Here is a 57,671-nt window from a genome sequence, read left to right as displayed (position 1 = left end):
CAGCTGGCATCATGGCAGGGTCCAGGCCATTGGTATCGGCAGAGTCGGAGAAGGTGCCATTGGCGATCAGGTCGCGGATTATGGCGGCATGGCGTGCTTCCACCGATACAATTTTACCGGCCAGCGTCAGGAAGCCGGCATTGTCGAGGAGTTTGCCTGCTCCGTTGTAGGCTGCTACACCCAGATCTTCGAAGGTGCGGGCTGTGGTAAGCACGCTATTCTTGTCGTTAAAATTGATGGCTGAAAAATTGACTTCCAGATTGGGGATGGCGCTGCTGCTGAGGGCGGCTTTCAGGAAGTCGCGGTGAATAGTTTCGTGCCCTTTCAGATCCTGCATGATCTGCTGCTCTGAGGCATTAAAGAGCGACAATGACTTGGCAACTACTTCGGTGTAAAAGGCTGCTTCCAACTGCTCAAGAGCATAGGCATAGTTCAGGATGCCCGTGTCGTCGGAGCCCAGGTCCACGGCGGTTGGGTCTGTCATCATATTATCATCGTCGTCGTCGCACGATGTGGTGAGGATTAGGGTGGCTGCTGCGGCAGAGGCACCTGCATATCTGAAGAAAACACGCCGTTGCATGGGCGTAATCAATGCCTTTGATATGCTTAATTCTTGCTTTTTAGGCTTTTTTACAGGTCTTTCCATAATTCATTAAGTTTATGATGTAATAGAATTTACCACCGCAGTCATGATGCATATCCTGCAGATCAGCGAGACCTACGGGGCTGCAGCAGCGGTTGGATTTGGGTACCTGAAAAATATTTTTGAAAATCTTTCTGAATGGGCAATAGGAAGAGAAAAGGAATTAATAGAAACGACTGTTAGTGCGGGTGGTGGAGAAATTTTTAGCTTTAGTTGTATGGTAGCCGATCATATTTATTGCTCCTCAACTATCTCCATATTGTCATCCTGGAAGGATCTTGTGGGCGAAAAGCATCAGCTTCGGCTATGGAACGTTTGGTTTAAGTTCGTATAGCTGCTGTTATCTCTTTGACAGCAGCTTGAAGTTATTCCATTGCTGGAGTCTTTGTTCTTTTTGTCTTGATACAAAAAGAACAAAAAAAATCAAGACGATTTTGTCCAAAGGGGGCCCCTGCACCCCCACTCGCTGAACGCTCTTTAAAGAGAGCCCCTTCCCCCAACAAAAAATCGTCAATGGGTGCACCCGGCAGAGTTATTCGCCCTGTAGCGTCCTGTCGCCATACATTGTTTTTAATTAGCCTTCAGCCAATTTCTCTAATGAAAAAGACCTTCCGGAGGCAAAAAAGAGACGTATGGTCTTTGGCTTTTCTTATGCAGCAGTCTTCTGGTAAGCCATCCATAATTTTTTTCTGATTTTGAATTGGGCATAGCCACATCTGGCGCAGCCTTCGATTCTTCCAATGAAAATTTCCTTCCAGAGGAGCTTTTTACATTGGAGGGCTCAGGCAAAGTCTGCTTATGCTTTTTAGAAGTTTTGTACAGAAGGTTGGTTAATTGAAATAGGTGGGAGGGGGGGAGTAGAATTAAAAACAGAAGAAACCAAGCTGAATAACAGTTGGTTTCTTCTGGTGGGTTACGTTCGGGTAGTTAGTCTAAATTTCTATCTGGTTACGGAATAATGCCTAATTCTCTCCATTCGTCCGTCGGTAGCTCCAGCTCTTTAATTTTGCCATTCCGGATGTCGAGCACCCAGCCGTGCAGTTTTGGATAGGAGCCGGTTTTAAAGGCGCGGTGCATAACCGAGGTGTTGCAGATATTTCTTACCTGTGCGATTACATTTAGCTCTGCCAATTTGTTTACGCGATCTTCCTCTTTCTCTATGGCATCAATCTCGACCCTGTTTTGCAGGTAAATTTCCCGGATGGGGTTTACCCAGCTTTCCACCACGCCTGTTGCGTTTCCTTTATACGCAGCTGCTACACCACCACAAAAGTAATGGCCACACACTACTACATGTTGCACATTTAACGCTTCTACGGCATATTCTAGAACCGAAAGCAGGTTCATATCGGTTAGCGATACTTGGTTGGCTACGTTACGGTGAATAAACAACTCGCCAGGTTCGGTTTTAGTAAAATTGTTGAGCGGCATCCGGCTATCGGAGCATCCTATAAAGAGGAAAGGTGGCTTTTGCCCTTGCGAGAGTTTCTCGAAATAGGTGGGGTCCTGCTCCAGTTTTTCTGCTGCCCACTCCTGATTGTTTTCCAGCAGGTCTTCGTAATTATGATAATGCATAGGCTATGATTTAATAGTGAACACTTATACATATAACAATCTGCTTCCTTAATTATTATAGCAGAATACAGTTTCAGGCAAAATAATGCCTTTATAAAAGGTGCCGATTAAACAGAACCCTGGTTAAACCTGCAAAAGTGCTTTAATTTTAATTCGTATAGCTTTATAGCAGGAGATGAGACAGGTGCTAAGAAAGCAAATCCAGGGCTGGCACAGGCCGGAAATCAGTTAAGCGCATTTTGATTGGGTTAAGTACCATTCCATGGTTTCTATTGTTTCCATGGGGGCACTTAAATTTGGGCAGTGCCCTTTAGCTTTAAGGTGTACTAAGGTTGAGTTTCTGATGGTATGGTGCAGGTATTCGCCTACTTCGCTTGGAGCAATGGTATCTTCTGCGCATTGCATAATTAGCGAATGCGTTGTAAGGAGCGGCAGGTCCAGGCGGTTGTCTGATAAGAAAGTAACCTGGGCAAAGTGTCTGGCAATTTCAAAGTCGGTGTTACAAAAACTCATAGCCAGCTCTTCGCCCAGCGAAGGCTCATTTGAATTTCCCATAATGATTGGTGCAAATGCAAAAGCCCAGCCGACATAGTCTGTTTCCATAAAGGTCAGCATCGATTGGATATCGGCGTATTCAAAGCCACCTGTGTATTTCTCATCGTTAATGTAGCAGGGGGAAGGGCCAATCAGAATAAGTTTTTTAAAACGCTCAGGCTCTTTTATAGAAGACAAAACGCCCATCATGGCGCCTACGGAGTGGCCCACAAACACTGAATCGGTAATATCCAGCTCTCTGTAAATTTGCAGAATGTCCTCGGCATATCCGTGCAGCGTACTGTATTTTTCTTTATCATATGCTGACACATCAGATGAGCCGGCCCCTACATGGTCGAAAAGTACAATCTTGTACTTAGTTAAAAACGCAGGAGTTATAAAGCGCCACATGTTCTGATCACAGCCAAACCCGTGGCTGAACACCATTGCCTGTTGGCCCTTACCAAAGACTTTCACATGGTTTCGTTTCAGAACATCCATATAATTCAGAGAAAGCACAGGGCTCTCGTTAGCTAAGTTTTAGGTGTGTTACCTGTTGTTATATTCCTTTAAACTATGCTGGTTTAGCATATACTAATAAACCTTAAAAAGCTTATTTAACTATTTTAGGTATTATTTATATACTATTTATTGTTTTATTTGGTTGTTTCTGTTTCATAGCTGGAGATTTTTAACCTTATATTAAGGAGTAGCAAGTACTGGATTTCCGCTTTAGACCTCCTTATTTTAAATTTCGCTACGAAGGCGCCAGGTTAAGGAGCCTGCCTCCTGCTGGAGAAGGTGTTGTGGCGGCAATGAACCAGATCCTTTATTACAGCAAAAGAAATATGATCAACTGCACCCGGGGGAAGGTGGCTTGCTCTAATTATTCCAATGAAAAAAGCCTTCCGGAGCTAATTTTTAGGACAAGCGCCTAAGGCTCTCTCTTATAGTAGTACCGAAAACCATTAGCCTGTGAAATTAACTTTTTAAAGGAGGTACTACATGTGTGATTTTTTATTCTGTTTTTATTATAAACAGAATAAAAAATATATAAAAGTTTAGCTCTTGAATTTGCTGCTTAATGAGGTTCAGTATGTTGCTGCTTAAATGCTTATGGTTTTTAAACTCCATGTCTGTATATCAAACTAAAATTAAATTTAATTTGATGAAATCCAGTTGATTAAGTCATTTCGTAAGTGCTGTACTAACTAAAAAAATTGCACTATGAAAAAAGTATTAACACTGAGTTTACTCGCCGCCGTTGTATTTGCTACCACCTCTTGTAACGACGATAACGAAATTTTGCCGGGAGCTTCCTCGGAGACTTATGCTGTAGTATCGAGTAACACAAGCGGCAAAGTTACGATGATGAACATCTCAGACATGTCTGCTATTGCGGTGACTGAAAAAACAGTAAGTTCCACTGACGCCGATGGCATTTACTACGCAGGTGCCAGCAATGAAATTATGCAAGCCTCCAGAACCAACAACCGCATAGAGATTTACAACGAAATGATGGCTACTGGCCAAAGCCTTAATCTGAAAGCCAGCAGTTCCTCCGACTTTACCAATGCCCGCGGTCTTACCGTAAGTGGCAACAGGGTAGTAGTTGCCCAGGATGCTATAGATAATAATCCGGATGGAAAAAACCGCCTGCTGGTGTATGAGCGTACAGGTTCAGGATTTACGCTGCTCAACACCTACGATGTTGACTTTAATCTTTGGGGAATAAGGGCAGAAGGAGAGAATTTATACGCGATAGTAGATAACTCCAGCGATATGGTTGTTTTCAATAATTTCTTCGCCAACAACAATGGCATGATCATGCCTACCAAACGCGTTAAAGTAGAAGGAATAGTAAGAACGCATGGCCTGTGGTATTCCAGCAGCGACAATGTAATGATTTTGACAGACGTGGCAGATGCTACTTCCGATTCGGATGGCGCGATTCATGTCATCAATAATTTCAGCTCAGTTTTTAACAACACTGCAGACGGTGGCACTATTCCGTTGGCCAGCCAGGTACGTATCGCGGGCTCAAGTACGTTGTTGGGTAATCCAGTAGATGTTGCTTACGACGAAGCTTCTAAGCGTATTTTTGTAGCAGAGCGGGCAAATGGTGGTGGTCAGGTGCTGGTTTATAATTTGCCTACTGCGAATGGTAATCCTGCTCCGGTTTACAAAGCCGCTGTACCAGGTGCTTCTTCTATTTATATTCACGCAGAATAAGCCCCTGACTTCACTTTAAAAAAGAGGCCAGCCTTAAATATGGCTGGCCTCTCTTTTTGCTGGTGTATTAGAGAAGGGTTTTAGTTCAGAATAAGAAGTCATATTTTATTGAATAAGCCCCATTTCCAAGGCACTTTTAACAGCCTCTATCGCATTGGTCACGTTCATTTTTTTAACGTGAACTCGGGAATCAAGCGAGTGTTCTAGTCGGTTTGAACTTTTTGTTTTTAGTGTCGAGAAAGGTGTAGGCGGTCAGGCCTGAGAGGATGTGGACCAGGGCGTTGACCGGATTTCGGTGGCGGGTGTGGTCGATATCGCAGACCGTCATGAGGATGTCATTGACGGCCTCGATGCCCCCTCTCTTGATCAGGTTGAGCTTGTCCTGCAGCGTGAGGAGCATGTTTTTCATGTTCCGCCTGATTCTGGCGACCAGGTGCAGGCCCTTCTCCAGCAGCTCCTCGAGCAGGGAGGAGAGGTAGCCCCTGTCCCCGTAGCACTTTCCCCTGAGCCCCTCGAGCAGGTAGCCCAGCACCTGGCGGTTATTGTCGGCCACGTTGGCCGGGGTTAGCAGCAGGCGCGCCAGCTGCCCGTGCTGGTTGACCACCAGGTGCAGCTTGAGGCCATAGAACCAGCCGGTGGAGCCCTTTCCCCGCGCTGCTATCCCCTCGAAGACCCTGTGGGAGTGGATGCGGAGGTTGTGGCAGACGGGCAGCTTCTTGGAGTCGATGTAGTAGTGGTGGGTCCTCTCTGAGAGGCTCGCCCGGCACTGGGCCAGCAGGAAGGCGTGGAAGCAGGCCTGGCGGGAGAGCGAGAGGAACTGCGTGTAGGAGACGGCCCTGGGGAAGAAGCTCCTCAGCTCCCCGAGCACCAGGCGCTCATAGTAGTACTCGAAGCACTTGAAGCCCGAGAGATGGTAAAGCGTGAGGATGGTGAGCACCTCGCTCTCGGAGAGGGAAGGCCTCCTGCCGGCAGGGTGCTTCTCTGAGAGTCCCTTTGGCAGCGGGTGATGGGTGAAATATTGCTCAACCTCCTGACAGAAATCGTCGATGAAGCAGAACACTTCCACCACTTTGGTAGTATCTATGACAAAGTGCATAAGGCTAAGGAGTTAGGTGAAACAGAAGGCAATATTTCTACCTGTTCCTTAGCCTTTTTTGTTGCACAAAGGCCTAATTTAAAATCCGTTGATTCCCGAGTTCACGTTTTTTTAATAATGTTTTGGCGGTGTCTATGTACCGTATTGATGCTGATGTTTAATCTATGGGCAATATTCTTACTTTGCACCCCTTTAAAGATTAGTAGTAAGATTTCGCGCTCCCTTTCGGAAATGAAATTTTTATTTTTAGGGCAATACTTATCAACTCTTATAACCTCACCAGTTTCGCTGTTCATAATCTTACCATCTATTCCCTTACCCGATGTAAGATCAGTAGAGGGTGCATAGATGCATAGAGCCAACCATACACTTCCGTCAGCGAGACTTTTAGGATATATGGTCCTGTGGGTTATGTAAATATTTTCACCCTTCAAATTATGAGCTCTGAGGCGACAATAGGTACTGTATTTTAGTCTTTCATTTATTGCCAGCTTTGTTTGTAACCGGAAGTACTCGTTTTCAAGTGTATGTCTTTCTTTTAAGTCGTCCGGATGGATTTTACTGAAAATGTTTTCTTCGAAAGCCGAATTGATGATACTGCCATTTAAGGGTAAGTCGAAGAAACCACCAAACATGCCCGCATAGATGTAGCTCCGATTTAACCGCAGATCGGAGAGTACAGCAACACTGTTTTCTATAGATACATATTCTTTAACAGACCTTCGGTAATCATCAAGAAACCTATCATCTGGCTCAATGCTTGCGAAGGTTTGATTAAGTAGCAAATCACGGAGTTTATCTGGTATTAGAGGAGTTGCCATGGTTCGTGGTGAATGGTTATTAATGAGCATTGCATAGCCTTGGGTGCTGTACTACATTTGTTTCGAAAATAATCAAATCCGTTTCTTTGACAATAATAACTGATTTTATGAAAAAGATAATTTTGTTCGCATTTACTCTAATATTCTGTTGTATAGCCGCCTGTTCAAGCAAAATTGAAGAAAAAGATGCCTCTGTTAACCAGGGTGCAGGAGGAGCTACAACAGAAAGCTCAAAGATTAGTGGCGAACCCTGTGATATATCATTTGGGAATGTACATTTTACAAAATCTATAAATGGCGCTGATACATTGGCAGTAGAACAGAACAATGGTAGAATAGCGTTTAAAGTGGGAGAAAAAAAGGACTATTTTAATGACCCTAATGGTAAACTTTCCAATAATACTGCCCCTATTTTATTGTCTAAAATCGATAATACAAAGCCGTTTACGCTTGTGTCGAAAGTTACTCCTGGTTTTACCGCCGAAGGAATGTACAATGCAGGTGTGCTTTACCTGTATGTAAATGATAATTTGTGGCAAAAGCACTGTTTTGAGCAGGATGAACGTGGTAAGCATAGAGTAGTAACGGTACGTACCATCAATACCTCAGATGATAACAACCATGATGTGATTGAAAGTCCTTCTGTTTACTTAAAGATCTCATCAGATACTAAAACTGTGGCTAGTTATTATTCTCTTGATAAAGAAACCTGGCATTTGGTTCGTCTTTATCAAAATGCTTACCCTGAGGACCTATGGGTTGGAATCAGCTCACAATGCCCTGTAGACAGGGGAACCACTAATTATTTTGAGGAAATAAGTTTAGAGTTGTCAAGCGTAAAAGATTTCCGAATGGGAATTTAGAGCGTCAAATAGTTACCTGATCTTGCTGTTGGGAGTCGTCCTGCAGAAAACTCCCAACAACAATAAAAACCCAACCTTAAACCTACCTCACCCTCACAGTTCCAGCCCCGCTATAGCTATGGTACTCGGCATTGTACATAGCGTCAGCACCTACAGGTCCCATCTGGAAATTACCTTTATTAACCGCGCGCACCTGGTAAAAGAAGTGTTGCGGCTTGGCGCGGGCGGTGGCGTAGATGTTGATGCGGTCGTCGCGGATGTCGAGGTGGTCGGGGGTAGCGGGCTCCTGTTGTTGCAGCCACTTAAACTCCCGCTCGCCCATCAGCCGCGGGTTTTCTATCTCAAAGCCTGCCGGTAGCAAATCAGTCATAGCCACATTGGGTATGTTGCGGCTGTCCAGCGACTGCAGTGTGAGGTGCACAATCACCAGGTCGTTCTGGGCGAAGGTATTGTTGGTGATCTGACGGCCGTTGCGGTCGAAGAAGGTTTTGCGCACCTGCAGGTAATTGTCTTCTTCTTTGTAGCGGCCGCTCTGGCTAATGCCTTCAGTTTCCCAGAAATAATATAAGGTTCCGCTGCCGCTGCTGCGAATAGAAGTCTCTCCGGCTGTAAGCTTATCCGTGAACAGCAAATCTTTGCCACTGTAGTTGCCAATGCTCTTGCCGTTCTGTACAATTTGTGCTGTAGGGTTGCCACCGCTGCGGCGCGAGAGCTTACCTAAGGCCAGCAAGGCAAAGGCTCTTTCCTGGGTGTTGTACCACTTGGTCGTTGCCAGCTCCTGCGATACGTGCCGTGCCAGTGTTGCCACTTGCTGGTGGTCTGGGTCTGCCTCTAACAGTGCATTTAGCGCCATGGCCATGTTGCGGAGCGGCGAGCTGAAACTGCCGCTAAGGGTGCGGACAGCCGTTTCGCCGGCAAAGGAGCGGGGAAGGGTCTGCGTAAAATTCTCCCGGCGACCATTTACGGCGAAAGTGCTGGCCAGCAGGTAGCGGGAGTCCAGCGAGAGCAGATCAGGTTTCGCTTTAAAGTAGTTCATGGTCGCCCAGTCGGGTTTACCAGCCAGGCTAAGGACGTACAGGGAATAGGCAATTTCGCGCGGGGCAATGTATTTGGTTTGCAGGTTCTGTTGTGCATCGTAATAACAGTACTCTTCCTGTGCTTTGCCTTTCACCAGCTTTTGCAGGTAAGCCAGTGCTTTGTCCTGCATCTCCTTATTTACAGGCTGTCCCGCTTTGCGCGCCTCCAGCAAAAAGTGCGTGGCATAAGCGCTCGTAAACCAGTCGGAGCCGTGGGCGGAGCCGGGCCAGTAGCTAAAGCCGCCATCGTACTGCTGCATGCTTTCTATTTTAGCGATCGCCTCTTGTATGAGGTAATTCGGGTTATAGCTGCGGCTTTTTTTATCCTGGTTTAAGGAGCGGGCCAGGTCAGCGAAGTACAGCAGCGGGAAAGCTGTGGAGGTAGTCTGCTCCAGGCAACCGTGCGGGTATTGCAACAGATAGGTAATGTCGTCGGTAAACTGCGCCAATGGAGAGTTACTGACTAAAAGCCTCGACGAAACGGAGGCCGGAATGAAATCGTGCTTTGGGTTAATTTGCGCCACGGCTCCATCTTTAAGCGAACCAGCACCTGTGATCTGCTGTAGCGGGGCGGCTGGTCGAACACTAAGATCCGTTTTGCTACTGAACTGCTCGCCCAGCGCCTTTACTTTTACGGTAACTGAGGCTGCCCCGATTGCAGAGCTGGCCACCAGCTTGAAAAGCACTTGCGCCTCTGCATGAGCGTTTACAGATACTGGTTTTGTATCTTCACCGACTAATCGCAGAGGCCCAGTTACCGAAATAGTACTGCTGGCACTGGCACCTTTGCCTGTAGTGTTAGTAAGGGTTACCGGCACCAGCACGGTATCTCTTGGGCTCAGAAAACGGGGCAATGCCGTACTGATGACCACGGGGTCGGATACCCGCATGGTTTTTTCTGCGGAGCCAAAGGCATTGTTTTTATACGCCACGGCCATTATGCGCAGTGCTCCCGAAAACTCCGGAATATTCACGTTCACTGTAGCTTCTCCGCTTCCATCTGCTTTCAGAATTCCGCTCCATACCGATACCAGTTTCACTCGCTTGGTGGTGAGCGGGTTCACGCGCTTTGCCAGGTCAAAACCATCGCCGCCAAAGCTCGACTTGCCGTTGCCCAGCTCCGGGAACAGGAATGGGTAGAGATCGTAGGCCTGTACCTCCAGCGCCCTCTTTTGGTAAAAAAAGCTGTGGGGGTCAGGTGTTTTTGAGTCTTTCAGCTGCAGAATACCTTCGTCTACAACGGCTACAGTTACCTCTGCATTAGGAGCCGTTTTAACTTTTACCTGCTGTACCCGTTGCGAGCGTGAAACCTCGGGAGCTGCAATGGCAACAGCCAGCTTTGTGCTTTGCTTTGTAACCGCTACCGGCTTAAATCCGCGGGCGATAGTGAGGGGTAGGCTATTGTCTTTTACGGCACGAAGGGCAGTGGCTGTAATGTAGATAGTGGGCAGGTGCTCATCCTTAATAGGAATAGTTACGGAGGCAGCCTTCTTATCTGTTTGCACATAAAAGTGACTCAGAACCTTATTTTGCTCTACCGTTACCAATATTTTTCCTGCAAAAGGCGACTTCAGCAGCACTTTGGCTTCTTCACCTACTTCGTACGATTCTTTATCCAGGGCAATGTCAACTTCGCCTTCGTTGTTTACTTCAAAGGAGGTACTTTCGGTGTCGCCGTAGCCGTAGGCATAGAACTCCTGCGCTACGTAGTTCTGGGCACCTGGCCGCGTAACGCGCACCTCGTAGGAACCGGAGCGGAGAGGAGTAAAGCTGTACACGGCACCAGCGGCAGGAACCTGTATGGTTTTGGTCTGGATAATATTTTCGCGGCGTTGCGATTTATAGTTGTAAGCGCCTCCTCCTCGTTCTATTACCGACTCATATGTATAACGCACCAGTTGCACCTGGGCGGTGGCCGATGGTTGCGGTTTGCCTGTGGCATCCAGTGCCAGCAGCTGCATACGGAGTGGCTGTTTGGTGCTCACGTAACGCACAAACTCACGGATGCCGTAGAAGGTGCTCTGGGTGTTTACCACAAATTTGGAGAGCCGGTTTACCGGTCGTCCGGTTTCATCAAAAACGGTGGTGAAAAGGGAGCCATCCAGCACGCCAATATCTTCATAATCGGAGAGCTCAAACACTTCGCGGCCTTCACCGCTTTCATTTGTCTGCCCCTGCCGCACACTTGTTTGGATGTCTACTGAACCGGCTGTCACCACATCGAAGTTGTAGTCGGGGTACCGTTCGGCTTCGAATCGCTTTTTCTTCAGGCTTAGCTGCAGTTCATAATTGCGACCGGCAGCGGGAGGACCAAAAAAGTTCTGTGCCACCAACTGCGCTTCCACCTTTTCTCCTGCCATATAAGCAGGTTTGTTCAGGCTGGTCGTTACTTTCAGGCGATCGGGCATAAACTCTTCTACCCCCATTTTCTTAGAATTCAGCAACACATCGTTGCCAGAGTAAACCTCCAGGGTGTAAGTACCGGTTACAGCCGCTGTGGGCAGGGTAAAACTGGTTTCGGCTGCTCCCTGAGTGTTTAGCTTAGCTTTTACGCTTTTAAACTCCTTGCCATTGGGCAGCAGCAGCTTCCATTTCAGAGGCAGGCCGGATACGGTTTCCCAGTCGGGCGTGCGTACCACCGTGTTCACATGCATTATATCGCCTGGCCGGTAGAGTTCACGGTCTCCGTAAATAAAAGCATCGTAGTTTAGCTCTGCTAAGCGCTTACCACCTACCTCAAAGCGGGAAGTGTTTACCAGCGTTTCCCGGTAAGGAAGGTAAGTGAAGTCGTGGCCGGATCGGGCCGTGATGAGGCCAAGTTTGAAGCCGGGTGCCATTTTGCCCATGTCGGGGAAACGGGCAACTCCATCGGAATCGGTGGTGGCTTTGTGTACTACCTGGTTATTGGTGCTGATAAAGCGTATCTCTACCCCAGCCATAGTAGTGGCTTCGCGTATAGAGTTGGCAAACACCAGCACCTCATCTTTTCCCTGCTTCACCATCAGGCCAATGTCAGAAACAGAGATCACTTTTGAGTCGCTAAGCCAGTTCTTTTCGGTGCTTTTTACCGATAGCACATAAAGTCCTTTAAACTCACTGTCGAAGTCGAGGTCGTTGAGGTCGAGGTTCAGCAAGTAAGCGTTGCCTTGCCGGCGCAAACTTTTAGTGTCGTATTCCCGCTCAAAAATGATTTTACCATTGGTTTCGTCCACCACATAATTGGCGTTATCGAAATACTCTTCTGACTCCTGGTCGTAGTGGCCATCCCACATTTTGCCATCCTGCAGGTAGCGCAGGATGTTGTTTTCAAAAACTTTGGCAATGCTCACCTTTACCCGTGGCACCTGCACCAAGTTTAGAGCGATGTTGCGGGAGCCGTTGCTGCCCAGGTAAATGCTTTTTTTGTTCTCAAACGCCACACCCGGCCGCAGCGAGGCAAAGGAAAAGACTTGGCTGTAATCCTGCCCCAGCATAATACCACCTACTGCCTTAAGGTATTTCGATACCTTTAGCGTATAGTTATTGCCTTGCGGAATGTTGCCACGCAGCACAAAACCTCCTTCCTGCGGCTCCACTACAAAGTTTACTTTTGGCTGCACCGATACATAGTCTTTCAGTTTTTCGCCACTAACGGGAAGTGTGGTAGTGACAAACACAATTTCCTGGTTGTTTTCTACGGCCGTTGTAATTTCTGCAATCTGCAGGGTCTGCCGGCTGGGTATCTGTACGTTCTGTTCAATCTGTTTGCGGGTCTGGTAACTGGTGCCGGAGGTTGTGAGGCCGGGGTCTATGCGCAGGCGAACCGGATTGGCCTCTTCCTTCAGGTGTTCTGTGCCTTTAATCCGGATACCAATTTCTTCGGTTTGGTTACTGGCCAGCACCTCTACCGGAAGTTCGGTAGCTCCCGCAAAAAAATGAATCCGTTTGCTAAGCTCGGCTGGGTTAATCTGGTAGTTGAAGGTCAGATTTACCCGTGCCTCTAGTTGCCCCAGTTCCTCGGCCTGCGCCCAATAAGCCCGCGCCTCGGCCAGGTTGAGGTATGGTGTATGAAACCGGATCGACTGCCCTTCCGGTATTTTGTATTTCTCCTCTGTGTGCGCTAGTAATTGCTGGGTTAAGTCGGCCTGAAAATCGGTGCTGGGAGCAAAGGGGTGCAGCGGCGAAAACACCAGTTCGTTTACTGCCGTCCATTTAAACCGGCCTTTGATAGCAGGGGTAAACTTAATATAAGGCAGTGTATCCCATTTCTGCAGCTGCTTCTCGGTTACCAAGGCCTTATCGAAGGTGAAAACGAGGTTCTGTTCCTGTGAGATTTCCTGATCGAAATTTTTTCGCTCCAGGCCAAGTTCGTTGCTTTTTTTGCTGCAGCTGGCTATGAGCAGCACAAGAAGTAGCAAAAGGAAGTAGGAGCTGCTGAAATATCGGCTATTGGCAGGCAAAAAGGAGGTGTTCATAGTTTTAAAAGGAAGTAGGCGTTTCCTATTAAACATACAAATTCTTTGCCGAAGTATTATAAACCCCCTATATTTATTTGTAGCGCTTTTTTCGGGTTTCGGGCACTGTGGTAGGTAACTAAATTTGAAAGCTTCATGCCACAGTTGAGTTCTCTTGCATCTTATGAAAAGCGATCGGCGTACCCATGTTAGCTAACACATTACCAATATGCAACAACTATTACTAAAGCCAGTTTCTATTTATCCTTTAGTGTATTTCCGGATTCTGTTTGGGTTGCTGATGTTTTGCGAAGGCGTGGGAGCAGTGCTGATAGGGTGGGTGCAGGAGCACTATGTGGAGCCACACTATCACTTTGGTTACATTGGCCTGGAGTGGATTCGGCCGCTGCCTGGTAACGGAATGGTATTCGTTTATTTGCTCATGGCCTTGCTGGGGTTGCTGATTATGGTGGGCTGGCGCTATAAACTGAGCAGCTTCCTGTTTTTTTTGCTCTTTGGCTACAGCTTTTTCTGCGAAAAAACCCATTACCTAAACCACCACTACCTCATTTTCCTGATTAGTGGGCTGATGGTGTTGTTGCCTGCTCACCGCAAGCTCTCCATGGACGTGCGGCGGCAACCGGAGCTGGAGAGCGAGGTAGCACCCCAGTGGACACTCTGGCTCTTTCGGCTGCAATTGTTCCTGGTGTATTTTTATGCCGGTGTGGCGAAGCTACAGCCCGACTGGCTGCTGGCAAAGCCCGTTAGCATCTGGATGTCTTATAAAACACACTTTTATGTTATAGGGCCTTACCTCAACACACCGGCCATGATCTGGCTGATTGCCTGTGGCGGCATTTTATTTGATTTTACGATTGGGTTTGCCCTGCTTTGGTCACGCACCCGCATGCTGGCTTTCTGGGTAGCTTTTGTTTTTCATATTTTTAATTCGGCTGTGTTTCATGTGGGGGTGTTCCCTTATTTTATGATTGCGGCCAATGTGCTATTCTTTCGTCCGGACCAGATTGCCCGCTGGTTTTTCCGGAAAAAGGTATCGCAGGAGACTTTGCAACAGGTGCCACTGCGGCAACCTGGTTGGCAGCGGCAATGGGGCATCGCCTTTTTTGTGCTTTACCTGAGTTGGCAGGCGGTGTTTCCGTTGCGGCACTTTTTTATTCCAGGCGATGTGAACTGGACTGAAGAAGGTCACCGGTTTTCGTGGCGAATGATGTTGCGCACCAAGAGCGGTTCTATCTATTATAAAGTGCGCGATAAGGCTACGCAGCAGGAAGAATTAGTATATACAGGTACGTACCTGACAAATGACCAGATTAGGGAACTGGTAAAGCACCCGGACATGATCTGGCAGTTTGCGCAGTTCCTGCAACAGGAGTATCAGAAAAAAGGCATGCAATCCCCTGAGGTGTATGCCTACTCCAGCCTCAGCTTAAACGGCTACCCCAGTCATCCGCTTGTAGATGGAAGTGTGGACTTGGCGGCTGTGCCTTATACCTGGGGTGCCAAAAACTGGGTAAAGCCCCGCCCCGAAGCTGAAGGCTGGCCCTGGGCTTCGCGTATGGTGATGGAGGAGCATTAGCGGAAGAATGGTTTAAGAAGGCAATAGTCTGTTTGGTACGTATACCTGTAAAACAACTTCCTCTATTTGAATGCCACATAAACCCACCAAAGAAGAACTGGCAGCAGCCGTAGGTCGTACCGTGCCCGATGTTATCGCTCCGAACCTGAAGGTATTATTCTGCGGCATTAACCCCAGCGTGTATACCGCCGTGGTGGGGCATAACTTTGCAAGACCAGGCAATCGGTTTTGGCCTACTTTGTTTGCGGCTGGTTTTACGCCGAGGCTGTTTCTGCCAGGAGAGCAACAGCAGTTAACTCCATTAGGCTACGGAATTACAAACGTTGCGGCAAGAGCCACGGTAGCGGCGGCCGACTTGAGCCGGGAGGAACTGCGGGAGGGAGGGCAACAGCTCATAGCCAAAGTCAAAACCTACCAGCCACAGATACTGGCGCTGCTTGGCATTTCGGTTTATCAGGCTGCCTTCGGGCAGAAGGGGAGTGGTGTTGGCCTGCAGGATCTGATGATCGGAACTACTCAGGTTTGGGTTTTGCCAAACCCTAGTGGCCTCAATGCGCATTTCCCGCCCCAAAGACTAGCGGAGGTGTACCGCGCTCTTTATGATTATGTGAGATAGTCTGCGTGGTGGCTTCAGTCAGAAATTAGATTGGGAAAGCAGAAGTACGTAGCACTAGCATGGCTGAGTTACATACAGAAAGCGGCAGTAAAAATGGCAAAGAGACCTAAGCGAAGAATAGTTTAATTAAGCTCGGGAAGGGAATTTTCATTAGAATAATTCATTTAGTGTGCCAGTAGGCTGATGGGCTACTTTTGAATTGAAATATTTGAAGATGAGTAAAATTTAAAACCTGAATTCAGTGGATAAAAGACCATGCTTCACTCTTCGAGGTTTACAATCTTTTACATTAAGCCCTGTGTCTTATGTCTAATAAAATACCTCTGGAAGAGCCATTCTATTAGAATAATTAGTGTCGGGTTGATTAGGTGTCTTCAAGCTTTTGATTGTATAAAGTAGATTATCAGGCGCTTATATAGTAAAAGTTCTTGTTTGGATATAAATTATAGCTACTACCTCTCAAATGGGCGAACATAATGTCCACAATGCCCGTTAGAAATTAATTCTACAAGCACATTTCCGACCGGAAATGCCTGTTAGAACTTTTAATGAACATTACCTCTATACATGCCTCAGGTTAACAGAAATGAGACGGATAGCAACGCCTTGGATTTTTTCCGGGGTGGAGGTGAAATGGGGGCAATGATGCGCAATTACCCCTGGGAGGATCATCCGCTAGGGCCACCTGCCAATTGGCCTCATAGCCTAAAGACAAGTATCCGACTGCTCCTGAACTCTGGCTTCCCGATGTTTATCTGGTGGTCTGAGGAGCTGTTTGCTTTTCATAATGATGCCTACCTGCCGGCATTGGGGAAGAAACACCCTAAAGCGCTGGGTGAACCGGCACGCGTGGTATGGGCAGAAATATGGGAGCAGCTACAGGGAGTTGTGCTAAATATTCTGAAAGGAGGAGAGCCTTATAAAGCAGATGCCCTGCAACTGATGCTGGACCGCAAAGGCTTCTCTGAAGAAACTTACTGGACCTTTTCTTACAGCCCTGCCTTTTCTGACAACGGTGAGGTGGCAGGCATTTTCTGTGCCTGTCACGAATTAACCAGCACCATTCTGGGGCAAAGGCGCCTGAAAACCCTGAAAGACATTGCCGAAACTTCCTCTCTGAACCAGAGTCTGGCGGAAGCGTGCCAGGCATCTTGCGATTTTCTGAACGAGAATGCAGAGGATATTCCATTTAGCCTGATTTACCTGCTAAACGAAGATGGCGTAACGGCACATCTGATGGGGCAAGCCGGTACAGTCGGGCATTGTAACGCTCCTGCAACCTTAGACTTACGGCAACCAGACACTATCTGGCCCTTACAGGACGTGCTGCTTACCAGGCAGGTAACAGTTGTGGACTTGCAGAAAACTGGTGATCCTGAAGTAGACGTTATACCAAACGTGCTGAGGCAAGCGGTACTGCCTATCTTTTTGCCAGGACAGGCACAGGTATTGGGTTTCTTTATTTCAGGTATAAGTGCTTCGTTGGAGTACGATGCCGATTACAAACGTTTTCAGGAACTGCTCGCCAACCAAATTGCCACTACCATTGCTACCGTTCAGACCCGCGAAGAAAACGAGCGACAGCAAGCTTACCTGCAGGAAATTTTTCAGCAAGCTCCGGTAGGTATTACCATCTTGCGGGGCAAAGACTTTATAATTGATTTAGCTAACCCACAGGTATGTGCCATTTGGGGACGTAAGCCCGAAGAGGTGCTTAACAAATCTGTGCTCGATGCCTTGCCGGAAGTGGAGAGCCAGGGTATTATCCAGCTTCTGAACGGGGTAATGGAGACCGGCGTGCCTTTTGTAGCCAATGAGTTGCCCGTGTTACTGGAGCGAAATGGTCGACTCGAAGAGGTTTATCTTAACTTCGTTTATCACCCAAAGCGTAATTCCAACGGAGCCATAACAGGTGTAATAGCCGTAGCCATAGACATAAACGAGCAGGTAGAAATCAGGCGTGAAATCGAGCTAAAGAACAAGCAGCTTCTGGCTATAAATGCCGACCTTGATAACTTTGTGTATTCTGCCTCACACGACCTTAAAGCACCAATCTCCAATATAGAAGGCCTTATGAAGGTGCTGGTAGAGTATTTGCCCGAAGAAACAATGGCAACGGAGGTGGTGCAAAGGCTTATCAAACTTATTGATAATTCTGTAGAGCGATTTAAGCGTGCCGTTTCTGACTTAACAGAAGTAGCCAAAATTCAACGCGAAGCCGGAGAAGACGTTCGGTTAATAGATCTGCGGGAGGTTTTATCGGAGGTGCAGTTAGATTTTGAATCGCTTATCATTGAGTCTGGTGCCCGAATTGAGTTGGATATTGCGCAGGATGATGCTATCTGGTTTTCTGCAAAAAATATGAGGAGCGTTGTGTATAACCTCCTGAGCAATGCCCTCAAGTACCGCTCTGCCAGCCGCCGGTTGCATATTTGCATCTCTGTAGAAGTTGCGCCTCCTTATACTGTTCTGACTGTTACTGATAATGGCTTGGGTATAAACCCGAAAGAAAAAGAAAAGATGTTCTCGATGTTTAAGCGCCTGCACGACCATGTGGAGGGCTCCGGCATAGGTCTTTATATTGTGAAGCGCATTGTAGAAAATGCAGGAGGAAAAATTGAAGTGGAGAGTACTCTTGGAGAAGGAACTACTTTTAAAGTTTTCTTTAAACATTAAGCACGGTTTTGTATTTTCGTCGCGCTATGTTTGGAATAAGGCAAGCGGGATATTTGCTCATGGCAAACCAACCAGTTAATTTTTAAGGACCCTGAAGCTGTAAAATGCCCATCTTCTTTAAATTAGAGTTGATGACTTTTAACCTGAGAGAAAATGAATAAACTCAACTGCGTGTTATTGGTTGATGATGATGAAGCTACCAACTTCATTAATACAATGGTTATCAAACGTGCAGGTATTGCGGAAGAGTTGCTTATAGCCCGCAACGGCAAAGAAGCTATTGAACTGATAAAACAGCGCGGCAATGAGGTTGCAGTTATGAGGGCTCCTATTCCCAGACTTATTCTGCTGGATATTAACATGCCGGTTATGGACGGCTTCGGTTTTCTGCAGTTATATAAGGAGCTTGAATTACCTGAAAAAGAATCTGTGGTGATTGCCGTATTAACAACCTCTCTTAACCCTAAAGACGAAGAGCTTGTGAGAAGTGCCGGTGTGCGCGATTTTCTAAATAAGCCCCTTACAGCCAAGGTGTTGGAAGAACTACTCTCCAGGCACTTTAACTAGAAACCATTTTCGCAGGTGCTCCAGTGTCTGTCATCATACAAAATTCAGCTAACATCAGTTTGTAGATTAGAAGATATTAGGCCATTTTGCGGCCATGAAATCGAATAAACTATTTTTCTTGATCTTGTGGTTGCTGGTATGGTTGCCGGGAATGTTGCTTTCGCACAGCGCTTCGGCGCAAAACCAACGCGAAAAGGTACATAACGACAACGGCTGGTATATGTATTTTGGCGACCATCGCCTTAACGACAAATGGGGGCTGCATACCGAAGTGCAGTTCCGGAGACACAACATTATTTCTGATCCGCAGCAGTTGCTCATCCGTACAGGCATTAATTACGCTCTCACGAGCAGTGCCATGGTTACATTAGGGTATGGCTTTATTGAGACCTACCCTTATGGTGGAGACCCGGTGGGAGCCATTTTTCCAGAGCAGCGGATCTATCAGCAATTGCAATTCAGGAATAATCTGGCCCGATTGGTATTTACACATCGGTACCGCCAGGAGCAACGCTGGTTAAAGCGCCCCGGCGACGAAGATTACACTTATTTTAACAGAACACGTTATTTCCTGAAAGCCGTACTGCCGCTGTCTGGCCCTACTGTTGATGCCAAAGAATTTTTTCTGGCTGCTTATGATGAAATCTTTGTGAACTATGGGGAAAATGTGCAGGTAAACATATTCGACCAAAACCGTGCTTATGCTGCCTTAGGTTATAAACTGAACGATGCCGCAAGTCTGGAACTTGGTTATCTGAATCAAATTATTCAAAAACCTAATGGCCGCATGTTTGAGCATAACCATACCCTCCAAGTGTCTTTGTTCTACAATTTGAACTTCGCCAGGCAGTAAAGTAAAAAGGCTCTGGTATTTAAAATCTCAGACTGTATCTGATACCCTTGATGCACTTGGTGTAAAACTACCTCTGGAAGGCTATTTTCATTAGAAAAATTTGGGTTGTGCAGAAGCTATCTAGCCTATTAAAGATATTTCGGCAACAAGCTATAAGGTGGACGCCGTTGCCAGGTGCACGATTTGGGGCTCCACTGTTCGAGCGTTCAGCGAGTGGGGTAGGGGCCCTCCATTTGGAGCATCTTGATTTTTCTTGTTCTTTTTGTATCAAGACAAAAAGAACAAGAAAGCCAGCAATGAAACAGCTTCATTCCGAATTCACAGCAGTGAAAGCAACTATGTGAACTTAAACTTAAAAGACCACAATTTTAGCTGTTGCATCTCGCCCACAAGATCCTTTCAGGATGACAACGTGGGAAGGTATTATCTAGAAACCGGACTCGAATAAATACTGATTTGTAGTAAATTGAAGGTTCCTTTAAAATAAAAACTCCCGAAGCACGGCCATCGGCCTCGGGAGTTTTTATTTTAAAGCAGTTTGTCTAAGGTAATAGGCAGGTTTCGGATGCGCTTGCCAGTGGCATGGAAAACGGCATTAGAAATGGCGGCTGCCACACCTACTACACCAATTTCACCGAGTCCTTTTGCGCCGATGGGGTTTACGTGCTCATCGTGTTCCTCTACAAAAATGACATCAATATCGTGTATGTCGGCATTTACAGGTACATGATACTCTGCCAGGTTGTGGTTAATAAAACGGCCGAAGTTATTATCCATAAAAGACTCCTCGTGTAAGGCCATGCCGATACCCCAAACCACTCCACCCAGAATCTGGCTACGAGCAGTTTTGGGGTTAATAACGCGACCACCTGCTATGGCACTCACCACCCGGGTTACTTTAATAGTTCCTAAGTCTTCGTCTACTTTAACTTCTACAAATACAGCCGAATGAGTATAAGGAGCATACTTTTTCTGGCCAGGTGCTGGTTTGGAACTCACTTCCTCTTCAATAAAATGCAGCTCCCGCTGGCGCATTATATCTACTATAGCCATAGCCTGTGCAGGATCACTTTTTAATTTAATTTGCCCTTCCTCAAAGAGCACCTCCTCGAGGCTGGCGGTTGCAAAAGGTGAACCTGGGAGCTTGCGCGAGAATTTCAGCAGTTTTTCGCCTACTGCTTCACATACTAACTTAACTGCCGAGCCTACAGATGCCACCGTCCAGGAGCCTCCTTCCAGTGGTGCTTCTGGTAGCGAAGAGTCGCCAAGCTTAAAGGTTACATCTTCAAGGGGTAGTCCTAAAGCTTCGGCGGCCAGTTGCGACATAACGGTGTAAGTGCCGGTGCCAATGTCGGCCGTGGCGCTGCTGACGGTGAGCTTTCCATCGAGGGTAAGTAAGGCTTTGGCGGCAGACTCCTGTTGCTTGGCTTCCCAGGCACCGGTGGCCATGCCCCAGCCTACGAGGTTATGGCCGTCTCGCATTGAACGAGGGGCAGGGCTTCTTTTGTCCCAGCCAAACCTCTCGGCCGCTTGTTGGTAGCAGGCTTTTAGCTCTTTGCTGGAGAAGGGCAGGTCTTTGTTCTGATCTTTTTCTGTGTAGTTTTTCAGGCGCAGCGAAACCGGATCGAGGTTAGCAGCTATGGCAAGTTCGTCCATGGCTATTTCCAGGGCATACAAACCTGTAACACCTCCAGGTGCCCGCATGTCGAGCGGCGTGTATACATCCAGCCCAATTAGCTGGTGGCTAAAAGCTACGTTATCACACTGGTATAGTACATTTTGCCAGACTACGACATTTTCTGAATAATCTTCGAACTTCGATGTTTCTGCATACGCCTCGTGCCGTGCCGCCTCCAGGTTTCCATCGGTGCTTGCTCCGAGCTGCAGCCGCTGAATGGTGGCAGGGCGGTGCCCGAAGGAGAACATCTGTTGCCTGGTAAGCACCAGCTTAACCGATCGTTTCAGCTCCAGCGCCGCCATTACGGCCAGAAAGAGCTGATACTGTGGCCGCAATCCGGAGCCAAAGGCACCACCTACGTAAGGTGAAATAACCCGGGCTTCTTTTTCTGATAAACCAAAAATCTGGGAGATGTATTTTTGGCTGTTTTTCACACTCTGCGTTTTATCGTACACCGTGAGGGTGCCATCTTCTTCCCAGGCAGCAATGGAGGCATGCATTTCTATGGGGTTGTGGTGCTCTGCCGTATGAAAATACTCCTGCTCCACTTTTACAGCAGCATTGGCAAAAGCTGTCTCCACATCGCCTCGTTTTTCGGGTGGTGGCTGCGATTTGTACTTGGGCGGTACATAAGCCTGGTCGCGGTTAGCTTGCAGATCAGTGGTATGCGGAGCTTCTTGGTATTTAACTTTTACAAGAATAGCAGCATATCGTGCCTGTTCAAAGGTTTCGGCTACCACCAGGGCAATGGGCTGCTGACTAAACAGAACCTCGTTGTTGTGGAGCGGTCTAAAGGGAGAACCCGGAGGCGAATCTTCATCCTGGTAGCTTTTGTCGAACCAGGCAGTTTGAGGTCTGTTTTCATGGGTAAATACCTGTACCACACCCTCCACTTGCAGTGCCTCGGCTACATCTATGCTTTCTATTTTACCTTTTGCTATTTCACTGGAAACAACAAAACCGTGTAATAAGGCCGGTATAGCAAATTCGGCGGCATATGTGGCCTGGCCTGTTACTTTTGCTTTGCCATCTACGCGGTTAGCTGATTTACCTGTTATGTCCTTGTTCATGATGTTGCCTCCATTTCTAAAGCTTGTTGCAGGGCACGCACGATGGAGCGTTTCGCCAATTCAATTTTAAAGGTATTATGCCCGTAGCCTTTTGCGTCTGCCACTATTTTTTCGGCCACCTTCCGGAAGTTCTCTGTAGTGGCAGGCTGGTTAGTGAGCAGGGCTTCTGCTTCTTTGTCGCGCCAGGGCTTGTGGGCTACACCGCCTAAGGCTATTCGTGCCTCTTTTATTGTTCCCGCCTCCTGCTCCAGCCCCACAGCTACCGATACTAGGGCAAAGGCATAAGAGGCCCTGTCGCGTACCTTGAGGTAGGTATAGTTGGTGGCAAAGCCTTTGGCAGGCAGTTCAATGGCTGTTATAAGTTCTTCCTCATTCAGGTTGGTGTCGAGGTGCGGCGTGTCGCCTGGTAACCGGTGAAAGTCGGTGAGGGCAATGGCTCTCTCTCCGCTTGGGCCTGTAACGTGCACGGTAGCATCCAGTGCGGATAAGGCCACGGCCATGTCGGAAGGATGGGTGGCTATGCAGTGCTCGCTGGTGCCTAAAATAGCATGAATGCGATTAAAGCCGGCTATGGCAGAGCAGCCAGAACCCGGTTCGCGCTTGTTGCAGGGCGTGGCTTTGTCGTAAAAGTAGTAGCAGCGGGTACGCTGCAGCAGGTTGCCACCATCTGTTGCCTTGTTGCGCAGTTGGGCAGTGGCACCAGCCAGTATCGCGTGCGATAGGAGCGGGTATCGCGTTTCTACTTCGTGGTGGTAAGCTGTATCAGCATTTGTTACCAAGGCGCCTAGCCAAAGGCCACCGGCTGCTGTGGTCTCAACTTTGTTTAGGCTGGTGCGGGTAATATCGATCAGGTGCTGTGGGTGCATCACGTCGATCTTCATCAGGTCGAGCAGGTTGGTGCCGCCGGCAATAATTTTGGCATCTTTATTAAGAGCCATTTGTTCTACGGCAGAGGCCGGGTCTGCTGCACGGGCATAGGTAAAGCTTCTCATGCGCTCTGGCTCCTTTCCAGTGCTTCCTGCACTACTTTTACAATGTTGTTGTAAGCGCCGCAGCGGCAGATGTTGCCACTCATCAGGTCGCGGATATCATCCAGTGTTTTGGCTTTTCCTTCGTTTAGCAACCCAATGGTAGAGCAGATCTGGCCGGGAGTACAATAGCCGCACTGAAAGGCATCCTGTTCAATAAAAGCCTGTTGCACCGGATGCAACTCGCCATTAGCAGCAAGTCCTTCTATGGTTGTAATTTCGGAGCCATCGTGCATTACGGCCAATGTGAGGCAGCTATTTATGCGTTTGCCATCGAGTAAAATGGTGCAGGCGCCGCACTGCCCATGATCGCAGCCTTTTTTAGTGCCCGTTAGCTGCAACTGTTCGCGCAGGAGGTCGAGCAAGGAGGTCCAGGTCTCCACCTGAAGTTGCTGGTCCGCGCCATTAATCTTCAGCCTAATGGCCTCGGTAGGCGCTGAAGTATGAGAATGGTTTGCCATAGTTTTTTTGTATTAATGATTTGTGCTTTGTCCTGCTCCTGCTTATGCCCAACCAGGTACTCGAATAGGAACCAGGGAATGAGAAGGGAACTGTTCTGATATAATAACCTATTAGGTATATGCAGGAATTACGGAGTCGATCCTTTATATGTTAATAAAGAGTGACCCTTTATTTGAGTATGCGCAAAAAAGTAATGGCATCTTAAGGAATAATCGGGCTGTGGCAATAGTAGAAATTCCAGTGCTGTTGGTTGTGCTAATAGGTAATAGCATGGTTGGGTGTAATGGCCTGAACTATAAATAATTACTTAAAAAATACTTAAAGTAAAATTTTGCTTTTTGTATATATACAGTGTATCTTCACAAGGTTATCACCTTGCGGCATTAGCTGTTGGTAAGGCTACAGTTTTTACCTGTTCACGCACACCAAAAGACGCTCTCCTGCAGAAGAATAATTTCTTATCCTTCTTACTCGCGTTTTATCTGACAATCCGATTTTTGTGGCTAGTTCTTTAAGCAGGGGCTAGTGCTATAACTCATTTCCACCAACCCGACAAACCTTTTCAGGCTATGAAGCTTACTGGTATCTGCTGCGTGTTTTCATTTTGTTATTTTTTCAGGCCTTACAGCCTGTACCTTTAAAAGTGCTCCCCACATGCTGCCTTAGTCCGGCAGTAATTGCCAGAATGACGCGCCCAGGTTTGAGCTTCCTCCGAATAAAATCATAGTTTGTAAGCTAATAGAGAGGAAGGAGAGCCAGCCATGTAGTGCCAGTGCAAACGTGGTCTGAAAATGCTATATGAAATTGATAAACAAGTGGCAATAATTTGGTATTCGAGAGTTGTTCTTTAACCGCAGAACGTATGAAAACAGAAGATTTTACCATCAATAATGGCTCGGTGCAAAAAGAGCTGGAAGACCTACGGGAGAACCTGAGAAACAAACAGTTTTCGGATGTTGTAGACGATGAAGGTAATCAATATGTAGACCTGGTGATGGAGGGCGGCGGTATGCTCGGAATTGCGCTGGTCGGTTATGTATACACCCTGGAACAGGTAGGAATCCGGTTTCTGCAATTGGGCGGCACCTCGGCAGGTTCTATTAATGCCTTGCTTATGGCCGCGGCTGGCCCCAAAAATAAACCAAGCACCGATTGGCTACTCGAGATTCTGGCCAGCAAAAACTTCTACGATTTTGTAGATGGCGACTCCGATGCCAAGGATTTTATAAAAGCGGTTACATCTAAAAGCCGCGCACTCAAACTGGCCTGGAAAGGTGCACAGGTAATAGACAACATTCGGGAAGACTTTGGACTAAACCCTGGCCATAATTTTCATGGGTGGATGACCGAGCTGCTCAAAACCAAAAACGTAGATACGCTGGCCAAACTGAAGGAAATGCGCCAGCAGGGAAATGACCTGCTCAAGCTCCGAGATGGCCAGCCCTATACTTCCGAAGATATTGGCCGTTTTGCCCTGGTTGCTGCCGACATCACCACTCAAACCAAAGTGAATTTTCCGGAGATGGCCGACTTATACTGGGCTAACCCGGACCAGGTAAACCCGGCCGATTTTGTGCGAGCCTCTATGTCCATCCCTCTCTTTTTCCACCCGTACCGCATTACGAATCTGCCTTTTGGCGAAAAGCAGCTACAGAAATGGCGCAACGTTGGTTACTTCGGCAATGTGCCCGACGAAATCTTTTTTATAGACGGCGGTATTAATTCCAATTTCCCGATAGACCTCTTTCATAATCATAACCGGGTGCCGAACGCCCCCACTTTTGGTGTGAAGCTGGGAGTAGACCGGCACCACCCACGCATTATCCGGAAAGTACCCGACCTGCTGGGAGCTATTTTCGACTCGGCTCGTCAGACGCACGATTTCGACTTTATTGCTCGTAACCCCGACTACAAGCACCTGGTGCACTGCCTCGATACCGACACCTTTAACTGGCTCGACTTTAACATGCCCGATACAGAAAAAAGGCGCTTATTTGAACTTGGCGTACGCGGTGCCGCTACCTTCCTGACTAAGTTTAACTGGGAAAAATATAAAGAGCTGCGCAAAGCGCTGGTAGGCGTCAATCAAACGTCAGCCGATATGGATGCAGCATCTCCTGCTCCCAAGCCCTTACTGGCAGACCTCAACCCGAATTGATAGGCGCCTCCCCTAAATGCGGTACTACCACAAGAGGAACCTCACGAGGACAAACCCTGAGGCATTGAACTTCGAATCAAGCTCCGGAAGGGCATTTTTATTAGAAGAATTAGACTTGACTGGTGTTGTACAACAGAAGCTCCAAAGCATTTTATATCGCTATTGGTGCTTCTGTGCGTCTTCACTTCCCGGTACTGCCTCCCGGCAGAACCTTCTTAGATGCCAGAAAGGTAATACCGTTGCAGCAACTACAGGTAGGTAAATGCAGACTTCGGGCTGGAATTCTTCTAATAAAAGCAGCCTTCCGGAGGCTGTTCAGAAGATTTTGAGCACTAGTTGCTAAAGGCTGGACTGTGCCTGAAAAAGCTATTCATAATCTCTGCCTTTGCGGCCTCAGATCTAAAGTGTGATTTAACCGAGAAAGGAACCCTGTTTGCCCTATCAGCCATTCCTTCCATACTGCCTGCAACCTATAACTTATTTGCCAGCCTAAGATTCTACAAGCTATTTTTGCCTCCCGAAGGCCAATTTCATTAGAAGAATTGAAAGAGCTTCCTGATATATCTGTGCCGCGAACTTTTTATTTGATTCAGATTAATAAATTATTCCTAAAAATAAAAGAGACCCCAAGAGGTCCCTTTTATTTTTAGGAATAATTTATACTTCTTTATACCTCAGCTATGGATTAGTAGACCACATAGACACCTCTTTCAGCAGAAAACGGCGGTTTAGCTTCAGTTGCGAAATCAGCAGTTCTGCCAAGTCCTCCGGCTGCATTACCTTTTCGGGGTTGCCGTCTGTAAGTTTACTTTGTACCGCTAGCTCGGTTGCCACGGTGCTTGGTGTCCAGGTACTAACCCGAATGTTGTGCTTGCGAACCTCCTGCATGAGCGATTCTGAAAGTCCAATAAGGGCAAATTTTGAGGCACTGTAGGCGCTGGTAATTGCTGCTCCTCGTTGTCCTGCTGTAGAAGAGATATTGATTATATCTCCTGCCTGACGCTCAATCATAGCTGGAAGTGCTGCACGAGTGACATAGTATACTCCCATTAGGTTTACCTGTATAATACGTTCCCACTCTTCTGGAGCTAGTTCTAGGAACTTGCCAAACCCACCAATTCCTGCATTGTTTATCAGGATATCGATAGCACCCAGCTGCTCCTGTACCTGTGCAACGGCAGCCTCAACTTCTGCTCTGTTAGCCACATCGGCTGTAACTACCACGGCTTTAACACCAGCTTTTTCTACTTCTGCAGCAACTTCCTGTAACTGGCTTTTTGTACGGGCTAAAAGTCCAACGTGTACACCTTCTTTTGCCAGCGCAATTGCAATAGCTCTGCCAATACCTTTACCGGCACCTGTTACCAGAGCACTTTTACCTTCTATTGACTCCATGTTATAAATTAACGTGTATATACATTATTTTTCACTACAAATATAATGTGCACAACATGACTTAAGCAAATCTTACTTTATACCTGATTTACCTCTTGTTGCCTCTGGAAAGCCTGCATCGAATGTAGCTGCTGTTAGGTGGCGTTTTTCTTCAGCCACCAATCAAGCCTCGTTTCCGATTTATAATTCTTTATTGTTGGCTTGTTCTCCGCTCGTTCAATTTTCAGTTCGTTCAAATTTGCTACTACGGACCAAATTGTTCCGAATCTTTCTTTTTTTAAATCCAGACACACACATTTGTCAGATAGAATTTCTTTGGCTATCTGCAAATCCATTTTATTAATGGACTTTAAACTATCTTTTAAGCCCTTATATCTTTCCGTGCTTTTACTCCATTCAACTCCTCCACGGTCGTAAGCTTGCATTTCCTTTGTCTTAAATTCATTTGTTATGAAGATAAATTGTTCATTTTTTTCGGGACGCCTTACAATGCTTTTTTGAGGTGCGGATTCTACAACTGCGATCTGTCCCTTATGGTCTGCAATCAAAAAATTGTTCGCCGTAGACACTTTGGCTTTTTGAATAAGTTCTATCGCCTGTTCAGTATTCTCACAATCTTCTAAGACCTTTCTTACTATAAAATGAAAACTGATTCCTGTCTGAACTTCCGTTCCGTTGACAAACGACATTGAAACGGATAATCCTTTTTCGTTGATTCCATCCGAGCGACCAATGAACACATCTGATTGACTTATGTAAGCGTACTTATCTTTGGGTGCTATTAAGCTACTTTCTGTGAATTTTTTAAAATCAAACAGCATATCATAATTCCTACCAATAACTGTGGAATCATCGTTCTTAAAAGCAAAGACACTACATTGTCCTGTTGTATTAAAAACTCCGAGACTTAATAAAAATGCACCTAACTTTTCGGGTTTGTCTTTGATTCCTTTTGCGAAGCCCTCAATTTCTTCAACAACTTCAGGAAAGAACGATTTTAGGTCTTGATACGATTCAAGTCCAAAATCCATTTTTTGTTTGCTAATTGTTGGAATCACGAAATCAGCTTTCTCGTATAGTAACTTACCATACTTTAAGCCCATATCGTAAAACTCTCCATATAATCTTGGGTGATACATTCTATATCGTTGTTTATTATAAACGCTACATAACGTCCAAGTATAAGAGCAGTTGCGGATTAAAACGCACTTTACTTTTCGGATACCAATATACTTAAATAAACACAAAAACGGTCTGAGTTTGCACCCAAACTGCTATTGCTCTTATACAATGATGTGCGGTCGCTCTTTTTCTTTTAGTTTGGGGAATGAAGTCCAATTTTATTCCCTTCAGAATCAAGAAATAATGCGAAATATCCACTTTCGTCTGCGTGAAGTGTTTTTGGTATAAGAATTTTTCCACCGTTTCTTTCAACCTTATCAAGAATTACCTGCAGATTGTCTCCGCCATTTAGATATATGGTTACACCGTCAGCCGAAGGTTTATATCCTTCCGCTTTGATTATCACTCCCGTTACCATTTGTCCTTCATATGGCAAAATTCCCATTTGCATATCCGGCATATCCATTTGTTCAATTTTTATGTCCAAAATTGTCTGGTAAAAATCAACAGCTCTGGAGATTTCTGTTGCCGGAATTTCAAAGATTGATACATAACTTTTCATATTACTTGCTTTTAGCGTTTTGTTTGAGTTGCCCTGTTTAGCTGTAGTGTTATTGCAAGACGATAACCAGATTGCAAAAATCACTATGATGCCAATTGTTGTTCTTTTCATTTTTACACCCCTTATATGCTTAAGGAGCAAAGTTAGGATGTCCGTAAACGCTGAAATAGTAAAAATGCGACAGCTTAGTCTTTCGCATAGAAAAGGGAAGAAAGTATCAATTTACCATCGGCTAAAAAATCTTTGGGCGTAGTGCCTGTAAATTCCTTAAAGTCTTTGATGAAGTGGTTTTGGTCGTAGTATTCGCTTTCATAAGCGATTTGGGTCAATGTTTCTGTCTTTTGGTTTAGCAACAGTTTTAAAGCGGTTTGAAGTCGGATAACTTTGCCCAATTGTTTCGGACTAATGCCGATGTGCTTCAAAAATTTCCTTTCAAGTTGTCTGCGTTTCGATAAATCTTCTTTAAGGATTGCGTTTATTGGCATACTTCCGCTTGTTGCGAGCAGTGTATCAATGGTTGATGTTACGATATTGTCTATCGTAGCCTTTTCGTTTAGTTTGTTTAGCAGATATGTTTCAATAATCCCGATTCGTTGTTGCGTGTCGGTTGCGTGATTGATTTTTTGCTCCAATTCATCGGCTGTTGATTGTCCAAAAAGTTCGGCTATTGATGTTTCTTTGTTTGCCAATTTTTTGACAGGTGTATTAATAAAGTTTGCGAAACCATAAGGATAAAACCGAATAGCAAAAGTGTTTACATACCCGACTGGCTGAATGTAAAATGGGTCAATAGTCTGGCCGAGAACCATTGCACGAGGTTGAAGCATAAAATCTGTTCCGGATGTAAACCGTTTAATGTCGTCTCCTAGAATAAACGCCATTTCTATACAGCCGTCCGGAACAATCCGTTGTTTTTCAGCGTTGTTTTCGGCAGGCACCTCCAAAGTCCAATAACATTTCACTACTGATTGTAAGTCAAGATGTGGTTGAAATGTTTGGTAGTTCATTTTTCGTGTTGGTTTTTTAGAGTGCCGCACAACTACTGAATAAAAGTAATTATTGAGTTTAGCTGCCCAATGAGTGTTGGCTAAACTGAATTCAACAAACTAATATACTATTTATCCAGGGCAATATGCAGGAACCCGCAGACAATTCGCCCACCCCCTGAAAATGCCAAAACCAGACCATCTGGCATCATATGCAGCCTATCTCCCTGAGCTCAAGTTCACTTCGCTTCTGCTTGTCAATATAGGTGCACAGGCCTAAGTAGCCAGTTAAATTGCCCACAGCATTCTTTAACAATACAGGACGGCTAAGATACCAGCGGTAGCTTTTTGCCTCTTTTGGCTTTAACCTGATAGTGGCCTCGTCCGTTGCCTGCCGTCGCTTAAACTTTTGCTACATTTCCTGCACGAGCTTTCTGTCGTCAGTGTGCACCCATTTCATCCACTCCCTATTCTGAATCTGCTCAAGGCTCATTCCGATAATCCCTGTATAATTGCGGCTCAAGCAGGTGATGTTCCCGCTCTTATCACTCAGCCTAACGATGCTCGGGCTTGTCGCTCCTTCCAACGATGGCTTTGCCGCGCTGCCTGCATATTTTATTGATTTCCATAGACATAGCCGCGTTATTAGCCGCTTAGATCCGAGTAAACTGGCGTTGTAACGCGGGTAGAGCAAAGGATGGCTTTACCTTTGCCTTCGTAACCTTCTGTCAATCATGCCTTGCCATACCCAAACCCCAGTTCGTTTCCTGAACTTTTTAAAACATGAGGGAAAGAACTTTATCCGCCTCTGGTACAAGCCTAAGATGTGGCTTTTTGAGGGACAGACGGGGGGGGGAGAATACGGTGGAGAGCATCCCCAATGTGTTTCGGCCAGCAAAGAGAAAGCCGGAGCGAAAGTACTCGCTATGCCCATACATACGCGGCACCACTCCTTTGCCACCCACCTACTGGAGCAGGGAACAGATCTGCGCTACATCCAGGTGCTGCTGGGCCACCGAAGCAGCAAGACTACTGAGATCTATACCCATTTTACCACCCATGCCTTGGATAAAATCGTCAGCCTATTGTATAATATTAAGCAAATACTTATATTAGCTTAAACATATATGAACATGCGCCTATCATACCATTCTACAGGATCCAGCCAGCAAACAAGCGCCAAAGCAAGCTCCAGCAACTACGTACATAGTGCAGATAAGCGTATGTTGTCGTTTAGCCGGCAGTTGGGTAAAAATAAAAAGTTAAAGAAAAGGGAATGATAGAAACTGATCATCAAAGCCACCATAGCTTTGCCCAGCAAGTGTTGGTAGTCGTCTCTCATATGGTAACCTTGGTTATAGTTCTGTTCATGCTCTTGCTATTCGTAGGCTTAGTAGTTGGAATGGGACCAGAGAGTACAATGGAAGGTTGGGTAGAAGCTTTTACCATTCCACCTGTTCTTGCTACAATTTTCTACAGCTATTATAGATTAAGAAAGCAATATGTGAAGGTACTGGTGTATTCATTATTGAACTTGGTCCTTTTGGCTGCGGAAATTTATTTTTATGTAGAGATACTCAAATGGGATATTGCCTTTGGCTTTATGATAATCATCTTGGCAGGAGCTTTTATACCATTGAATTATCTCCTGTTGAATTTGCTAGTAGAAAGAAAAAGGTAAAATTACTATTGCCAACAAAGTTCAGCCCTTATGCTCGGCTCCGCCTCGCCCATCGGCTGCACGAGTAACGTTAGGCTTAAATAAAATTATGAAAACAGTTTTCCTGATACTACTCTTTCTCACAACCAACCTTGATTCATTCTGTCAAACAGAAAATCGAGCAAAGACTTATATAGAAGGTAGAATTGTATCAGGAGTGAATAAGAAGCCTTTGGCTGATGTGTATGTTTCCCTAAAGCACAAGAATATTGGAACTGTTACAGATAGCATGGGTTATTTCCGATTTGGTGAAGTTCCAGAAGGGAAATACCACCTGATTACCCAATACTTTGGCTATGGTGAGACTGATACAGCAATAAATGTAGCATCAGCGCCATTAACTGGGCTTAAAATTACAATTGAAGCTAACTGCTCCTATGACAAAAGTAAAGCCGAAGTGGACATCAAGAGCGGTGAGCCAAAGCTGCTCTTGGTTGGAAGCATTGCACCTGTGGTCTTTAAAAATCAGCATAAGTTTGAGCAAAAGTATAAAGTGCAGTACTTCGACTTTGGATGTACTCCACCTGCATACGAATGCATAGAAGAATATAACAAGATAGTATTCAGCTATCTGGACAAGAAGTATGGTGAAAAATGGCGCAGAGAAGCCCGACCAGATGTGATGTTTTTAGAAGAAGAAAAATAGAATATCGTAGCCTAACGTACTGGTACATGAGCAAAGCTGCGGCTGACGCCTTGCTCACCTCATGTACCAGTACGTTAGGCTAAGTTGATAAGTATTGAAAGTGAATATTGGATTAAACTGACTGCCGCTGTTTCAAAATACAAGAATAACTCTTTAGCTTTTTAAGCTTAAAAAAGGATTTTAAAAATACTAACGGGCTATTATAGAATATATGTCGAAAGAAAGTCAGTTTGATAATTCAATTACAGACATTATTAAAAGTGTTTGGGTTTTTAACGTAACAAACAAAGGATTACCTGGGGGTATCTTTGAAAATTTGAACCTTGCTGAGAAATTGATAGCAAAAAATAAGTTGACAGGAACCCTCACCAAATATCCAGTAAATCAAGGAACTCTCGATTGAGCAATTCAAAATAATATGGTAAACATGAAGCCCGAAAAGCTAAAAGTAAAAGTTGATGACCCTGACTTTATAGGAGATTTCACATCAGCTTCTATGGACCATTATCATTATGAAAAAGGGTACAAAGACTAAAAACAAATTAGCCTAACCAAGTATAAACTTCATGCTTCGGCTAAAGCCTCGCAAGTCGCATATCCTAGTACCGTTAGCTGTAATCCTTGGACCACATTCTACATAAACATTAGGCTTTGACATAATTTTAAAATTAACTATCCTATCTAAAAGTCAAATATGGGTCTATATATGATGAGAATATTTAAGTCAAATCCCCCAACACATCATCTGCTAAGCATATTATTCATCATTTCGTTTATCCTTTTTTACTCACATACCTATGCAAGAGCATTCCAATTAAAGCCGGGTTTTAATGCACAAGAATGTGAAGATATTTTTAAGCTGAATTTTGCTTTTTTGGACACAGTAAAAGCTAACAAGTTCCCTGGCTTTCTGGATGGTTATACTATTCACTACCGTTCTCCAAGTGTGGGGTTAGATAATTCGAGTGATATTTGGTTAAGAGAGGATTCAACTGTTGTCATAATGCTTCGCGGCACTACTGCAACAATCCAATCTTACTTGGAAGATTTTTATTGTGCAATGGTACCTGCTAATGGCTTTGTAAAACTAAGTAAAAATAAATCATTTGAATACCAGCTTGCCACAGACCCAAGAGCAGCCGTACACGCAGGATTTTTAATAGGTTTTGCTTATCTGGCCGATGATATCCAACCAAAAATCAATGAGCTTTACTTCAAAGGGTATCGCAAATTTCTAGTTGGCGGACATTCGCAGGGAGGAGCATTATGTTATTATTTCAGTGCCTGGCTGATGCAGTTGAGAGCAAAAGGCGTTTACAAAGATATCATCATAAAATCGTATGCCAGCGCACCGCCTAAAATGGGCAATATGTATTTTGCGTATGACTACGACAATGCCAATCTTTCGCTTTGGAGCTTTAGTATAGTAAACACAGCCGACCCAGTTCCTGAAATACCTTTCACTACACAACAAATAGTCATTGATATGAATGACCCTAACCCAATTATTAACTTAATGAAGCGATTCAACGATTTGCCCTTGCTTGAAAGTATTTTCTTTAAAAGAGCTTTCAACAAAATGAAAAAACGGGCTGAAAAATCATCCGAAGCCTACCAAAAATACTTGGGAAAATATGTAGGAAACTTCATCCATCAATCATTACCAGAAATGGAATTACCTGAGAAAGTAAAAACTACCTACTTTGCTCGTCCGGGCGTTCCGATTACCTTATCTACCAATGATGCTTATTGGAGCTACTATAAGAAGGCTCCAAAATATTTTCACCATGGTATAGATCCGTACAGGTTTTTACTTCGACAGTATTATCAAGGGTTAGCACCTTTTGAACCAATAGCTGAAGAATGATGGCAACAACATATTCTGTAACTATTTGAATAGCAAAAATGAGCACTTAAGCTAACAAGGTATTGCCAAAAGCGGAACTAACGCAATACTATTGGGCATACGGAAGTAATTGACCATTTGTAATTCTATTTAATTGTAATGCTGAAAATCCTCGTCCATCGGTAATACTAAACCGTTGTGTGAAAACTTAATTATTGAAAAAACGAAAAACCTCTCATAACTATGTTTAAGCTAAATGAGCAGTGAAAAGACACCTCCTATTACTATCTATCTTTTTAATAGCGATAGCTTGTAGCACCCAAAACCAAAAGACAATGAATTCAAAAAACATAGAATTAGTAAATCAGTATTTTGCGCACTTCAACAACCACGATTGGGAGAAGATGGCAGAAATGTATACAGAAACAGCAGAGTTTAAAGACCCATCACTCGGTAAAGGAATTGTAACGCAGACACGTGAACAGACTGTCCAAAAGTACAGTGAACTAAATGAAGTCTTTCCCGACTTAAATGACAACGTCATTCAGATATACCCTTCAGGAGAGAAGCACGTTATTGTGGAATTTGTATCGAGCGGAACAGCACCAGATGGGTCTGAATTTAAACTCCCCATCTGCACGATCTTCACAATCGAAAATGGTAAAATTACTAAAGACTTTACCTATTACGACAACTTTGAAGAATAATGAAAGCCAGCACACAACAAAGCACAGGCATCATATTCGGCTAATGCCTCACCCGTTGGCTGCACGAGTAATGTTGGCTGTTATTGATAACTAATTTCTAAGTAGTGGAAATGAATGAAAATACTGAAATCGATAAGATTGAGAAACTGCTAAAAACCAATAACCTTCCCTATGAAGACATTATTTCTTCAAAAGTTGAGTTCATAACTTTTAAGTCGAATGAGGCTTTAGTAGGTTGTATTGGGATTGAAAAATACGGTGAAGACGGGCTTTTGCGTTCGTTGGCGGTAGGTGATGAATACAAGAACACAGGAATTGGGAAAAAGCTATTGAATGAACTGATAAGCAAATGTAAAAACGAAGGAATAACTAAATTACATCTCTTAACAACTACCGCTGACAAATATTTTGCAAAAAAGGGGTTTAAGTATTCAGAGCGAACAAATGCACCTAAGGCTATTTTAAACTCTAAGGAATTTTTAGAAATCTGTCCTTCAAGCTCAGTTTATATGATGATGGAGATAAAATAACAAACATCCAGCAATATGTATAAAATATGGGGCGGTCAATACTTATATAAGTAGTGGGTTCTTAGTAAACTTGTCTAAGGGAATAAGTACGCACCTTCGAAGCCACCTATATTTCATACCCGAGAACGTCACCAACAAGTAAAAAATAAATATGGAAAATTTTGACTGGACTTCCTTTACGAAGCGAATAGCAGTTAAATCTAGTTTATCGCAAATTTATGATGCTTGGACGAAAGCCAGTGAATTGGAAAAATGGTTCTTGAAGAAAGTTAATTTCTACCATTCTGATGAAACATCAATCGAATACAATGCTAATGTTTTAGAAAACACTCACTATGAGTGGTTGTGGTATTTGTATGATGAACCTATGAAAGGTAGGTTTACAAGTGTAAATGGGAAAGATTATATTCAGTTTACTTTTGAAGGCGAATGCCTGGTGGATGTAAACCTTGAGGAAATAGACGATTATGTTCTAGTTACGCTACGACATCATAATATCCCATTAGATAATAATTCTAAACAATATGTCCGCTTGGGTTGCTCCAATGGATGGTCTTTCTATTTGACTAACTTAAAATCGGTTTATGAAGGTGGACTGGACTTAAGGAATAAAGATGATAAGTTTCCCCCAATGGTTAATAATTAAAAATACCATTTGCTAACCTACTTGTGTAAACGTCGGCTTCGGCTGACGGACTTTGTCGCCGTTTACACAAGTAGGTCAGGGGTGAATACAATTATAGAAGAAATGGAGCTTTAATTTTTGATATTATACAGGCTGAATTTGGCAGGCTGTACCTGTTCATAGGGTATAGAAAGAGAAAACTAACCAATAAAGTGCTGATAGAAAAGTATGAAGGAAGCTATAGTAATGAAGTAAGCTTCTATCATCGAGTTTTATTGCCGTACTCTTCGGACTCTAACTTACTGGTTTCTTAGGGGTCATATTTATTACATTCTTGAAGTAAGGCAATATATCGGATCAAGATAAAAGAGATAGCAAAAGGAGAACAAAACAATACCACTTTAAGCTAAAATAAGAATTTCTTCCCCTAACAAGGCCCAAAAGTTATCCTTCGGCTACGCCCTGTTCGGCTTTTATACAAGCAGTTGTACACTATTAATAACAACAAAATGATAGAAGAATTGCCTAACTGGGTGAATGTGTTGTTTCTGCTGACAGTGGTAGCAACAGTTGTATTGTTTTATTATGCGAATGGTAAGAGGAAAAACCTGCTTGCCGGACTCATTCTTTGGAGCGCTTTGCAATCATTTTTAGCCATCACAGGATTTTATCAAGTTACTGACTCTCTTCCTCCAAGGTTTGCTTTGGTACTATTACCAGCCACCATCCTGATCGTAGTTGGGCTATTGCCTAAGTACCGTAATAAGCTGTTAAAAAATAGAAATCGAACATTAAGCACTATGCTTCATACTGTAAGAGTACCAGTAGAAATCGTTCTGTTTTACCTCTTCATGTATAGAATGATACCAGAACTGATGACTTTTGAAGGAAGAAATTTTGATATAGCAGCAGGGTTAACAGCACCAATTGTCGGCGTATTGATTGTTGCTAAAAAAGCAAGCAACATTATGCTGATTGCTTGGAATGCTTTGGCATTAGGCTTGGTTCTTTTCATTTTGTTCAATGGTATTCTGTCATCAGAATTGCCTTTTCAACAATTTGGATTTGAGCAGCCAAATAGAGCCATAAATTATTTCCCGTTTATTCTCCTTCCAGCTGTCGTTGTGCCGATTGTAGTTTATACCCACCTGACAGACTTAATAGCACTTATAAGTGAAAGAACAACAGTGTACAACAAGGCACAGGCTTAAAGTCTGCTATGCTTTGTTCATAATCTGTACTAAACGTTAGCGGTCATTGCCAAACTACATTCTTCAAGATAAAACAAAGAGGAGCCACTGTCGCATTCCCCCCTGAAATTGTCAACTTAAGCCCCCTTCGCGTCCTTTACATTGTCCGTAATTTGTGTAGAAAATATTAACCAAACAGGTTTTAACACCAGGAGTTTACACCGGTTTATAGAAAACAATGGAGAATTATGAAGACAATATTTGACAAACCAACCAGAGTTGAACTGATTGACAGAATTACTTTATTAAATGATAACAGCAGCGTCCAATGGGGCAAGATGAATGTTTTTCAAATGGTTAAGCACAATACTTACTGGAACGGTTGGATTTTGGGAAAGGGCAATCACACCTATCACCAAGCTTTTCTGGGTAAAGTATTTGGGAAATTAGCATTGAGAAAGATGATAAAGGATGAAAAAGCTTTTGATAAGAATATTCCTACTTCCTCCCCATTCAAAGTGAAAGAAACAAGTGGAGACCTGGAAGCAGAAAAACTGAAATGGATTTCATTAACGATGGATTATGAAAACTACCATAACCCAGGCTTTGTACACGATTTTTTTGGAAAAATGACGAAGGATCAGATTGGCATTTTAGTTTTCAAACATTCTGACCATCATTTAAGACAGTTTGGTATATAAATAAGATTACGATCAGCTAACAGTTGGTATAGACTATGCCTTACCACAGTTTATACAACCCGTTAGTGGTAAGAGTATATAACCACAAAATATAATAAAGAAATGAAGGCTGTTGTATATACAAAATATGGGCTTCCGGAAGTTGCCAAACTCATGGAGGTTTCTAAACCTATTCCAAAAGATAATGAGGTATTAATGAAAGTTTGTGCCTCTACAGTAAACCGGACAGACTCGGGTTTTCGTAGTGCCAATTATTTTATTTCCCGATTCTGGAGTGGTCTTATACGGCCCAAGTATCCCATACTAGGTTGTGAGTTCGCCGGCACAATAGAAGAGATCGGCAAGGATGTAAAAACCTTCAAAAGGGGAGATAGAGTATTTGGCTATAATGATAAAACCTGTGGCGGACACGGAGAGTATTTAACCATGTCTGAAGACGATGCCATTGCGACTTTACCCGGGAACTTAACCTTTTATGAAGCCGCTCCATTAACCGAAGGGGCACATTATGCCTTAAATAATATTAGGGCTTCCAAAATAAAGAGCGGACAACATGCGCTGGTGTACGGAGCAACAGGGGCAATTGGCTCTGCCGCTGTTCAACTCTTAAAACACCTGGGAGCCAAAGTAACGGCTGTTTGTAACACTAAAAATGTAGCCCTTGTAAAATCCCTTGGTGCAGACACGGTAATCGATTATCAAACACAGGATTTCACAAAGACCAATACTAAGTTTCATTTCATTCTCGATGCTGTTGGCAAAAGTTCATTTCGGGAGTGTAAGCCTTTGCTAACCGAGAGTGGAGTTTATATTTCAACAGAATTAGGTAAGAATGCTGAGAATATTTTTTATGCACTCACCACTCCTATGTGGAAAGGCAAGAAAGTTCTTTTCCCAATTCCTACCATCAATAAAGCTGATGTTATTTTCTTGAAAGAACTTGCTGAAAAAGGGGAGTACAAACCTGTTATTGATAGCTACTATAAGTTGGATCAAATTGTTGAGGCATACAGGTATGTTGAAACAGGTCAAAAAACAGGCAATGTTGTGATAAAAGTAGTAGAAGAATAAAAGCGCCAGCCACTAACAACAGCTAAAGGTCAACTTACTACCTGCGGCCGCAAGTTCCGCAGTTTAACTGGAGTGAATAATTTTAGCCGGCAATGCCTGGCCATCGAGGTGGATCAGGCATTTAAAGGCGAACAGGTGATTGCCCTTATGGCTTTAACCTGTCAGACACTTGAAGAACGGATAAGAAAAAAGGGGAGCGATACCCTTGGTATCGCTCCCCTTTTTTCTTATCTAATGAAGTTGAAGCTAATCCTGTAGCTTCAGTGGCATGCTGGCGCTGGATCTAACTTCTATAAGCTTAAAGTTGCCATATTGCTTTTTCAGCGAAGTTGGACCGTTGCATTCCAATGGAATAGTTTCGGCAGTTTTGCGTTGCGTGGTTACAAGCAGCGATTCGCCTAAACCTTCCGCATTTTCCAGCTTAAACATAGTGCCTGGCTTTACACCTTTTCCAGCGTAAACAACTTTAGAGCTAGAGCCTTCTTTTGCTTTTACAGTAATGTTAGCTGGGTTAGAGCCAGTGTATTGCATCCAAACAGAATTTATACTCTGGTAGCAAAAGTTATCTACGCCTTCGCCTTCAATGCAAAGTTGCAGACGGGCAATAGCACCCGACCCGGAACGCTGACGCTCATTCCCAAAGGTAACCACAACTTTGGCTACACCTGGTATATTGTCGAACGATACAAAACCTAATCCTTTATCTCCTGTTATAGGAAGTAGCTTTTCATCTAGTAGCTGTCCTGTGCTGCTGAAAAGCTCCACTTTAGAACCAGCTTCAGATTCGTCAATATCTGCAACAACTAGCGTTTTCATGGTCACTGACTTCACCGGAGTAAAATCCATGACAACACGGCCACCTGTTTGGTTGGCTGCCAGCCCTGATTTATCGCCTACTGTCAGCAAGCCATATACGCCTGCCATTTGCGTATCGAAAGGGTTCAGCAAGTTGGTGGCAGGGTCTCGCGGGTCGAGCAGCACAGCAGAAGTTTCGTTTTCGTACTTCCCGTTGTGCCCTCTGCGTTGTGCCTTAACGGTAAAAATGGCTCTGTCTTCTTCAATTACATCGACAGCTCGTGGCAAGTCCCCCGTTCCGAATGACTGTATTAAGTTACAGGTGGTAGGGTCATAGCCAATCAAATCCGACTGTTGCGATACTTTTAAAGATTCGTTTGGCGACAGTTCTTCGTCTTGTTGGTTACAGCTAAATAAGGCAAGACAGGCAACAGCTGTCGCCACAGTTGAGTTAAAGATTGTTTTCATAAGCTTGGAATTTTGGCAGGAATATCTGTAAAGGAATATTGAAAAATAGTATTTGGTGAATGTTTAAACTATGAATCCTTTTACGGTTTAAAAGTCAATTGTTTGGGCTGATTTAAAGTTTTTTTTATAATAGTTTAAAAATTATAAAATAACATTTTTTAATTAAAAGCAGGAGTTACAAACGATCTTCTTCTTCGGCCGCTCCGGTTTTACGGTTGCGTACTGTTTTTATTTTTCGGTTTCCAAATTTATAGTCGAAGGTGAGGGTGATGCGGCGGCTTTCCCATTCGTTTTGCCATACCATGTCCACATTTCCATAGGCCAAGGTACTGCGGAACCAACTGTTATTAAACATGTCGCGCATTTTCAGACTCAGAGTGGCCTTATCGTTCCAGATAGTTTTTTTTACACCTACATCTATAGAGGAAGCGGATCTGGTGTTAAACAGGCCATGGATGGTAGGAGCCTGGTAAAAGCCTGTTAGCTGAAGGGTGTAATCCTTGGGCAGAGTAAAGTTCTGATCCAGGTTGCCTGACCAGCTGTATTGGCTGTTGCGGAACGACTCGCCTTGTAGAGGAGTATTTATTTTTGTGTATGTGCCCTGTAGCTGAATAGTGGCGCTCCACCAGTCGGATAATGGCAGGGTGCCGCCACTGCTCAATGTAAATGTGCTAGAGTTGTTGAGGTTTTGTGGGGTGCTAATGCTCTCTTTTGTCTCGTCGTTTTGCTCCACAACCTCCATTATCAGGTCGTTTATCTGCAGGTAACTCAAGCTTAGAACTTGGAAGTTTTTGTGCGTAAAGCCAGCCTGCAGCGAGTTGGAGTATGAAGGCAGCAGAAACGGATTGCCTTGTATGCCGAAAAAGCGGTCGGTGTAAAAAATAAAGGGGTTCAGGTTCCGATATGTGGGGCGACCTACCCGGCGGCTGTAAGATATTGAAAACTGGTTGTCGGCATTAAGTGAATAGCCGGCAAACAAACTTGGGAACAGCTGCACAAAATTTCGGTCCACCTCATCGCCTGCACTCTCTGATTTTCCTTTAGAAATTGTTTGTTCACCCCGCAAACCTGCCTTTAGTGTCAGTTTTTTATTCAATTTTTTATCGAGGCTTAGGTAAGCAGCGTTTATATTCTCGTCAAATATAAAGTGATTGGTGCGGCGAGGGTCATTTACCCATTGGTCTTCCTGCAGCAGTTCAAAAAGAATATTGCTGTCGTTGCGGACCCAGCTACTTTTCCAGCCGGTTTCAGCGCGCCAGCCATTGCCAAGTGGGTGCACATAATCAGCCTTTAAGGCATAGATCGTAATGGCGGCCTGACTGCTGCTGCGCAGCAGCTCTGGTGCCCGTTGCAGGTCGCCTGCCTGGCTAAAATAGGTATTCGTAAAAATTTCATCCATGCTGTTGTAGGTGCGCACATAATCGGCATCCAGGCTGAGGGTACGGCCCGTGCTGTCTATCTCGAAGCGGTAATTCAGGTTCAGGCCAAGGTTCCGGTCTTGGTTTATTTTAGGGTTTACCAGGTTTACCCGGCCAAAAAGGCTGCCTTGCGTATCAAAGCTGTTCGTTTCGCTGGTTGTCATGGCCTCGTAAGGGGAGTCGTGCCCTTTCAGCATAATGCCAATGGTGTGCTTGTTGTGCAGAAGATAATCGGCACCGGCTGCGAAATTGATACTACGCGTAGTAGGCTGCCAATAATTCTCTTGCTGAAAAAGCGTGTCGTTGATATTGCGAGCGGAGGTAAAGCGGTTGTAGGAGTTGTAATGGCCCCCGTTTAGGCGTGTGTTCAGGCGCAGCTTGCCAGTGTTATAGTTCAGGTTTAGGCCGCCAAACGCTTTCTCGTAGCGACCATAGCCGAGACCTAAGTTTACGGTGCCGTTGGTGCCTTGCGTTTCGTCGCGCTTCAGTTTTATGTTGATAATGCCTGCCGTGCCTGCAGCATCAAAGGCGGCAGGAGGGTTAGAAATTAACTCAATCTTGCTAACTGCCGAGGCAGGCAATGACTTCAGGTAAGCCTGCAATTCAGCACCGTTCATGTACGTCGTCCGGCCATTGAGCATCACCTGCACACTGCTGCTGCCCCTGTACAAAATGTTCTCATCCTTGTCGAGTTGCACGCCAGGCGCTTTTGTAAGTACTTCCAGAGCATTATCGCCTGCGGTGTTCAGTTGCTCCACGTTCATCACCAGCCGATCAGCGAGCTGCTCCACAACCGGTTTGCGACCTGTTACCTCCACTTCGCCCAAAATAGTGCTTGCCTCCTGCAGCGCCAGTGCAGGCACCTGTACCGCCTGCTGTTTTACCGAGAATGGTGCGCTTAGCCTTGAGGTGTAGCTCACTAACATGGCCTTTACCAGGTAAGTGCCCGGCAAAATGTTTGTGAAGGTATAGGTGCCATCTGCGTCTGTAACAGTAGCAGCCGTGGCAGCAGAATCGGGGAGGTGAAGGAGTGCCACAGTGGCAAAACTAAGTGGCTTCTGATTACCGGCTGCCGTAACCCTGCCACTTACTGAGGTACCGCCTTGGGCAAAAGCAGCGGCAGTAGCCAGGAGCAGGAGTAAAAGTAAGTATATTGTTTTCCGGAATAAGGTAGGCTGGTGCTGCGTAGCGTTCATAGTTTTCTGATTTGTGATTGATTATTCCAAAGGTGCAGCCTGCCTTTGCAAACCAGAATTTTATTATCTCTATGCCTCCAATCTTTATCTGAACCGGGATATAACTTAAATTAAGGGTTGAAATAATAGATGCGCCGGTTGATATACTAAACTAGGTGGTTGGGATAAAAGATATTTACCACAGCAGCTTGATCTGTAAATTTGATGGATGGAAATAAACCTTCTAAAACATAAATGGCGGTGGCACACATTGGGTTGGGTGCTGGTATTCGCCTACACATTGGCGGAGGGGCTGCTGCTGCGTGGTTCTAAGGAGGGACTACTGCTGATGTTGAACTTCAATCTACTACGGTTTATCGAGTTTTATTTGTGTTACCTGCTTTTGTTTCCGTTGTGGCAGAAATACCGGCAACTCTGGCTCCTGGGGCTGGGTCTGCTGGCCGTAATAGCGATTTTTATAGTGCTTCGGTATACCATAGAGGAGGTATTGTTTCCGGTATGGTTCGGCTTTTCCAATTATCAGGATCCCACCTTGCCCTTTTATATTCAGGATAATTCTTTTTATGCCATGCCGGGCATTTTTATGGCTGCTGCTGTTTACAACCTCGAAAAAGCACAGGAAAAAAGTCAGGAGAACCTGGTGCTGCAGCAGGAGAAAACCAAAGCTGAGCTGGCCTTCCTGAAAACCCAGATAAACCCCCATTTCCTGTACAATACACTTAACTACATTTATTCTTTGGCTTACCCGGTTTCTGATAAACTAGCCAGCGCCATTATTAAACTATCTGACCTGATGCGCTACATGCTGCATGAGAGCACGGATGGCAAAGTAGCATTGCAGAAAGAAGTGGAGTACCTGCATAACTACATCGATATTTTCCGGCTCCGTTTTGAGCAGCACTTTTTTGTTGATTTTACTATTGAAGGTTCGCTGAACGGGCAACGGGTGGCTTCGCTTGTACTTATACAGTTTGTTGAAAATGCCCTAAAACATGGCGTTGTAAACGATCCGGAAGCGCCGGTCCGTATCAGCCTGCAGTTAGGTGGCAGTCAGCTTTGTTTTGAAGTAACTAACCGCATCGGCACACAACAAAAAGACCACACCACCGGCATCGGCCTTGCCAATGTGCGCCGTCGCCTCGACCTGCTGTACCCCAATGCCTACAACCTCGAAATTCAAAAAACTGACCACACCTACCACACCCGCTTACTATTGTCGGGAGTAAAATAATAACTGCTTGCGGCCCGAAACCCCAAACCTTTGGAGCATGAAAAAAGCCTTTGGAAGGCATTTTTCATTAGAATAATTGGTTTAAGGTGCTACTATGCTTCTTTTAATTTGAAAATTGAAGAAAGTGGAGATTTGAAATTGTACCGGAAGGAACTCGCAGCGTGCGCAGCTTCTGCGAGTGTCTGAGCGACGCAGCAGAATGATGATAGAAAACCAGTTTAAGAAAAATATTTTATCTTAAGTGTTACTTCAGTTAACAAAAACGCTATCGATTTCCAAAAGATTCACTCTATTACAAGTGTGTTGCTGGCGTGGTTATGTCAGTTTTACCTAGGTGCAGAACCATTAACCTGAAGTGTAGTAAATTTAAAAATCTGATTTTATGATCCGCTGTATTGCCGTAGACGATGAAGCATATGCTGCCAATATTTTGGCCGATTACATTGGAAAGGTGCCTTTCCTGGAGCTGGTAGGCACTACCACCAGCCCTTTAGAGGCCATAAGTTGGGTACAGGATGGGAAAGTAGACCTCGTGTTTCTGGATATTCAGATGCCAGAACTAACTGGGATACAGTTTATGAAAATTTGTGGAAACAAGTGCCGTGTTATTTTAACCACTGCCTACCCCGAATATGCCCTTGAAGGTTACGAACTGGATGTGATCGATTATCTGCTGAAGCCCATCGCCTTCGATCGGTTTTTGCGTGCTGTGCACAAGGCGCAGGTTGCTATGACCACACTGGCTAAGCAAACTCCTGTGGCTCCGGTGCTTGTTCCGGCGGCGGCCCCCGACTTTATGTTTGTAAAAGGCGAAAGTAAAAATAAGTTTCTACGTGTTGATTTCAATGAAATGCTGTATGTGGAGGGACTGAAGAACTATGTGTCTATTTTTACTCAACGGCTACGGCTGGTGACGTACCAAACCCTCCGCGACCTGGAGGAACAGTTACCTCAGCCACCTTTTTACCGGGTGCACAAATCCTATATCATTTCCATTGATAAAGTGAGTATGGTCGATGGAAATACCATCTACATTGGCGATACCACCATTCCGGTTGGCGAAACATACCGAGAGGGCTTCCTGAAAATGATTCGCGAAAGGGAGCAGCGATAGCAGTAAAGAAAGAACCCTTACCCAAGGCCATGGCATATCGTTTAAGTGAGCATATTGTCTTTTCTTGCTGTAATGGCAATTCGAAGCTGTATTGTGGCTGGCGCCTCTAGTCTTTAAATCTTAAAACAAGGAACCACATCGTCTGCGGCACCCCTCCCTGAAAAAATCGGAAAAACCGAAAGTGACAGGGAACCAGAAACTCGCTCAACGCAGAATAAATTTATTTTCATCTAGTGTACCTGGCAGGAGTTTTCTCTTTATTGCTGCCTTCCGCAATACATTACTTTAACTGCCCACCAAATTCTTCTAATAAAATCAGCCTTCCAGAGGTCGTTTTTCAATTTTAGCCTCAGGCCTGGTGAGGGTGCAAATATCCTGTTATTGTCCTTAGCTGCTCCTTTCTTTGCTTTAAGCTAAGAGGCCTCTTTCAAAGCGCTTTATCCTGGAAAGTAGATACTTAAAACTAACAATTAGTAGTGTGATTATTTGTTTATAAGCATAAATAATTTAAATTAGGATAGCATTTTAGGGGAGTAAAATAGGCAAGTCCCTGCACTACATAACCTATAGGCTTTTTCAGCTTTTCTAGTCCTTTACTTTTAGCGGTAAATTTTAAGCCACTTTTAACCTGCTCCACCAGGAGCCAAAGGCTATTGGTTAGTCTGTGCTATGGCTAATTAAAGCTTAGGCTTACTTGCGATAATGTTCCGGCCGTTTTCCGATCATTGGAAAATATTGCTGCTTCACCATCATTTTCCTCTGTCCTAATCCTTCGTTTGGGAGATGATTCTGTAAACGCCTCCCTTCTTTTTCAGAGTTTCTGATTGCAGCCTGGTGCAGCACCAGGGGCCGCCGATAATACATCTTTACTTTTCCTATTTAAATAATTTTATATGAAACATGCTTTACAAACAAAGTGGGTCATGTTGTTAGGCTGCTTACTCATGGCCACGGAGAGTGCTTTTGCACAAGCCCCTGTAACAGTAGCCGGTACCGTAAAAAGTGCCAAAACAAACGAAGCACTGGCTGGGGTGAATGTGTACCTGAAAGGGAAGGTAATAGGTACCAGCACCGACTCGCGTGGTAATTACTCCCTCAGCACCACTGCCAGTACTCCTTTCAGGCTGGTTTTTTCTATTGTAGGGTTTGAGTCCCAGGAAATGGAAATTACCGAAAGTCAGCCTAACCTGCAGGTAAGCCTCCGCGAAGCAGCCATGCTTGGCTCCGAAGTGGTGGTAGCAGCCTCACGGGTGGAAGAGAATATTCTACGATCTCCGGTAAGCGTGGAAAAACTCGACAGCAGAGCGATTCGCGAAACACCTGCCGCCAATTTTTACGATGGGCTGCAAAACCTGAAAACGGTGGATATGATTACCACCAGCCTGGGTTTTAAGATAGTGAATACCCGGGGGTTTATGAGCACGAGCAACAACCGTTTTGTGCAGTTCATAGATGGTATGGATAACCAGGCACCTGGCCTGAACCTGCCCATAGGTAACCTGGTGGGCCTATCAGACCTCGATGCCGAAGGTGTAGAAATAATACCAGGCGCTGCCTCAGCGCTCTACGGCCCCAATGCCTTCAACGGGGTGCTGTCCATGACGAGCAAAAACCCCTTCGATTACCAAGGCTTCAGTGCCATGGTGCGGCTGGGAGTAAACCACGTAAACGATTCGGGCGTGTCGGTTAAGCCTATGTACGAGGCCATGTTCCGTTATGCCAAAGCCTATAGAAACCTCTTTGCCTTCAAAGTCAACCTCTCTTACATGACGGCCCACGACTGGCACGCCAACAGCACCAAAAACGTAGACCCGCTTACCTACCAACAGGCAGGCACTCCGGCCACTAATCCGGCTTATAATGCGCTAAATGTGTATGGCGATGAAGCCGTCACCAGCTTACCGATTGGCCCGGGCGGGGCGCCGGTGCGGGTTGCCAGAACCGGGTATAGGGAGGTGGATATGGTAGACTACAACACCTATAGTTTAAAAGCGGATGCTGCTCTGCACTATCGGCTTTCGGAGGGTACAGAGGCCATTTATCATTATAAAATCGGTTCCGGAACCTCTGTTTACCAGGGCGCCAATCGTTATGCTATCAAAAATTTCAGGCTGCAACAGCATAAACTGGAGCTAAAGGGGACTCATTTTTTTGTGCGAGCCTATGCCACACTTGAAAACTCCGGCGACTCCTACGACTCCCGTTTTCTGGCGCTTAACCTGAACCGTGCTTGGAAAAGCGATTTGCAATGGTTTCAGGAGTATGCGGTGGCGTACTTGGGTATGTTTGAGCAACAAGGCATTGCACCCGGAGATCATGCTGTGGCCCGTAGCTTTGCAGACCGTGGCCGCTTGTTACCTGGCACAGAAGAATTCGAGCGTGAAAAAAAACGCGTGGCCGGCACCCCCGACTTCAGAAGAGGCGCGCAGTTCGATGATCAGACTAAAATGTACCATACCGAAGGACAGTACGACCTCAGCCGCTGGACTGCCAGACTGCTCGACTTGCAGGTAGGAGGGAGTTACCGCCTCTACGACCTGAACTCCAACGGCACCATTTTCAGCGATACCACCGGCAACGACATCACCATATATGAGTACGGGGCCTATGTGCAAGCCATTAAGAGGCTGCTGTCCGATAAGCTGAAACTAACGGGCTCTATCCGGTACGATAAAAATGAAAACTTTACAGGCCGCTTTACACCACGGGCATCGGTTGTGTATACCCTGGCAGAAAATCATAATTTCAGAGCCTCTTACCAGACCGGCTTTCGCAACCCAACCACACAGGACCAATTCATTTTTCTGAATGTGGGCCAAGCCATACTGGTAGGAGGGGTGCCTGCCAATAGCAGCGGCATGAATTTGTATGGGCAGGGAGCCAATGCCATTGCGCTGTCTTCGGTGCAGGCTTTTAGCAATAGGGTATCGCAGGAGATAGCAAGCGGCACCAGTAGCGAAAGGGCAGTGGTGGAGCATGCTGGCTTATTGCAGGCAGCCGACGTGGCCTACGTAAAACCGGAACAGGTGCAGGCGTATGAGGTAGGGTACAAGGGGCTCCTGTTCAGCAAATCGTTGCTCCTGGACTTGAACTATTACTACAGCTCCTACCGCGACTTTATTTTGGGCACTACGGTGGTGCAAACCCCAAGCGACATACAATCACAAAGGCTTGGCGCTGCCTCAGACATTGCACTCGGACGTTACCAGCCTTACCAGCTCTACACCAATGCCAGTCAGCGGGTATCGGCTCAGGGCGCCTCCCTTGGTCTCACGTATGTTGTAAAAGGGTACAGCCTGGGTGGCAACGCCAATTGGAACAAGCTGGATTTAGGTGATACCGTGGATCCGGATCAGATTCCTGCCTTTAACACACCGGAATGGAAGTACAACCTCATGCTGAGTAACCGGGACTTCTACCGCAATACAGGCTTTAGCATAAATTACCGGTGGTCTGGGGCCTACAACTGGCAATCAGCTTTTATTGCTGGCATCAACGATGCTGTTATTCCCAGCTACTACACCCTCGATGCGCAGGTAAGTTACAAGTTGCCCGCTTACAAAACCATTGTGAAGATAGGCGGCTCCAACCTCACCAACAACCGTTTCAGGCAAGTGTATGGCGGACCTTATATTGGCGCCATTTACTACGTGTCGCTCACATTTGATGAGCTGCTGAACTAAGTTTTAAGTTGCTGGAGCTGAGCTACTAAGGCTTTGCTGCTGTTGGAGAAGTAAGTTTTATTTTGGAAGCCATGAACTTTTGCTGCTTGGCAACATGTAGATAACTGGTAACACCACTATGGCAGTTTTATGCCCTTGTTCAAATTGGAAAGCCTTGAGCACAGGCTCTAGCCAGTCTGAAAAGCTGGCGCTTGTGGTTGAATAAAAGCATAAAATCCGGTTACTTTGTATTTCTATGGAATTGTATATCACATCGCTAAACTCGGGGAGTAACGGAAATTGCTATTATGTAGGCAATGCGCAGGAGGCTGTTTTAGTAGATGCAGGCATATCGTGCCGCGAAACCGAAAGGCGTATGGCCCGCCTAGGGTTGAGCATGAGCAAGGTAAAAGCGATATTTGTATCGCATGAGCACTCCGATCACATCAAGGGCATTGCGGTGCTGGCCAAAAAATACAAATTACCCGTTTACATTACCCCCGATACCGAGCGCTACTCCCGCTGCGACTATAGTGGTCTGCAACTCTTCTCGTTCAACGCCTATGAGCCGGTACAGATTGGCGAGCTTAGCATCACCGCTTTTCCTAAATTCCACGATGCAGCAGACCCGCACAGCTTTATAGTAGCCTGCCACGATGTAAAAGTAGGAGTGTTTACCGACATTGGCACCCCCTGCGACCACGTCATTTCCCATTTCCAGCAGTGCCATGCCGCGATTCTGGAATCCAACTACTGCGAAACCATGCTCCAGAACGGGCACTACCCTTACCACCTGAAGCGGCGTATCAGCGGCAACAGAGGCCACTTATCCAACAAGCAGGCGCTGACGCTTTTTACGGGTTACAAACCTCCTTTTATGAGCCACCTGCTGCTCGGGCACCTTTCTAAAGAAAACAACTGCCCCAAACTGGTGGCAGAGCTTTTTACAGCGCATGCCGGTGGTACAGAAGTGGTAGTGGCTTCTAGGTACGAGGAAACCCCAGTATATACAATCACTAATTCCGGCAACTTTGCTGCGCCAGTTTCCCATGCTGCCCCTGTTGCAGTTTCGTTACAATTGTCTCTTTTTTAGATTTTTGCCTGAATAGGGATTTGTTTGAAATAGAACTCCCACCACGTCAGCAGGTGAATTATTCTAATAAAAATGGCCTTCCTGAGGCTTTTTCCTCAACAAATCGCTCAGCCTTTTTTCTCTCTTGATTTCTAGTATGCTATCTTCTCCACTTTGTCATCCTGAAAGGATCTTGTGGGCGAGAGGCAAAAGCAGAGACTAGTGGCTTTTAGTCTAAGTTCCCTCGCTAGTGCGAGCTTGTAGCTCGTACTTTCATGTCGACAGTTTAACTCTATAGTGTGGGCGATAAGCTTTAGCAATGGCAGATCAGGGTCTAAGTTCGCATAGCTTCTGTATTAGCTTTGATAGCAACGTGAAGTTATTGCATAGCTGAAGTCTTTGTTCTTTTTGTCTTGATACAAAAAGAACCAAAAAAATCAAGACGCTAAAAACTCGCTGAACGCTCAGACAGTTTAGCGTCAAAGCGTGCACCTGGTAAAGGTGCCTGCTCTGTAGCCTCCTGCCGCAATACATTGTTTTAAGATTAGCATTCTGCTAAATTAATCTAATGAAAACTGCCTTCCAGAGGCATTTTTCAGCTCAACATGCCGAGGTCTTTCAACAGAAAGCACTGCCTCATCTAAAACTGTAAACATTTGATTTGCAGGCTTCTTATTAGATGGTGGAAATAATATATAATAGCACCTGTATCTAATCGTTTAAGAAATCGTTCATAGGATTTCCGGTAAGTGCGCGTGCACCTGCCGGACAGCTTTAATGAGCTAAGTGAAGAAGTAGGAGATCAGATTAATTTTTATAGATTTACATGTAGGCACATGCTGCCTGCTGATTTACAAGCGTTTATCGAGTGGTAAGATATTTGTCCTCATGCTTAACTTCTAAAACTAAAGTCTAAATTAACTACATGCCTATAACAAAGTCTGTAAGCAGCTTTTATTTGCTGCTGAGCTTGCTGCTGGTTGTTTCTGGTTGCTACAAAAAAGAAAGCAGTGGCGAAGAAACCGAAACTACCACTACAGTTGAAAAGAAAGACGAGCCGCGCCCTACGGCCACAGCGCCAGCCGAAAGTTCCAAAGTAGATGTAAACCTGTACCTGGAGGTATCGAACGGCATGAAAGGCTTTATGCCGCCTGCCGAAGCCGGTAGAAAACCCACCGAGTTCCAGAGCCGCCTGAACAAAATGATCTCTGAAGTACAGGACGGAATTTATGTGGATTCGAAAAGCTATTACCTGGCCAAGCAGGATAACCAGGGCCGCCCGGTGCTCGACAGCGTGTCTTACAATACCCTCAAGAGCACAGTGGTGAGCGGCATCAAAGCCAATGTGCTGGGAACTCCTCTGCCTGCCATGCTACAGGCCGCCCTCGAAAATTCGGTCGCACAAAACACTGTCAGCATCATTATCTCAGACTTTATACATGGCCCGGATCCGCGGGATCAGGGGCAATTCATTTCTCTGGACTCAGACATCAGGAGCAGCCTGAAGCTGGCAGAGCACAAGGGGCTGGTGGTGGCTGTGCTGGCCGATGCTTCTTCGTTTTATGGCTCTTACTATCCGGCCGTTAAAAAGCCGGCTGTCAGCAGAAAGCTCGATGGCGAGGCAATTCCTTACTACATCTGGGTAATTGGCAAGCAGGAGGAGGTGCAGGTAGTTATCAATAAAGTGCTGCGCAACCTGCCCGCGCAACAGGCCTACTTTGGCTTCGGGTATACTAGGCTGCCTTATTCGGCCGTTTTAAAGTCGAAGGAGTTCAGGCCAACTGGCATTGTGTACTGCACCTCCCGCACCGCCGAAACCTGCACCTCGGTTAATATGCAGCCGAAAACGGAGGAGCCGGTAGCCTTTACCATCGGTCTTGATTTAAGCACGCTGCCGGCCTCGATGCAGGAGGTAAAGTACCTGGAGCGAAACCTGAAACTGGCCGCGAACGGTTGCCGGGCTTCTTTAGGAGAAATTAAGGCTGCTACCGAAGATAATAAAGCCATGCCCGACCTGAGTACTTACACGCATTTTGTGCAGGTAAACGTGCCGCAGCTTACCGCTAACAAAGGTTCTATAGCTCTCCAACTGCCACAGCTGGTGCCTACCTGGATCGAAAACTGGTCTACTGAAAACGACAACGACCCGGCAGCAGACCCAAAGAAAACGTATCAGTTCAACAAAATAATAGATGGTGTTCAAGCCTTGTACCGGGATCAGCGTAAGCACGTATTCAGTTTAACCATGGATTTTAACAAAGCAGATTAAGTATGATACAGAACTTTTTCTCCGGGCTTTATGAGCTCTTTTTAGGCCGGCCTATGCCTGCAAACTTTACGAACGACTACCGGGAGGTGGTTTTTCCAAACACGGGTCTGCAGCTTTTTATAATCTCGCTGGTGCTGGTGGTAATCTATTATTATGTGCTGAACCGCATGATGAGCACCGGGTTCTACAAAACTCAGCACTGGGTGCTCTTCCTGGTGCTCAATGCCATAATCGCGTTTATCATACCTATTGTTCAGGTTAACAGCAATGGCATTGAATCGCACTCCTATACCTACATGTTTGCCTTTGTGAACATGGTATATAGCCTGATTTTATTTTTTGTTTTCTCTATACTCCTGAAAAGAGGCTCTGTGCAGGCATGGACAACCCCCATGAAATGGCCTCATAAACGATAACCTATGGCAAAGCTTTTTGTATTCGGAATTGGTGGCACAGGTTCCAGAGTTATCCGCTCGCTGGTGATGCTGATGGCCGCCGGTGTCAAGATTCAGAACTGTGATAAAATAGTACCTATTATAATTGACCCCGACACCCAGAACGGCGATATGAACCGCACGGTTGAGCTGCTTAAGACCTATAAGCACCTGCACGATGGGCTCGGAAGAAGAGACGAAGGTTTCTTTCATACCGATATCAGTACACTCTCCAGCATTGCCGGCGACGGCACAGGCAAGATCAGGGATAGCTTTGTGTACGACTTTGGCGGCATCAACAAACCGTTTAAAGACCATGTAGGCTACAACCAGCTTGACATAGACAGCCAGGCACTCGTAGATTTATTGTTTACGCCCGAGAACCTGAGCAACAGCCTGGATGTCGGTTTCAGAGGTAGCCCGAACGTGGGCAGTGTGGTGCTCAACGAGATCATCGATTCGCCTGAGATGCGTTTTTTCGCCTCCAACTTTCAGGCCGGTGACCGCATCTTTTTTGTGAGTTCTATTTTTGGAGGAACAGGTGCAGCCGGTTTTCCGCTGCTGCTCAAGAACTTTAAAGATGTGCACACCACACTCCCCAACGCCGCCAGCCTGAACAGCGCGCTGACCGGAGCGATGGTGGTGTTGCCCTACTTCTCGCTGGAGCAACCTGCAGCAGGTGTTCAGGCCGACTTTATCGACTCCAACGCCTTCACTACCAAAGCTAAAGATGCCCTGTCGTACTACCAGCACCACCTGGGCGGTGTAAATGCCGTGTATTACATGGGCGATACCCCTGATAAGCCGCTGGAAAACAACCCTGGCCGTGCCAGTCAGAAAAATGATGCGCACCTGGTGGAGCTGCTGAGTGCCCTGGCGATTGTAGACTTTATGGATTACTCTGATAATGAGCTGTCGGGAGGGGAGGTGTACCATGAGTTTGGCTTGCGCGAAGATGTAAGCAATGTGCAATTCTCGCACCTCGATCAGGAGACCCGCGACCGGATTGCAAAGCAGCTCATCCGTTTCCACTATTTTGAACGCTACTATACCGCTCACATGCCCGATGATGCACAGGCGGCCTATGCCAAAGGCGTAGACCTAACCAGCGCCCTCCGGAACGAGCCGGTCTTTAAAGAACTGAACAAGTTTCTGACGCACCCTGATTTTGGTTACCAGACCTGGCTGAAGGAGCTGAGCCGGAAAGACCGAACCTTTGCCGCCCTCAACATAAACGAGACGGACTTTAACCGTATGGTGGCCGACAAGCAGGTAGAGACAGGTTTCCTGAACAAAGGGATTCACCAGGGCGCCTTCGTAAAAGAACTGAACCGTGCCTCCGAATCCATCTCCGACCGCGATGCCTATAAAGCGACTATCAAAGCCTTTGAAGCCGCTACGGAAGCTCTGGTAGACAGTAAGCTGAAGTACGCTTAGGTCGCGCTGCGCTACTCCTTTCTTTTTTGTCATCCTGAAAGGATCTTGTGGGCGAGAAGCAGAAACGTTAGCTATGAAAGATCACAACTATTTCGTTTACATCACGACCAATCCTAGTAAAAGGTTTTGTATGTAGGTGTAACAAATGATCTCAGCGCAAGATTGGAGCAGCATAGGCAGAATCGGGGAAAGCCAGACTCCTTTGCCGGACGCTACTATTGCTATAAGCTGCTGTACTACGAACGTTACACTCACGTACAACACGCTATTGAACGGGAGAAGGAAATTAAGAACATGAGCAGAGAAGCCAAATTAGAATTAATCAAAGCAGAGAATCCTTTTTTGATGTTTCTGGATGTGCGGGAGTAGCTATCGTTTTCGGATCTCGCCCACAAGATCCTTTCAGGATGACAATGGGGGAGGGATGATTGGGAGTAGACGGCTCCGGGAGACCAATTTCATTAGAATAATTAGAGACAAAAAGAAAATAGTAAGCTTTTTCACCTGAAGCAGGACAAAAGATAGATCGGAAGGAGAAATAAAAAAAATCCTGAACATCTTTTAATCATGGAAATCCTGATTCAGAGAAACTTTACCTAAACAGACTCAATATGCCGAAAGTACTTCGTCTTCATAAAACCGGATCTAACGTAGAAGGTTGGGCTAAAACAAGCCAGATAACCAGTACCGAAATTAAAGATATAGTAGATGGTGCCGGGGGCAGAGCACAGAAAATAAACGCTTCTATTCCAACACCTTTTGCCCGGATGCACTTGTTCGAAACGGCATTCGATTTTGTGCGACAGGGGGTGGCCGATACCAAAAGCAGCATTTACCACAAAATGGTAACTCATTTCTGGGATATGTGGGAACTGCTCTACAACCACGAAAGCTATGCCCAGGCCGGCAATAAGTTAATTGTGCGGCGCTGGAACAAGCAGCAGCAACTGGCGGCCATGAAAGCCAACCCGGGCACACACCTGCTTGGCAAAACGCTGGACCTGTTCCTCAACGACACCCGCTTCCGGGGCATAGAAGATATCTTCCTTTTTTACTTCGAAACCAGCGACAGACAAATGCAATTGATCGGGGGGACATCGCCGCTCACTTTTCTGTTTGTGTCCCCGAATGTGCAGCCGCTCACTATAAACCGGGCACAGAATGCGGGCGTGTACTTCGATAACCGCTATGTAGGGCTGCAGGAGCGCGCGCAGGATTTTAAAGAATATGTGCATAAGCTCTTTGCCTCTAACCCGGCTTATGTCCAGGCGTTTCCGGCGGTGTACAGTACCCTCGACGAGAGCCTGCTGCGTAGCCTGGCCATGTCGGGAGCAGTAGGAGCCAATGCGCTGGCCGCTGATTTTGCACCTCTGGTGGATTTCCAGCAGAACCCGGTGCATGTAGGACACCTGACGTTTTTGGTGCGAAAAGACCAGACTGCTGTTACGAGCAGCGACCTGTTCCTGCGCCCTACCAACCAGGCATTTGCAGGCGAGCGCCCTATTGTGCTGAAACCGGAACTACGGCTGGCTCCCAATGTAAAATATGTTAACAACCTGCCCTGGCCTGCCAACACCAGCGTAGGCTACTCCGATGCTAAAGCTATCCCCACTCGCTCTTTGCCTGGTGTAGGCTTTAACTACCCTTACCTCACCATCAACGACTTGTTGCAGGAGACCCTGGTGCAGGTGCCTTACGAGGTAAACACCGACCGCTTTTACAGCGGCACAGTGGTGTACCAGCCGGGCGTAACCGAAAAATCGTTTAACTACCTGCTGCCCATCACGAGCCTGTATTTTGAATATTTTACAGCGCAGGATCTGGCGAATCACCTTACTTTTTACATAGATGTAAACCATGTGCGGGTTACGCTGCAAGTGCCAACCGAGAGCGGAAGCGTGGTGTATGAGCGCAGCTATTACGACAATCCGCTGAACCCCAAAGATGCCAGTGGCCAGCTGATACCGGAGAAAGGACACATCCTGAAATCGAGGGTGGGACTGGGCATATTCCCGTTCTACAAGTTTACAGACACGCCGGCTTACAACGATTTTTATAAGGTGATGCTGGTGGATGAGGACATCGATCCGCTGCTGGTGAACCGGAACCACGACCTGTCGTTTTTTGCAGGCGGCAAGCAACTGGAGGCTGGTGGAGGCATTATCTCGGCCACAGCACATCGGCGTACTAAAAAGAGCAACAGCAGCGCGGGTAGCACCTATTACGAGATTAAAGGCACGCACTTTGATTTTGCCGAATTCAATCACGCAGGCGTAGATATATCAGGCAGAGCCTTGATTGTGCCACGTTTCCAGGAGGTGCAGCAGGGTATCCATAACTTTACTTTTGCTGTCGATTTTGGTACCTCCAACACGCACATCGCCTACACCTCCGGCGCGAACCAGGCCCCAAAAGAGTTTGCCATTACGGCCAACGACCTGCAGCTCGTTATGCTCAACAAGCCTTCCGACGATCCATCGCTTACTGATTACCAGCGCTACCATAAGCGGGGCTACGGCAGGTTGTTTGCGGTGGAGACTTTGCTGAAGCGGGAGTTTATTCCGTTGATCATTGGCTCTGGCGGTTCGCTCTACTCTTTCCCAACACGCACGGCCACCTGCGAATCTATCGACTTTGAGAACCAGATTCCGAACCTGTTCGGCAACATCAACATTGGGTTCTCCATCAATACAGAAGGCACGCACCAGGACCAGTACAAGCAGACCTACCACACCGACCTGAAATGGAGTGAAACGCTGACCAACACCGGCAAACGGCGCATCGAAGCCTTCTTTACCGAAATTATGCTGCTGCTCCGCAACAAGGTGGTGCTTAACAACGGCAACGTGACCAGCACCAAAATTGTGTGGTTCGCACCGCTGAGTTTCGATGAGTACTCACGCAACATGTTCCAGAACGTGTGGGATGGCGTGTACAACAAAGTCTTCCGCAACAGCAGAACAACCGTGTGCATTACCGAATCGGTGGCACCGTATTACTTCCTGTCCAGAACCGGGGCCGTGGTGCCGAGTCAGGATGAGAATCTGATAAACGTGGACATTGGAGGTGGCACTACCGATGTGCTGCTGTTCACTAACCGCAAGCCTTCGCACAGCTCCTCCTTCCGCTTTGCCGGCAACGATTTGTGGGGCGATGGCTTTGCCACTGTAAAAACCAGCAAAGACAACGGCCTGCTGCAATATGGCGTGGCGCATGTGCTGCAGATTCCGCTTACAGAAGAAGGCAAGGAGTACCGCAAGTTCCTCGAAACAGCCCTCGATAACCCGGATTTCAGCTCCGCCGACATTACCAGCTTGTTGTTCAGCTACGACAAAGAACTGCATTACAGCTCACAGCTCCTGCAGGCACGGCAACTACGCCTGATGTTTTACCTGCACTTCGGGGCGCTGATGTACCACCTGGCACAGCTCGTGAAGCAGCTGGACGTGCAGACTCCGCGTTACATCTGCTTCAGTGGGCAGGGCAGCTTGTACAT

The 57,671-nt window shown here is 45.8% G+C and carries 44 protein-coding genes (2 of these 44 only partly in view); 29 read left to right on the top strand and 15 right to left on the bottom strand.

The genetic code is table 11. The features are described from left to right. Positions 1–646 carry the 5' portion of a ferritin-like domain-containing protein gene (locus ACMA1I_RS05625; RefSeq protein ID WP_337067314.1) on the bottom strand. 65 nt of this gene lie to the left of the window's left edge, so only the first 646 of its 711 coding nucleotides appear in the window; its start codon is at positions 644–646; the stop codon falls past the left edge of the window. A gap of 43 nt (positions 647–689) precedes the next feature. Between ACMA1I_RS05625 and ACMA1I_RS05620 the strand changes: the two genes are divergently transcribed. Continuing rightward, on the top strand, positions 690–977 hold the full coding sequence (locus tag ACMA1I_RS05620) for a hypothetical protein (protein WP_337067313.1): 288 nt from the start codon (positions 690–692) through the stop codon (positions 975–977). Between the two features lie 614 nt (positions 978–1,591). On the opposite strand, the gene ACMA1I_RS05615 is transcribed toward ACMA1I_RS05620, so the two are convergent. Further along, positions 1,592–2,218 (bottom strand): carbonic anhydrase, encoded by a 627-nt coding sequence (locus tag ACMA1I_RS05615; protein ID WP_337067312.1) that lies wholly within the window; start codon positions 2,216–2,218, stop codon positions 1,592–1,594. A gap of 228 nt (positions 2,219–2,446) precedes the next feature. Continuing rightward, positions 2,447–3,253 (bottom strand): alpha/beta fold hydrolase, encoded by an 807-nt coding sequence (locus ACMA1I_RS05610; RefSeq protein ID WP_414703868.1) that lies wholly within the window; start codon positions 3,251–3,253, stop codon positions 2,447–2,449. Positions 3,254–3,979: 726 nt separating this feature from the next. Between ACMA1I_RS05610 and ACMA1I_RS05605 the strand changes: the two genes are divergently transcribed. Then, on the top strand, positions 3,980–4,984 hold the full coding sequence (locus ACMA1I_RS05605; protein WP_337067310.1) for a hypothetical protein: 1,005 nt from the start codon (positions 3,980–3,982) through the stop codon (positions 4,982–4,984). 190 nt (positions 4,985–5,174) lie between these two features. Here the strand turns inward: ACMA1I_RS05605 and ACMA1I_RS05600 are convergent, their stop codons facing one another. Together ACMA1I_RS05600 and ACMA1I_RS05595 are read right to left on the bottom strand one after the other, a co-directional pair. Further along, a complete protein-coding gene (locus ACMA1I_RS05600) occupies positions 5,175–6,080 on the bottom strand; it encodes an IS982 family transposase (protein WP_337067309.1) in 906 nt (301 codons plus the stop codon). A gap of 101 nt (positions 6,081–6,181) precedes the next feature. After that, complete coding sequence (locus ACMA1I_RS05595) at positions 6,182–6,901, bottom strand: LuxR C-terminal-related transcriptional regulator (protein ID WP_337067308.1); 720 nt, start codon at positions 6,899–6,901, stop codon at positions 6,182–6,184. Positions 6,902–7,008: 107 nt separating this feature from the next. Here ACMA1I_RS05595 and ACMA1I_RS05590 point away from each other — a divergent pair, with 107 nt between their 5' ends. After that, positions 7,009–7,764, top strand: coding sequence for a DUF1349 domain-containing protein (locus ACMA1I_RS05590; protein ID WP_337067307.1), 756 nt, complete (start codon positions 7,009–7,011; stop codon positions 7,762–7,764). Positions 7,765–7,846: 82 nt separating this feature from the next. Here ACMA1I_RS05590 and ACMA1I_RS05585 read toward each other — a convergent pair whose 3' ends face one another. Beyond that, positions 7,847–13,294, bottom strand: a complete 5,448-nt coding sequence (locus ACMA1I_RS05585; RefSeq protein ID WP_337067306.1) for an alpha-2-macroglobulin — start codon at positions 13,292–13,294, stop codon at positions 7,847–7,849. Between the two features lie 208 nt (positions 13,295–13,502). On the opposite strand from ACMA1I_RS05585, the gene ACMA1I_RS05580 reads away from it, so the two are divergent. The 5 genes from ACMA1I_RS05580 to ACMA1I_RS05560 all read left to right on the top strand — a co-directional run bounded on the left by ACMA1I_RS05580 (position 13,503) and on the right by ACMA1I_RS05560 (position 19,582). Further along, positions 13,503–14,870, top strand: coding sequence for an HTTM domain-containing protein (locus ACMA1I_RS05580; protein ID WP_337067305.1), 1,368 nt, complete (start codon positions 13,503–13,505; stop codon positions 14,868–14,870). A 70-nt stretch (positions 14,871–14,940) separates the two neighbouring features. Then, positions 14,941–15,486: a G/U mismatch-specific DNA glycosylase gene (mug, locus tag ACMA1I_RS05575; RefSeq protein ID WP_337067304.1), complete on the top strand. Its 546-nt coding sequence runs from the start codon at positions 14,941–14,943 to the stop codon at positions 15,484–15,486. Between the two features lie 567 nt (positions 15,487–16,053). Then, the gene (locus ACMA1I_RS05570; protein WP_337067303.1) at positions 16,054–18,162 is read left to right on the top strand and encodes a sensor histidine kinase; all 2,109 of its coding nucleotides are present in this window, start codon (positions 16,054–16,056) and stop codon (positions 18,160–18,162) included. 153 nt (positions 18,163–18,315) lie between these two features. Continuing rightward, a complete protein-coding gene (locus tag ACMA1I_RS05565) occupies positions 18,316–18,729 on the top strand; it encodes a response regulator (protein WP_337067302.1) in 414 nt (137 codons plus the stop codon). Positions 18,730–18,823: 94 nt separating this feature from the next. Beyond that, on the top strand, positions 18,824–19,582 hold the full coding sequence (locus tag ACMA1I_RS05560; RefSeq protein ID WP_337067301.1) for a DUF2490 domain-containing protein: 759 nt from the start codon (positions 18,824–18,826) through the stop codon (positions 19,580–19,582). Positions 19,583–20,110: 528 nt separating this feature from the next. Here the strand turns inward: ACMA1I_RS05560 and ACMA1I_RS05555 are convergent. The 3 genes from ACMA1I_RS05555 to ACMA1I_RS05545 are packed head-to-tail and all read right to left on the bottom strand — an operon-like array spanning position 20,111 to position 23,819. Beyond that, the gene (locus tag ACMA1I_RS05555) at positions 20,111–22,330 is read right to left on the bottom strand and encodes a xanthine dehydrogenase family protein molybdopterin-binding subunit (protein ID WP_337067300.1); all 2,220 of its coding nucleotides are present in this window, start codon (positions 22,328–22,330) and stop codon (positions 20,111–20,113) included. After that, the gene (locus ACMA1I_RS05550) at positions 22,327–23,322 is read right to left on the bottom strand and encodes a xanthine dehydrogenase family protein subunit M (protein ID WP_337067299.1); all 996 of its coding nucleotides are present in this window, start codon (positions 23,320–23,322) and stop codon (positions 22,327–22,329) included. The genes ACMA1I_RS05555 and ACMA1I_RS05550 overlap by 4 nt, the downstream gene beginning before the upstream one ends. Further along, the gene (locus tag ACMA1I_RS05545) at positions 23,319–23,819 is read right to left on the bottom strand and encodes a (2Fe-2S)-binding protein (protein WP_337067298.1); all 501 of its coding nucleotides are present in this window, start codon (positions 23,817–23,819) and stop codon (positions 23,319–23,321) included. The genes ACMA1I_RS05550 and ACMA1I_RS05545 overlap by 4 nt, the downstream gene beginning before the upstream one ends. An 863-nt stretch (positions 23,820–24,682) precedes the next feature. On the opposite strand from ACMA1I_RS05545, the gene ACMA1I_RS05540 reads away from it, so the two are divergent. After that, positions 24,683–25,978 carry a patatin-like phospholipase family protein gene (locus tag ACMA1I_RS05540; protein ID WP_337067297.1) on the top strand — a complete coding sequence of 432 codons (1,296 nt, stop codon included), beginning with the start codon at positions 24,683–24,685 and terminating at the stop codon, positions 25,976–25,978. A gap of 678 nt (positions 25,979–26,656) precedes the next feature. Here the strand turns inward: ACMA1I_RS05540 and ACMA1I_RS05535 are convergent. The 4 genes from ACMA1I_RS05535 to ACMA1I_RS05520 form a co-directional block, all read right to left on the bottom strand. Continuing rightward, the gene (locus ACMA1I_RS05535; protein ID WP_337067296.1) at positions 26,657–27,373 is read right to left on the bottom strand and encodes a 3-ketoacyl-ACP reductase; all 717 of its coding nucleotides are present in this window, start codon (positions 27,371–27,373) and stop codon (positions 26,657–26,659) included. Between the two features lie 134 nt (positions 27,374–27,507). Beyond that, positions 27,508–28,512, bottom strand: coding sequence for a C45 family peptidase (locus ACMA1I_RS05530; RefSeq protein WP_337067295.1), 1,005 nt, complete (start codon positions 28,510–28,512; stop codon positions 27,508–27,510). A 176-nt stretch (positions 28,513–28,688) separates the two neighbouring features. Continuing rightward, positions 28,689–29,168 carry a VOC family protein gene (locus ACMA1I_RS05525; RefSeq protein ID WP_337067294.1) on the bottom strand — a complete coding sequence of 160 codons (480 nt, stop codon included), beginning with the start codon at positions 29,166–29,168 and terminating at the stop codon, positions 28,689–28,691. Between the two features lie 74 nt (positions 29,169–29,242). Then, positions 29,243–30,064: a helix-turn-helix domain-containing protein gene (locus ACMA1I_RS05520; RefSeq protein ID WP_337067293.1), complete on the bottom strand. Its 822-nt coding sequence runs from the start codon at positions 30,062–30,064 to the stop codon at positions 29,243–29,245. Between the two features lie 713 nt (positions 30,065–30,777). Here ACMA1I_RS05520 and ACMA1I_RS05515 point away from each other — a divergent pair. From ACMA1I_RS05515 to ACMA1I_RS05465, 11 genes are all read left to right on the top strand, one after another. Continuing rightward, the gene (locus ACMA1I_RS05515) at positions 30,778–31,164 is read left to right on the top strand and encodes a tyrosine-type recombinase/integrase (protein WP_337067292.1); all 387 of its coding nucleotides are present in this window, start codon (positions 30,778–30,780) and stop codon (positions 31,162–31,164) included. A 155-nt stretch (positions 31,165–31,319) separates the two neighbouring features. Next, positions 31,320–31,724 (top strand): hypothetical protein, encoded by a 405-nt coding sequence (locus ACMA1I_RS05510; RefSeq protein ID WP_337067291.1) that lies wholly within the window; start codon positions 31,320–31,322, stop codon positions 31,722–31,724. An 88-nt stretch (positions 31,725–31,812) separates the two neighbouring features. Further along, complete coding sequence (locus tag ACMA1I_RS05505; protein WP_337067290.1) at positions 31,813–32,409, top strand: carboxypeptidase-like regulatory domain-containing protein; 597 nt, start codon at positions 31,813–31,815, stop codon at positions 32,407–32,409. Positions 32,410–32,620: 211 nt separating this feature from the next. Continuing rightward, entirely contained in the window at positions 32,621–32,812 is a 192-nt protein-coding gene (locus tag ACMA1I_RS05500) for a hypothetical protein (RefSeq protein ID WP_337067289.1), read from the top strand. A gap of 303 nt (positions 32,813–33,115) precedes the next feature. Then, entirely contained in the window at positions 33,116–34,276 is a 1,161-nt protein-coding gene (locus ACMA1I_RS05495; protein ID WP_337067288.1) for a lipase family protein, read from the top strand. 314 nt (positions 34,277–34,590) lie between these two features. Beyond that, complete coding sequence (locus ACMA1I_RS05490; RefSeq protein ID WP_337067287.1) at positions 34,591–34,962, top strand: nuclear transport factor 2 family protein; 372 nt, start codon at positions 34,591–34,593, stop codon at positions 34,960–34,962. A gap of 110 nt (positions 34,963–35,072) precedes the next feature. Further along, on the top strand, positions 35,073–35,492 hold the full coding sequence (gene arsN2 / locus ACMA1I_RS05485; RefSeq protein WP_337067286.1) for an arsenic resistance N-acetyltransferase ArsN2: 420 nt from the start codon (positions 35,073–35,075) through the stop codon (positions 35,490–35,492). A 151-nt stretch (positions 35,493–35,643) separates the two neighbouring features. Beyond that, entirely contained in the window at positions 35,644–36,138 is a 495-nt protein-coding gene (locus ACMA1I_RS05480; RefSeq protein ID WP_337067285.1) for an SRPBCC domain-containing protein, read from the top strand. A 488-nt stretch (positions 36,139–36,626) separates the two neighbouring features. Next, entirely contained in the window at positions 36,627–37,328 is a 702-nt protein-coding gene (locus tag ACMA1I_RS05475) for a hypothetical protein (protein ID WP_337067284.1), read from the top strand. Between the two features lie 227 nt (positions 37,329–37,555). Continuing rightward, a complete protein-coding gene (locus ACMA1I_RS05470) occupies positions 37,556–38,008 on the top strand; it encodes a DUF1569 domain-containing protein (RefSeq protein WP_337067283.1) in 453 nt (150 codons plus the stop codon). 102 nt (positions 38,009–38,110) lie between these two features. Beyond that, positions 38,111–39,079, top strand: coding sequence for an NAD(P)-dependent alcohol dehydrogenase (locus ACMA1I_RS05465; RefSeq protein ID WP_337067282.1), 969 nt, complete (start codon positions 38,111–38,113; stop codon positions 39,077–39,079). Positions 39,080–39,325: 246 nt separating this feature from the next. Here the strand turns inward: ACMA1I_RS05465 and ACMA1I_RS05460 are convergent, their stop codons facing one another. Both ACMA1I_RS05460 and ACMA1I_RS05455 read right to left on the bottom strand, forming a co-directional pair. Further along, positions 39,326–40,342, bottom strand: coding sequence for a hypothetical protein (locus ACMA1I_RS05460; protein WP_337067281.1), 1,017 nt, complete (start codon positions 40,340–40,342; stop codon positions 39,326–39,328). 175 nt (positions 40,343–40,517) lie between these two features. Then, complete coding sequence (locus ACMA1I_RS05455) at positions 40,518–42,956, bottom strand: outer membrane beta-barrel family protein (protein ID WP_337067280.1); 2,439 nt, start codon at positions 42,954–42,956, stop codon at positions 40,518–40,520. A gap of 208 nt (positions 42,957–43,164) precedes the next feature. Here ACMA1I_RS05455 and ACMA1I_RS05450 point away from each other — a divergent pair, with 208 nt between their 5' ends. The 9 genes from ACMA1I_RS05450 to ACMA1I_RS05410 form a co-directional block, all read left to right on the top strand. Continuing rightward, positions 43,165–44,187 carry a sensor histidine kinase gene (locus ACMA1I_RS05450; protein WP_337067279.1) on the top strand — a complete coding sequence of 341 codons (1,023 nt, stop codon included), beginning with the start codon at positions 43,165–43,167 and terminating at the stop codon, positions 44,185–44,187. A 382-nt stretch (positions 44,188–44,569) separates the two neighbouring features. After that, positions 44,570–45,301, top strand: coding sequence for a LytTR family DNA-binding domain-containing protein (locus tag ACMA1I_RS05445; RefSeq protein ID WP_337067278.1), 732 nt, complete (start codon positions 44,570–44,572; stop codon positions 45,299–45,301). An 893-nt stretch (positions 45,302–46,194) separates the two neighbouring features. Further along, positions 46,195–48,984 (top strand): TonB-dependent receptor, encoded by a 2,790-nt coding sequence (locus tag ACMA1I_RS05440; RefSeq protein ID WP_337067277.1) that lies wholly within the window; start codon positions 46,195–46,197, stop codon positions 48,982–48,984. Positions 48,985–49,219: 235 nt separating this feature from the next. Continuing rightward, positions 49,220–50,056 carry an MBL fold metallo-hydrolase gene (locus ACMA1I_RS05435; RefSeq protein WP_337067276.1) on the top strand — a complete coding sequence of 279 codons (837 nt, stop codon included), beginning with the start codon at positions 49,220–49,222 and terminating at the stop codon, positions 50,054–50,056. 904 nt (positions 50,057–50,960) lie between these two features. Next, the gene (locus ACMA1I_RS05430) at positions 50,961–52,304 is read left to right on the top strand and encodes a hypothetical protein (RefSeq protein WP_337067275.1); all 1,344 of its coding nucleotides are present in this window, start codon (positions 50,961–50,963) and stop codon (positions 52,302–52,304) included. 2 nt (positions 52,305–52,306) lie between these two features. Then, the gene (locus ACMA1I_RS05425; RefSeq protein WP_337067274.1) at positions 52,307–52,720 is read left to right on the top strand and encodes a hypothetical protein; all 414 of its coding nucleotides are present in this window, start codon (positions 52,307–52,309) and stop codon (positions 52,718–52,720) included. Positions 52,721–52,723: 3 nt separating this feature from the next. Beyond that, positions 52,724–54,175: a hypothetical protein gene (locus ACMA1I_RS05420; protein WP_337067273.1), complete on the top strand. Its 1,452-nt coding sequence runs from the start codon at positions 52,724–52,726 to the stop codon at positions 54,173–54,175. A 162-nt stretch (positions 54,176–54,337) separates the two neighbouring features. Beyond that, on the top strand, positions 54,338–54,544 hold the full coding sequence (locus ACMA1I_RS05415; RefSeq protein WP_337067272.1) for a hypothetical protein: 207 nt from the start codon (positions 54,338–54,340) through the stop codon (positions 54,542–54,544). Positions 54,545–54,786: 242 nt separating this feature from the next. Continuing rightward, positions 54,787–57,671, top strand: partial view of a hypothetical protein gene (locus ACMA1I_RS05410; RefSeq protein WP_337067271.1) — the 5' portion only. It continues 550 nt past the right edge of the window; only the first 2,885 of its 3,435 coding nucleotides appear in the window; it begins with the start codon at positions 54,787–54,789; its stop codon lies beyond the right edge, outside the window.

The sequence above is a fragment of the Pontibacter sp. 13R65 genome, from assembly GCF_047525655.1.
GTDB lineage: Bacteria > Bacteroidota > Bacteroidia > Cytophagales > Hymenobacteraceae > Pontibacter.
Note: the sequence above shows the minus strand (reverse complement) of the source record. Positions and strands in the feature narration are given on the sequence as shown.

Excerpts from the sequence above, each read along its gene's own strand:
- ACMA1I_RS05620 (WP_337067313.1), top strand. The coding sequence starts at position 690 with ATGATGCATATCCTGCAGATCAGCGAGACCTACGGGGCTGCAGCAGCG.
- ACMA1I_RS05615 (WP_337067312.1), bottom strand. The coding sequence starts at position 2,218 with ATGCATTATCATAATTACGAAGACCTGCTGGAAAACAATCAGGAGTGG.
- ACMA1I_RS05610 (WP_414703868.1), bottom strand. The coding sequence starts at position 3,253 with ATGGATGTTCTGAAACGAAACCATGTGAAAGTCTTTGGTAAGGGCCAA.
- ACMA1I_RS05605 (WP_337067310.1), top strand. The coding sequence starts at position 3,980 with ATGAAAAAAGTATTAACACTGAGTTTACTCGCCGCCGTTGTATTTGCT.
- ACMA1I_RS05600 (WP_337067309.1), bottom strand. The coding sequence starts at position 6,080 with ATGCACTTTGTCATAGATACTACCAAAGTGGTGGAAGTGTTCTGCTTC.
- ACMA1I_RS05595 (WP_337067308.1), bottom strand. The coding sequence starts at position 6,901 with ATGGCAACTCCTCTAATACCAGATAAACTCCGTGATTTGCTACTTAAT.
- ACMA1I_RS05590 (WP_337067307.1), top strand. The coding sequence starts at position 7,009 with ATGAAAAAGATAATTTTGTTCGCATTTACTCTAATATTCTGTTGTATA.
- ACMA1I_RS05585 (WP_337067306.1), bottom strand. The coding sequence starts at position 13,294 with ATGAACACCTCCTTTTTGCCTGCCAATAGCCGATATTTCAGCAGCTCC.
- ACMA1I_RS05580 (WP_337067305.1), top strand. The coding sequence starts at position 13,503 with ATGCAACAACTATTACTAAAGCCAGTTTCTATTTATCCTTTAGTGTAT.
- mug (WP_337067304.1), top strand. The coding sequence starts at position 14,941 with ATGCCACATAAACCCACCAAAGAAGAACTGGCAGCAGCCGTAGGTCGT.
- ACMA1I_RS05570 (WP_337067303.1), top strand. The coding sequence starts at position 16,054 with ATGCCTCAGGTTAACAGAAATGAGACGGATAGCAACGCCTTGGATTTT.
- ACMA1I_RS05565 (WP_337067302.1), top strand. The coding sequence starts at position 18,316 with ATGAATAAACTCAACTGCGTGTTATTGGTTGATGATGATGAAGCTACC.
- ACMA1I_RS05560 (WP_337067301.1), top strand. The coding sequence starts at position 18,824 with ATGAAATCGAATAAACTATTTTTCTTGATCTTGTGGTTGCTGGTATGG.
- ACMA1I_RS05555 (WP_337067300.1), bottom strand. The coding sequence starts at position 22,330 with ATGAACAAGGACATAACAGGTAAATCAGCTAACCGCGTAGATGGCAAA.
- ACMA1I_RS05550 (WP_337067299.1), bottom strand. The coding sequence starts at position 23,322 with ATGAGAAGCTTTACCTATGCCCGTGCAGCAGACCCGGCCTCTGCCGTA.
- ACMA1I_RS05545 (WP_337067298.1), bottom strand. The coding sequence starts at position 23,819 with ATGGCAAACCATTCTCATACTTCAGCGCCTACCGAGGCCATTAGGCTG.
- ACMA1I_RS05540 (WP_337067297.1), top strand. The coding sequence starts at position 24,683 with ATGAAAACAGAAGATTTTACCATCAATAATGGCTCGGTGCAAAAAGAG.
- ACMA1I_RS05535 (WP_337067296.1), bottom strand. The coding sequence starts at position 27,373 with ATGGAGTCAATAGAAGGTAAAAGTGCTCTGGTAACAGGTGCCGGTAAA.
- ACMA1I_RS05530 (WP_337067295.1), bottom strand. The coding sequence starts at position 28,512 with ATGTATCACCCAAGATTATATGGAGAGTTTTACGATATGGGCTTAAAG.
- ACMA1I_RS05525 (WP_337067294.1), bottom strand. The coding sequence starts at position 29,168 with ATGAAAAGAACAACAATTGGCATCATAGTGATTTTTGCAATCTGGTTA.
- ACMA1I_RS05520 (WP_337067293.1), bottom strand. The coding sequence starts at position 30,064 with ATGAACTACCAAACATTTCAACCACATCTTGACTTACAATCAGTAGTG.
- ACMA1I_RS05515 (WP_337067292.1), top strand. The coding sequence starts at position 30,778 with ATGCCTTGCCATACCCAAACCCCAGTTCGTTTCCTGAACTTTTTAAAA.
- ACMA1I_RS05510 (WP_337067291.1), top strand. The coding sequence starts at position 31,320 with ATGATAGAAACTGATCATCAAAGCCACCATAGCTTTGCCCAGCAAGTG.
- ACMA1I_RS05505 (WP_337067290.1), top strand. The coding sequence starts at position 31,813 with ATGAAAACAGTTTTCCTGATACTACTCTTTCTCACAACCAACCTTGAT.
- ACMA1I_RS05500 (WP_337067289.1), top strand. The coding sequence starts at position 32,621 with ATGTCGAAAGAAAGTCAGTTTGATAATTCAATTACAGACATTATTAAA.
- ACMA1I_RS05495 (WP_337067288.1), top strand. The coding sequence starts at position 33,116 with ATGATGAGAATATTTAAGTCAAATCCCCCAACACATCATCTGCTAAGC.
- ACMA1I_RS05490 (WP_337067287.1), top strand. The coding sequence starts at position 34,591 with ATGAATTCAAAAAACATAGAATTAGTAAATCAGTATTTTGCGCACTTC.
- arsN2 (WP_337067286.1), top strand. The coding sequence starts at position 35,073 with ATGAATGAAAATACTGAAATCGATAAGATTGAGAAACTGCTAAAAACC.
- ACMA1I_RS05480 (WP_337067285.1), top strand. The coding sequence starts at position 35,644 with ATGGAAAATTTTGACTGGACTTCCTTTACGAAGCGAATAGCAGTTAAA.
- ACMA1I_RS05475 (WP_337067284.1), top strand. The coding sequence starts at position 36,627 with ATGATAGAAGAATTGCCTAACTGGGTGAATGTGTTGTTTCTGCTGACA.
- ACMA1I_RS05470 (WP_337067283.1), top strand. The coding sequence starts at position 37,556 with ATGAAGACAATATTTGACAAACCAACCAGAGTTGAACTGATTGACAGA.
- ACMA1I_RS05465 (WP_337067282.1), top strand. The coding sequence starts at position 38,111 with ATGAAGGCTGTTGTATATACAAAATATGGGCTTCCGGAAGTTGCCAAA.
- ACMA1I_RS05460 (WP_337067281.1), bottom strand. The coding sequence starts at position 40,342 with ATGAAAACAATCTTTAACTCAACTGTGGCGACAGCTGTTGCCTGTCTT.
- ACMA1I_RS05455 (WP_337067280.1), bottom strand. The coding sequence starts at position 42,956 with ATGAACGCTACGCAGCACCAGCCTACCTTATTCCGGAAAACAATATAC.
- ACMA1I_RS05450 (WP_337067279.1), top strand. The coding sequence starts at position 43,165 with ATGGAAATAAACCTTCTAAAACATAAATGGCGGTGGCACACATTGGGT.
- ACMA1I_RS05445 (WP_337067278.1), top strand. The coding sequence starts at position 44,570 with ATGATCCGCTGTATTGCCGTAGACGATGAAGCATATGCTGCCAATATT.
- ACMA1I_RS05440 (WP_337067277.1), top strand. The coding sequence starts at position 46,195 with ATGAAACATGCTTTACAAACAAAGTGGGTCATGTTGTTAGGCTGCTTA.
- ACMA1I_RS05435 (WP_337067276.1), top strand. The coding sequence starts at position 49,220 with ATGGAATTGTATATCACATCGCTAAACTCGGGGAGTAACGGAAATTGC.
- ACMA1I_RS05430 (WP_337067275.1), top strand. The coding sequence starts at position 50,961 with ATGCCTATAACAAAGTCTGTAAGCAGCTTTTATTTGCTGCTGAGCTTG.
- ACMA1I_RS05425 (WP_337067274.1), top strand. The coding sequence starts at position 52,307 with ATGATACAGAACTTTTTCTCCGGGCTTTATGAGCTCTTTTTAGGCCGG.
- ACMA1I_RS05420 (WP_337067273.1), top strand. The coding sequence starts at position 52,724 with ATGGCAAAGCTTTTTGTATTCGGAATTGGTGGCACAGGTTCCAGAGTT.